Consider the following 56,151-nt stretch of genomic DNA (forward strand, 5'->3'; position numbering starts at 1 on the left):
ACGCGGGCCGCGAAGGTGAGCTGATCTTCCGCCTGATCGAGCAATACGCCGGTGGCGCCAAGGGCGGCCTGGGCAAGCCGATCCAGCGCCTGTGGCTGCAGTCGATGACGCCCCAAGCCATCCGTGACGGCTTTAACAAGCTGCGCTCCGATAACCAGATGCTGGGCCTGGCCGATGCCGCCCGCAGCCGCTCCGAAGCCGACTGGCTGGTGGGCATCAACGGCACGCGGGCGATGACCGCGTTCAACTCGCGCGATGGCGGCTTCTTCCTGACCACCGTGGGCCGTGTGCAGACCCCCACCCTGTCGCTGGTCGTCGAGCGCGAGGAAAAGATCCGCAAGTTCGTCAGCCGCAACTACTGGGAAATCCACGGCGAGTTCAACGCCCAGGCGGGCGCCTACCCGGGCAAGTGGTTCAACCCGGCCTGGAAGAAAAGCGACGACGCCGAGGCGCGCGCCGACCGCGTCTGGAGCCAGCAGGAGGCGCAGGCGATTGCCGAGGCCGTGCGCGGCAAGCCCGCCACGGTGACCGAAGAGTCCAAGCCCACCACCCAGGCATCGCCCCTGCTGTTTGACCTGACCAGCCTGCAGCGCGAGGCCAACAGCAAGTTCGGCTTCTCGGCCAAGACCACCTTGGCGCTGGCCCAGGCGCTGTACGAGCGCCACAAGGCACTGACCTACCCGCGTACCGATTCGCGCGCGCTGCCCGAGGACTACCTGCCCGTCGCGCGCCAAACCTTCGAGATGCTGGCCCACAGCAATATGCAGCAGCTCGCGCCGTTTGCGCAGCAGGCCATTGGCGCCAACTACATCCGTGCCAACAAGCGCATTTTTGACAACAGCAAGGTCTCGGACCACTTTGCCATCATCCCGACCACGCAGGCGCCCGGTGCCTTGAGCGAGGCCGAACACAAGCTCTACACCTTGGTGGTGCGCCGCTTCATGGCAGTGTTCTTCCCCAGCGCCGAGCACCAGGTCACCACGCGCGTCAGCCAAATTGACGACCACCACTTCAAGACCGAAGGCAAGGTGCTGGTCAAGCCCGGTTGGCTGGCCATCTACGGCAAGGAAGCGGCCCACGAAGTGGAAGACGCCAAGGAAGGCGACAAGGGCCAGAACCTGGTGCCGGTGCAGCCCGGCGAGAAGCCCACGGCCGACCCGGTCGAGCCCAAGGGCCTCAAGACCAAGCCGCCCGCCCGCTACTCGGAAGCGACCCTGCTGGGCGCGATGGAGAGCGCCGGCAAGCAGATCGACGACGACGAGCTGCGCGAAGCCATGCAGGAAAAGGGCCTGGGCACGCCTGCGACGCGCGCGGCCATCATCGAAGGCCTGCTGACCGAAAAATACATGCTGCGCGAAGGCCGCGAGCTGATCCCCACGGCCAAGGCCTTCCAGCTGATGACCTTGCTGCGCGGGCTGCAGGTCGAAGAGCTCTCGCGTGCCGACCTGACCGGTGAGTGGGAGTACAAGCTCGCGCAGATGGAAAAAGGCCAGCTCTCGCGCGAAGCCTTCATGGCCGAGATCCAGGCCATGACCGAGCGCCTGGTGAAAAAGGCCAAGGAATACGACCGCGACACCATCCCCGGCGACTACGCCACCCTGTCCGCGCCCTGCCCCAACTGTGGCGGCGTGGTCAAGGAAAACTACCGCCGCTATGCCTGCACGGGCGTAGGCGGCACTGGCGACGGCTGCGGCTTCTCGTTCACCAAATCGCCCGCCGGCCGCACCTTCGAGACCGCCGAGGCCGACCAGCTGCTGCGCGATCGCAAGATCGGCCCGCTCGATGGCTTCCGCTCCAAGGCCGGCTGGCCCTTTGCCGCCGAAGTGGCCATCGTGCGCGACGAGGACAACAACAACTACAAGTTCGAGTTCCTGTTCGAGGACAACAAGTCCGACGAGGAATCGGGCGAGCTGGTGGACTTTGGCAGCCAGAACACCCTGGGCGCCTGCCCCAAGTGCGGCGCGCCCGTGTTCGAGCATGGCGCCAACTATGTCTGCAGCAAGGCCGTACCCACGGCCCAGCAACCCACGCCCAGCTGCGACTTCAAGAGCGGCCAGATCATCTTGCAGCAGCCCATCGAGCGCGACCAGATGGCCAAGCTGCTGGCCACCGGCAAGACCGACCTGCTCGACAAGTTCGTCTCCAACCGCACGCGACGCAGCTTCAAGGCCTTCCTGGCCTGGGACAAGGAAGCCGGCAAGGTGAACTTCGAGTTCGAGCCGCGCGACAGCAAGTTCCCGCCGCGCAAGGGCGCAGCCGCCAAGACCGCAACCAAGACGGCCAGCAAGACCGCTGCCAAAGCGACCAAGACGGCGGCCAAAACCGCTACCAAGACCGCCTCCAAGACGGCCACCAAATCCGCCGCCAAAACGCCGCGCAAGGTTGCCGCCACGCTGACCCCGAGCCCGGCGCTCGCCGCCGTGATTGGCAGCGAGGCCACCTCGCGCCCCGAAGTCATCAAAAAGCTCTGGGACTACATCAAGGCAAACGGCCTGCAGGACGCCAAGGACAAACGCGCGATCAATGCCGACGCCAAACTGCAGCCGCTGTTTGGCAAGGACCAGATCAGCATGTTCGAGATCGCCGGCATTGTTGGCAAGCATGTGAGCTGAGCGCCGGGATGCAGCACCACCGCGCAGCCCACCGTGCCTGCCCGTAGCGCTGAGCATGGCCAAGGGTGAGCCGCTGCAGCTGCTGGCCCTGGCTGCAGGCATCTATCTGCTGCTGGAGGCCAGCTTTCATGGCGTGGCCTGGCTGCTCGCGCGCATCATTGACCGCGAGGCGCGGCGCCGAGGCCAGCTGACCGAGCCCAGCCGGGCGCACTGGCAGGCCATCTTCTACCGCTTGTTTGCGGTATTGGCGGTGCTGATGCTGAGCCATTGGTTCAGCCTGGGCTTGAACGGACCGCATGCGCCGCGCTGGCAGCAGTGGCTGCTGGGCGCCGTCATCATCGCCACCGTGCTGTCGGTGGTGATGGTCAGCGATGCCGCCATCATCCAGAAGCTCAAGAAGGACAGCCAGCCGCATTTCAGCAATATGCAGGAGATGGGGCTGCTCTACATCCTGCGCCACCTGCCCGCGCACCGGCCCTGGTATTTCAGCGCGGCCTACCTGCCACTGGCCCGCCGGATTAATGGGGGTATCAGCCTGCTGGCGTTTTTGCTGCTGTACCTCGATTTGCGCGTTTACCAAGGGGGCTGATACAGTGCCAGCCATGTCCCCATGCCTGTGCCCCTCACCATGTACCTGCGCCCTGCCTACCGCCGGCTGATCTGGCTGGCCCTGGTGGTGGCCTGCGCTGCCGCCGTGTACGCATGGCGTGGCCCGGCGCTCATCGGCGATGCCGAGCAGGCCGCCGCCACGCTGTGGCGCAAAGCCTCATCACCGCCTCCGCCCAGCGCCGAGGAGCAGCAGCGCAGCCAGGCACGGCGCGCCGATCCTGCGGCGGGCACCGGCCCGGCGTGGCCCGCTGCCGTGCCGCGCAAATGCCAGTTGAACGGCCAGACCATCTACACCGATGGCCCCTGCCCGGCAGGCAGCCTCGAGCAGATCGTGCCGGAAAACCTGTCTGTCATTGCGCGCTGAGCACCCCTTGCCAATACCGCAGTGCGCTACCCCCAGCCACCATCTGCGCGATACTGCCTGCGCCATGCACACCGGAGCTGCATGGCATCGATCAAGGACAGGCGTGCAATCAGCGGACAAGCAATGGTTTGACGAGGCGTACTACCAGCGCTTTTATTTCGACAAGAAAACCAGCGTGGTGGACCCCGCGCATGCCGCGCGCCTGGGTGCCTTTGTCTGCAGCTACCTGCAATACGTGCGCGTGCCGGTCCAGCGTGTGCTGGATGTGGGCTGCGGCATCGGCCTGTGGCGCGATGCGATTGCGCAGCACTTTCCGCAGGCCAGCTACCACGGGGTCGAGTACAGCGAGTACCTGTGCCAGCGCTACGGCTGGGAGCAAGGCTCGGTCGTGGACTATGCGCCGGCCGATGGCCAGCCGTTTGACCTGGTGATCTGCCAAGGCGTGCTGCCCTACCTGAGCCCGGCCGATCTGAAGCTGGCGCTGGCCAATCTGGGCCGGCTGAGCAAAGGTGCGCTCTATGTCGAAGCCGTTGCGCGCGAAGACTATGAGCGCGACATCATCGACGACGAGCTGACCGACCCGCGCCTCTACCGCCACCGCGCCGAGCTCTACCGCCGTGGCCTGGCCCAGGGTTTTACCGAGCTGGGCGGTGGTGTGTGGCTGAGCCGGCGCGCCGATGTGCCGCTGTTTGCGCTCGAAGCGTTGCAGAACTGAGCGGCGCCAAGGGCAGCGCTAAACCCGCTGCGCTGCTCGGTTGGGCGGGGCGAGGACAATAGCGCCCGTGTCATCCCTGCCCTCTTCCCCCCTTGCCAGCGAGGCCGCCACGACGAGCGCGTCCACCACCGCTGGTGCCCTTGTCCCCCATGCCGTCTCGCGCCTGCGCGCCGAGCGGCTGCAGCGCAGCACCCGCCCTTTTCTGGCCCGAGGCGGCCCCAAGGGGGAGCGCTGTGAGGGATGCCGGCTGCGCCCCAGCCACTGCCTTTGCGCGCTGCGCCCCACGCAGCCCACCACGGCGGGCATATGCCTGCTGATGCACGATGCCGAGCCGCTCAAGCCCAGCAACACCGGCTGGCTAATCGCCGATGTGGTGGCCGAGACCTGGGCCTTTGGCTGGTCGCGCACGGAGATGGATGCGGGCTTGGAGGCGCTGCTAGCCGATCCCCAATGGCAGCCCTATGTGGTCTTTCCCCAGGAGTTTGTGCATGAGCCCGGCCGCGCCGTGCAGCAGCTGCCGCCACCATCACTCGGTGCAGCTCGCAGGCCGCTGTTTATCCTGCTCGATGCCACCTGGCCCGAGGCGCGCAAGATGTTCCGCAAGAGCCCTTACCTGGACCGATTTCCGGTGCTCAGCCTGCACCCCGAGCAGATCTCGCGCTACCAGCTGCGGCGCTCGCGCCGCGATGACCATTTCTGCACTGCCGAGGTCGCTGCCCTCTGCCTCGATCTCGCCGGCGACCTGCGCGCCGCGCAGACCCTGGAAACCTACCTGGACATCTACACCCACCACTACCTGCAGGCCAAGCACCAGCTGCCGCCCGAATGGCACAGCGCCGCGCACCAGCAGCTCCAGCGGCTGCAAAACCCTCTGTGACAGCGCTGTCACTGTCGTGTCTACATAGCTAATCTGGTTGCTATGGCAGCCACTACCCCGCGTCAACCCTGACAGGGTTTACCAAGAAACCCTTGGGCACACCACAACGCCAGATTTGCCAGAATTCTCCTACGCACGGGCTTCTCCAACGAAAGCACCGTGTAGCAAGCCCTTCTGGGACGATTGCGCATTCGCCAAAACATTAGATCGTTTTTCAGAACAATCTATTCCGATTTAGGCTATTTATCGGAGGCGCGCCACTGCATACACTAACTACATCGATCAACGAGAACCACACAAGGTGCACTGCACCACCCGTTGAGCGAACCAGCCCCTCATGGTGAGTCGCTGGAGTTCTCCAGGAGTTAAAAATGAACGCACGTATTTTCTCGATCGCCGGTGTAGCTGCTCTGATGTTGGGTGCCGGTGTTGCCCAGGCCCATCCCTTTGAAGGCGACCAGTCGATTGCTCCCCCAGTGGCTGCCACCAGCGCCGTGAGCCGCGCTGAGGTGCAAGCGCAATTTGTCGAAGCCCAGAAGAACGGCACCCTGTTGTTCAAGGGCGATCAGCTGCAAGCCAATGCCTTTGAAAAGGGCAGCAGCAACCTCTCCCGCGCCGATGTGGTGAAAGCCGCCCACGACGCCCGCGTTGCCGGCACCTTGCCTGAAGGCGAAAGCTTCGGCGAATAAGCCCAGGCATGAACGCTGAGAGTGGGCCACAGTCCGCTCTCGCAGCCCCCAAATTTCGAATCAACCTATTTTTGGACGCCGCCGCTCTCACAGCGCAAATCAGCGATTTGCCAGCAGCGCGGGTCCGTGGAGAGAAACCATGTTTGCACGCAATATGTCCGCTTTGATGATGGCCGCTGGCCTGGTGTTTGCCGGTGCTGCCAGCGCAGCCACCACCGCCCCCGTGGGCAATGGCTCGGACTACCCTGCCTACCCAGCAGCACACAGCACCCTGACCCGCGCCGACGTGCAGGCCCAGGTGAGCGAAGCCCAGCGCAATGGCGCCATGGCCGTGATCGGTGACCGCATCAACACCTTCGGTGCTGAAAGCAGCACCTCCAGCCTCAGCCGCGCCCAAGTGCAGCAGCAGGCCCATGAAGCCTTAGTCGCCGGCACCCTGCCTGAAGGCGAATCCTTCGGCGAATAAGCGAAGAAAACCGCTCTGCAAGGCAGACGCTGGCAGAGCGGTCAGATTTCAGGCCTTCGCCATTGGGCGGGTCTGGAGAGAAATTACAGCGGATATGCCCGCCACACAAAAAAAACGCATCTAGTGCGTAGCCCGGCCAGACCTTGTCCCATTGCGTCTGGGCCGTGCTCTTGGTAGCCACTGCCGGTTCGCCGGCAGTGGTCTTTTTACGCCTCGCGCCTCGACCACAACCCTTGATACGTCGTTGCCTGGCCGGCTGCTCCTCACCTTGTCGTACTACCGTACTGTCTGCGGCTTGGCGCCTAGTTGTGAAGGTTCAATAGGTTGTATCCGGTGTTCATCCGGGTTGGATTTGAGAGACTGGAAGTCGCCAAACACCCAACCCACTCAGGACAGCCAACCGGATGAACACTCATAAGCATGCCCGACTTACCTTTGCCCGGAGACTGGAGATGGTCAAACAGATGACCTTGCAAGGCCTGGATGCCTCTCAGGCCGGAGCCCTTCAAGGCGTCACCGCACAGACCGCTCGCAAGTGGCTGGGCCGCTACCTCTCGGGCGGCGAAGCAGCCCTGGCCGATGCTTCCTCCAGGCCCATTTGCTCTCCCAAAGCCATCTGCGAGTCCAAGGCCTTACTCATTGTTGAGCTACGCAAACGCCGCATGCTGCAGTCGCGCATTGCCAGCTACGCAGGCGTCTCGGCGTCCACCGTGAGCCGGGTATTGGCCCGTGCGGGCCTGTCTCGACTCAGCGATCTGCAGCCGTCCGAGCCCGTGGTTCGCTATGAGCACGATGCGCCTGGAGACATGCTGCACATCGATACCAAGAAGCTCGGGCGCATCGTTCGGCCCAGCCACCGCGTCACAGGCAATCGGCGCGATTCGGTCGATGGTGCGGGATGGGAGACACTGTTCGTGGCCATTGACGACCACGCACGCATTGCCTTTACCGCTATGCATCCGGACGAGAAAACGCCGCAAGCCGTCGCCTTTCTGCGCAACGCCGTGGCGTACTACGCGGGGCTTGGAGTGAGCATCAAACGCCTGCTGACCGACAACGGTGCGGCATTCCGCTCAAGGGAGTTCGCTGCGGCCTGCAACGCCTTGGGCGTGCAGCACAAGTTCACCAGGCCGTACCGGCCACAGACCAACGGCAAGGCCGAGCGATTCATCCAATCGGCGCTGCGCGAGTGGGCCTATGGTTGGACATACCAGAATTCAGCTGAGCGAGCACAAGCCTTACATCGCTGGCAGCATTACTACAACTGGCACAGGCCTCACAGCGGCATTGGTCGAATTACCCCGATGGCCAGGCTCAAATCTGCAAACAACCTCTTGACAGTTCACACCTAGTCGGGGACGCCTAGTCGGGGACGCCTAGCTTCAACCGCAAACCTCCGGTTTGCTGGGCTGTGCTCACAGCTCTTAATCCAATGCAAAACCGGTTTCGGTGATCTGCAGCTGGCCGTTCTCGCCCTTCTGCAACCAGCCTTGCTCGCAGGCATAGTCCATGGCAGGTTGCTGCTCTGCGGCGCTGACGCCATGGCGCTCCAGCACATGGCTCAAAGATTCCGCATCCAAACCATCGCCCGCGCGCAGCAGCTCCTCGTTGACCATCAGGTAGAGCAGGTGCTTGGCATTCTTGCGTGTTGCTTCTGTATCGGTCATCCGTCTTTTCCTCCATCGGCATAAAAAAACCGCAACTCGGTTGCGGTTCAGGTGTGGTGGCCCTTATTGGGCCTTTTTCATCCAATCGGACAGCTCATCGGCGTGCTCTTGCTCCTGCTCCAGAATCTGCTCGATCAGGCGGCGCGTGGTGTGGTCCTTGTCACCGATCAGATCAACCATCTGCGTATAGGCCTCGATGGCGACGCGCTCGGCCACCAGGTTGGAGCGGATCATCGAGTGCAGGTCCATGTCGTCGTTGTAGTCGGCATGGCTGCGGGCCGTCAGACTGTCGGGGTTGAAGTCGGGCTCGCCGCCCAGCTGCACGATGCGGGTCGCAATACGGTCGGCATGGGCCTGCTCTTCTTGCGCATGTACCAAGAACTCTTCTGCAATGGCGGGCGATTCCAGGCCCGTCGCGGTGAAGTGGTGGCGCTTGTAGCGCAGGATGCAGACCAGCTCGGTGGCCAGCGAATCGTTGAGCAGACGGATGATGTCCTCACGGTATGGAGAGTCATCGGGCAGCACAGCGCCTTCTTCCAGGCTCTTCTTGGCGGCGTCGAGACGCTTGGTATCAAGCGCCAGCGGGGTGCGGGATTTATCTGGCATCGTGGCTTCCTTTTTTGTGGGAGGTTGTTTTGTAAACAGTACCCCTCCAAGGTAAACCCGCCGCAGCCCCGCGTCTGTGAGACAAGGGCTACTGTGCTTGCGCTAAAAGTTCAGAATCCCGCCCCGGGCTGGGCCAGATAGTGCAGCTCTTCGGCGGTGCTGCGGCGGCCCAAGATCGCATTGCGGTGCGGAAAACGCCCAAAGCGGGTGATGACGGCCTGGTGGCGCAGCGCGTAATCCCAGGTGCCTTGCAGATAGGTCTGCAGCTCGGCGGGCTTGGGGTGGCTGTCACGCAGCTGGGCAAACAGGTCCACACTGCGCTGCTGCAAGGCCGCATCCTCGGCATGCTCCAGCGGCAGATAGACAAATACCCGCACCACTGCCGGCAGCGCCTGGTCCTGGCCGCTGTCGCACAGGCCGAGCGCCAGCTGCAATGCCAGCGGGTCGCCAGCAAAGGATTCGGGCGTGCCCCGGTAGATATTGCGTGTGAACTGGTCGAGCACGATGATGCGGGCCAGCGTATCCCAGACGCCCTCTGTCCAGCCAGGCAAATCACCCTTGAGCGCCGCCTGCACCGTCGCGCCAAAATGCGTACGGATGCGTGCATCGAATGCATCGGACTTGCTGAACCATTGCTGCTTGTGCTGCAAGGCCTCGCTGTTGCTGGGGCGAGCGCTACCCAACCAGAATTGCAGTACCTCGTCGGCAGAGGCGATGGGTGCGGGTGCAGGTGGGGATGCGGAAGCTGAGGTCATGGCGAAGCCTGTATCAATCAAAGCCCGTTTTTTACCATGCAGCAGCAGCCTGCAGAAACAACAAAGCCGGGCAAGGCCCGGCTTTGTTCTGGGTGACCGCCGCTTATGCGGTGCGCGAGCCGGCAGGCTGCTGCACTGGCTTGCTGCTGGAGCGGTCACGCAGACCCAGCGCCCAGCGCTCGATGGTGTAGAAAGACAGCGCGGCAAACGCGGCCGAGATCGGCAGGCCCAGGATCACCACCCACTGCCAGTCGGTGTGGGCGCGCAGCAGGCGCACAACAGGGTAGTGCCAGAGGTAGATACCGTAGGACATCTTGCCAACCCAGACCAGGGCCGGCAGGCTCAGCATGTCGAACAGCACACCCTTTTGCTTGCTCACGGCAACGATGATGGCAGCGGCCACCAGCTCCACCAGCGCAAAGCCCCAGAGCAGCGCACCGGCGTCGTCCCACCCGTAGCCAATCACGGCAAAGGGCAGCACCGGCAGCAGCCACAGCAGGTATTTTTGGCGTGCATGCAGCGCATCCATCCACTCGGGGCGGTGCACGGCCACAGCGGCCAGCGCGCTGCCCAGCAGCATGCCGGTGGCGCGGGTGTCAAAGCGGAAGAAGATTTCGTAGAAGTGCTGGCCCTGGACCACCCAGTAGGCGCGCCAGACAAACATCAGCGCCACCAGCAGCAGCACCGGGCGCCACAGCTGCTTGCGCGCGGTATGCGCCAGCAGCAGCACCAAGAGCGGCGGCCAGACCAGGTAGAAGTGCTCTTCCACCGACAGCGACCACATGTGCAGCAAGGTGTCCGGGCTGTCAAAAAAGGCGATGCCGTAGTCGGCCAGGTACAGCGCAGAGACCACCACGTCCTGGTTCACATCATCGAGACCGGGCCAGATCAGCGGCGCAAACAGCCAGTAGGCGGCCAGAAACAGCAGCAAGGCCGGGCCCAGGCGCAAAAAGCGGCGCTTGTAAAAGCGCCAGAAGTCAAGCCGGCCCGATTGCTGGTGTTCTTTCAGCAACAGCGACGTGATCAAAAAGCCGCTGAGCACAAAGAACAGGTCCACACCGAAGAAGGCGCCGTCAAACATCGGCGCATGGGCGTGTGACAGGAACACCAGAACAATGGCCACTGCGCGCATACCATCGAGCGCAGGGTTGTATTTCATACGGAATCCAGACAAAACCAAAGATCTCCATCTAACCGCAGCAGGGCCAAAGCCGTTGCCGCGCTCCCAGACTTGGTGTCAATTGTTGCGCTGCCTGGGTGCAGGCCCGGAGGCTGCCCAACCAGCGCTTGCTGGGAATTAAACATCTGTGCTTAACGCGCCAAGTGGCACGAAAGCTGACCCATCGGGCTTTGTGATCCCCGCATGGCCGCTGTTCTCCAGGGCTTGCTGGGGAATACCAACCATGCGCCAAGGCGCGACGATTGAGAACCCGAGCCTATCGATTTAGTTCCGGCGTGGATGCTTTATTTTGTGACCAATGCACCGCAAATGCGTCCATCTTGCAGTCACCTTGCAGCGCTTGCGCCTGGTGGCCCAGCACGCCCGCTCCTCGCCGTCCATCCCCTCTGCCTTGCCTGGCCCGCTGGGTCTGCGCCCGGGGCCCCTGCCTGCTTCGCACGCTGTGCCAAGCCTGCATGGCGATGATCGCCTGCGGGCCCGCAAGCGCTGTGTAGGAAAAAACGAAAGGCACCCGTCAGCACCCGGGCGCGAATTGTGCCAGCTAGCGATGCCCTGCTGTCGTAAAAAGCGGGATGCAACTGACAAAAAATAACATTGCAAATCAGGATGCCGGAGGCCCTGGGACCAGAAACAGCGCACCTGCTGCCAGGGTGACAGCTTGCGTGCTAACCCCCATGCAAGCGCGCGCCGCTTTGCGTACGCTCGGGCTACGCTTTTTCTTTTGCCATGACCACCTCTGCCCCCTCCCCCCTGCCCCAGATCGAGCACTACGCGCAATGGCTCAGCCAGCAGCATGGCCTGCACTTTGACGACTACGAGGCCATGCATGCCTGGTCGGTCGAGCATCTGGCCGCATTTTGGCGCAGCATCTGGGACTACTACCAGCTTGAATCTCCTACGCCGATCACCGAGGTGCTGAGCGACGATGCCATGCCCGATGCGCGCTGGTTCAGCGGCGCCCAGGTCAGCCTGCCGCGCCAGCTGCTGCGCCACACGGCAGCGGCCCAGCAGGCCGGGGTGCCGGCGATCGTCAGCGACAACGAACTCGGCCAGATGCGCGAGATGGCCTGGCCCGAGCTGCAGCGCCAGGTGGCCTCGGTGGCGGTGGCGCTGCGCAGCCTGGGCATTGGCCGGGGCGACCGCGTGGCCGCCTATATGCCCAATATCCCCGAGACCGTGGTCGCGATGCTGGCCTGCGTCAGCCTCGGCGCGGTCTGGAGCGTCTGCGCCCCCGACATGGGCGTGGCCGCCGTGGTGGACCGCTTCAAGCAGATCGAGCCCAAGGCCTTGATCGCCGTCGATGGCGTCTACTACGGCGGCAAGCCGCTGGACCGCAGTGCTGTGGTGCAGTCCTTGCTGGCCGAGCTGCCCACGGTGCAGCACTGCCTGACCGTGCAGACCCCTTATGCCGCCGCCCCGGTGGGCAGCCACCACTGGGACTGGGCCACCACCGGCCAGGACGCACATGCCGTCGCGGCGTTCGAGCCCGAATGGCTGCCGTTTGACCACCCGATCTGGATCGTCTACTCCAGCGGCACCACCGGCCTGCCCAAGCCCATCGTGCATGGCACCGGCGGCATCCTGCTGGCCTTGCATGTGGCGGGGCTGCACAACGACCTGGGCGCCAGCTACAGCGACAGCCATGCGGGCGAGCGCTTTCTCTGGTACAGCTCCACCGGCTGGGTGATGTGGAACATCCAGGTCAGCGGCCTGCTGTTTGGCACCACGATCACCATCTTCGACGGCCACCCGGCCGGCAGCAGCAGCCAGCCCGACTGGGGCGTGCTGTGGCGCTTTGCCGCGCGCCACCACACCAGCATCTTTGGTGCGGGTGCCGCCTATTTCAGCAACTGCATGAAGGCCGGCCTCGACGTGGGCGCGATCCCTGGCCTGCAGCAGGTGCGCACCTTGGGCAGCACCGGCTCGCCGCTGGCACCCGAGGTGCAGCGCTGGGGCAGCGCCCAGCTGCAGGCAGCCGGTGCCGGCGAGGTGTTCTGGTGCAATATCTCGGGCGGTACCGATTTTTGTGGCGCCTTCATCGGCGGCAACCGCAGCCTGCCCCAGGCGCCCGGCCGCATGCAATGCCGCTGGCTGGGCCATGCGGTGGAGGCATGGAACGAACAAGGCCAGGCCGTGCGCGACGAGGTCGGCGAGCTGGTCTGCACCCGGCCTATCCCTTCAATGCCGCTGTACTTCTGGAACGACCCGGGCAAGCAGCGCTACCTGGACAGTTATTTCGACCACTGGCCCGGCATCTGGCGCCATGGCGACTGGATCCAGATCAACAGCGACGGCAGCTGCGTGATCTATGGCCGCAGCGACGCCACCATCAACCGCCAGGGCCTGCGCATGGGCACCAGCGAGATCTACAACGCCATCGAGGCGTTGCCCGAAGTGCAGGATTCGATGGTCATCGACCTGGAGTACCTGGGCCGCAACAGCTATATGCCGCTGTTTGTCGTGCTGCGCGAGGGCCTGGTGCTGGACGCCGCCATCCAGGGCCGCATCGAGCAGGCGATACGCACTGCGCTGTCGCCCCGCTTTATCCCCGACACCATCGCGCAGGTGTCCGAGGTGCCGCGCACCTTGACCGGCAAAAAGCTGGAGCTGCCGATCAAAAAGCTGCTGCTGGGCCAGCCTGCGGACAAGGTGCTGAACCCGCAGACCATGGCCAACCCCGGCTGCCTGCCCTGGTTCGAGGCCTTTGCCGCCCAGCATCTGGCGCGGCTCAGCCAGCCGGCCGCTGGCTGAAAGCCCTGCGCTGCAGCGATGGACGGACGGTGCGATAATGGAAAGCTATCGAGACGCTCCGGCTGGGACCCCCAGCCTCGGCGCCTGAGCCCCAGGGCCCGTGCCACAGCACCTTCTCGCCACCGACCCTCCTCCTGAAGACGCGCAGGCCACCCGCCTGCGTGTCTGCAACGTGTATGCCTTCATCCATTTCCCTTCGCCTGGTGTTTATCCTGGGCCTGCTATCCGCCATTGGCCCCTTTGCCATCGACATGTACCTGCCGGCCCTGCCGCAGATTGGCGCCAGCCTGCAAGCGCCCGTCGGGGCCGTGCAAGCCAGCCTGACGGCCTTCTTCCTGGCGCTGGGCGTGGGCCAGCCGCTGTTTGGCACCCTGGCCGATATGTGGGGCCGCAAGAAGCCGCTCTACCTGGGCCTGGCGATTTTTGTGCTGGCCAGCGTCGGCTGCGCGCTGGCGCAGGACATCCACACGCTGGTGGTGCTGCGCTTTATCCAGGGCCTCGGCGCGGCAGCGGGCATGGCCATTCCGCGTGCGGTGGTGCGTGATCTGCACACCGGCCACGAGGCCGCGCGCATGATGTCGCTGCTGATGCTGGTCTTCAGCGTCTCGCCCATCCTCGCGCCGCTGGCCGGCAGCGGGGTGATTGCAATCGGCGGCTGGCGCATGGTGTTCTGGGTGGTGGCAGTGGCCGCGCTGATCGGCATGGTGGCCATGGCGCGCGGCCTGCCCGAGACGCGCGCATCCAACAACGGCGTGGACAGCAGCCTGGGCGGTGTGCTCCAGGCCTATGGCCTGCTGCTGCGCGACTGGCACTACCTGGGCCTGGTGTTTATCGGCGCCTGCGCGATGGCCGGTTTCTTTGTCTACCTGGCCGGCTCGCCTTTTGTGCTGATCAACCACTACGGCCTCAGCACCACGCAGTACAGCATGGCCTTTGCATTCAATGCGATTGCCTTTATTGGCGCGGCGCAGTTTACCGGCATGCTGGGCAAGCGCTTTGGCCTGGTGCCCGTTGTCAAGCTGGCCGCTACCGCCAGCGGTGTGGTGATGTGCTGCCTGCTGGCCTACTACCTGGTGGGTGGCGACCAGCTCGCCGTGTTGATTGGCCTGTACTTTGTCGCCAGCGGCTTGATGGGCCTGGTGATCCCCACGACTTCGGTGCTGGCGCTGGAGGCGCATGGCCAGATTGCCGGCACAGCCTCGGCCTTGCTGGGCACCTTGCAGATGCTGACCGGCGCGGTCGCCATGCAGATCGTGGGCCTGTTCTCCAGCGGCAAACCGCTGCCGATGGTGGTGGGCATGGCCACCGGCGCGCTGTGCGGCGTGCTGCTGACCTGGATCACCTTGGGCGGCCGGCGCGGCGCCCGGGTCTGATGCCTGCCAACGACCTCTAACGACAACGCCCCGCAGCTTGCGGGGCGTTTTTGCTTTTGGAGGTTTAAACCTTGGGCTGGCGGTAGGCCAGGCAGAGCTTGTTGCCATCGGGGTCGCGCAGGTAGGCCAGGTACAGGGCCGCAGGGCCTTCGCCGCGCCAGCCCGGTGGGTCTTCACAGGCCACGCCGCCATGGGCCAGGCCCACCGCATGGGCCTGGTCGACCTGCTCGGTGCTGCTGGCGGCAAAGCCGGTGGTGCTGCCATTGCCGATAGTGGCTGCCTCGCCATTGATGGGGGTGCTGACGCTGAAGGTGCCGCCATTGGCGCGCCAGAAATAGCGGTTCTTGTTGGCGGCACCCGGGGGCACGCCCAACTCGGCGAGGAAGGCGTCGTAGAACTGGCGTGATTTCTCCAGATCGCTGGTGCCGAGCATGATGTGGCTGAACATGGGTGTCTCCTTGCAGGGTGGAAAAAACGGAGGGGAAAGATCAGGCAGCTGCCACTATAGCGGCGCTGGCGGGCGGCTGAAAACGGGCGCTTGTCGCGCAGTATCCACCATCGCGCGGGCCGGTTTGCAGCCAGCACACAACAGTGCCTGGCCGTGCAAGTGCCAGTCCTTAGCCCCTGGTTCTGGTCACCTGTCGCCTGCCTGCCAATCACCGAACACGCACAGCCGCTATAGTCGCCCCGAGCCTGCTGGCGTGCGTTGCGCGCGCCGGGTGCAGGCACCATCCACACATGAATTTACAAAATATCCTCGGCCCACAGGCCGCCTCACACCTGCGTTTGATGGGCATGGCCTTGCTTTGGGGCGCGTCCTGGCCCAGTGGCCGCATGGTGGCCCAGCACATGCCGCCACTGGCAGCGTCGGGCCTGCGTTTTGTACTGGCCGCCGTGGTGCTGCTGGTCTGGCTGTATGCGGCAGGCGGCATGGCCGGGCTCAGGCACTGGTCGCCCAAGCGCTGGTTGGGCATGGCCGCCGCTGCAGCTACAGGCGTATTTGGTTACGCGGCCTGTTTTTTGAGTGGCCTGCAGTACCTGCCCGCCAGCAAGGCGGCGCTGGTCATCACGCTCAACCCGGTGCTCACCTTGCTGCTGGCTGCCTGGATCTTTCGGGAACGCATCAACCGCACGATTGCCTTGGGCATGGCGCTGGCGGCGCTGGGTGCGGTGCTGGTCATCTCGCATGGGGATCCAGCCCAGCTGCTGGCCGGTGGCCTGGGCCGGGGCGAACTGCTGATCCTGGGCTGCGTGGCCTGCTGGGTCAGCTACACCTTGCTGGGCCGGGCGATTCTGGCCGGGGTCGATGCGCTGTCCACCACGGCCGTCACCGCGACCATCGGCGCCGTGATGCTGCTGGCCGCCAGCCTGGTGGTCGAAGGGCCGCAGGGCATGGCCCAGGCCTTCGATGCGGGCCTGCCCGCCTGGGGCGCGCTGCTGTTTCTGGCCTGGGGCTCTACCGCACTGGCTTACGCATGGTACTTTGATGGCGTCAAGGCACTGGGCGCTGGTGCGGCATCGGGCTATATCACCCTGGTGCCGGTGATTGGCGTGGCCTGCTCGGCCCTGTGGCTGGGCGAGCAGATCGATGCACCCATGCTCGCCGGGGGCGCGATGGCGCTAGCGGGCACCGCGGTGATGAACTGGGGCCGGCGCACACCGCGTGCTGCGGTGGCTGCAGCGGCAGCGCGCTAAACCGCCAGCGGGTTCTCGGCCAGCTGCGGCGGCAGCTCCGCCCAGGGCTCGTTCATGAACTGCTGGGCCGCATAGTCCATAAAGGCCTGCACGCGCGCTGGCCGCGTACGGCCCGGCGGGGTGACGATGTTCAGCGACAGCACATCGGCCTCCCAGCCCGGCATGGCGGTCTGCAGGCTGCCATCGCGCAGCTCCTGCCACACCAGAAATGACGGCTGCAGCGCCAGCCCCATGCCGGCCAGCAGTGCGGGCTGCAGCGCCTCGGCATTGTTGACCTGCATCTGTATCGGCATCACCTGCGTGTACTCGCCATGGCGCGCATGGCGAAAGCGCCAGCTGGTGCCATAGCGCGCCAGGCTGTACTGCAGGCCCTTGTGCTGGGCCAGATCGCGCGGGTGCACCGGGTGGCCATAGCGCTCGAAATAAGCAGGAGAGCCGACCAGCAAGATGCGCACCTTGCACAGGGTGCGCGCAATCAGGCTCGAATCGCTCAGGTTGGCAATGCGCAGCGCCAGGTCAAAGCGGTCGCGGATCAGGTCCACCTGCTCGTCAGCAAAGTGCAGGTTCAGCTCCACATCCGGGTGCATCTCCATGAACTTGGGCAGGATCGGCGACAGCCGCGCAATGCCAAAGGACATCGGCGCGGCAATGCGGATCTGGCCGCGCAGGCTGGTGGAGCGGTCGGTGATGTCGGCCTCCACCGCCTCGCCCTCCTGCAGGATGCGCGTGGCCCGCTCCAGCGCGCTGCTGCCGGCATCGGTCAGCGCCATGCGGCGTGAGGTGCGGTGGAACAGGCTGGTCTTCATGCGGCCCTCCAGCCGCGTGATGGCCTTCGATACCGTTGCCTGCGACAGCGCCAGCTCGGCAGCGGTGCGCGCGAACGATCCGGTCTCGGCGACCTTGGCAAAAATGGCCCAGGCCTCCAGGTCAGGCAGCTTGCTCATGGCTTCATCGCTTTCTCAATCACATCAAATATGGAATTAATGCTTTTCTATATTTTCTATTTTAATCATATTCAAGGCGACCTACACTTTCTTCATCGACGACAAAACACCTGGAGAAAGACATGATTGAACGACGCAGCTTTGACAGCCTGGGCGGTGCCAACCACGGTTGGCTCGATGCCAAGCACCACTTCTCTTTTGCCGACTACCGTGACGCCCAGCGCGTGAACTGGGGCGCTCTGCGGGTCTGGAACGATGACACCATCGCGCCGCAAACCGGCTTCCCACCGCACGGCCATGCCGACATGGAAATCATCACCTATGTCCGAGAAGGTGCGATCACCCATGAAGACAGCCTGGGCAACCGAGGCCGCACCGAAGCCGGTGATGTGCAGGTGATGAGCGCCGGCAGCGGCGTGCGCCACTCGGAATACAACCTCGAGTCCACGACGACCCGCATCTTCCAGATCTGGATCCTGCCCGACCGCCAAGGCGACAAGCCCAGCTGGGGCGCCAAGCCCTTCCCCAAGGGCGACCGCAGCGGCAAGTTCGTGACCTTGGCCAGCGGCATGGACGGTGATGGCGACGCGCTGCCCATCCGTGCCAATGCCCGGGTGCTGGGTGCCACGATCAAGGCCGGTGAAAGCCTGGACTACGGTTTTGACCATGCCGACCGCTATGGCTACCTCGTCCTTGCCAAGGGCAGTGCCTCGGTCAATGGTGTGGCGCTGTCCAGCCGCGATGGTGCTGCCATCCATGGCGAGACCACGATCCGCATCACCGCCACGGAAGACACCGAAATCGTGCTGGTGGATGCACCGGCCCTGAACTGAGCACCTGTAGATCCTTTGTAGACAGCTTCCTTCCCGTTTTTTAACCTTTCAAGAGCACGCACCATGACCAACAAATCTTTCCTCGAAGTCCTGACCCCCGCCAACAGCCAGATGATCTTCATCGACCAGCAGCCCCAGATGGCCTTTGGCGTGCAGTCCATCGACCGCCAGACGCTGAAGAACAACGTGGTGGGCCTGGCCAAGGCGGCCCAGGTGTTTGGCGTGCCGACGACGATCACGACGGTCGAGACCCACAGCTTCTCGGGCCACACCTACCCAGAGCTGCTGAACGTATTCCCCAGCAACCCCATCCTGGAGCGCACGTCGATGAACTCCTGGGACGACCAGAATGTGCGTGATGCGCTGGCCGCCAACGTTGCCAAGGGCCACAAGAAGATCATCGTCTCGGGCCTGTGGACCGAGGTCTGCAACACCACCTTTGCACTTAGCGCCATGCATGACGCCGGCTACGAGATCTACATGGTGGCTGATGCCTCGGGCGGCACCTCGCTCGAAGCGCACAACCAGGCGATGCAGCGCATGGTGCAGGCTGGTGTGGTGCCCGTCACCTGGCAGCAGGTGCTGCTGGAATGGCAACGTGACTGGGCCAAGCGCGAGACCTATGACGCGGTGATGGACATCGTGCGCGAACACTCCGGTGCCTATGGCATGGGCGTGGACTATGCGTACACGATGGTGCACAAATCCCCAGAGCGTGCGCAGCACGGCAACACCATCGGCCCCAAGCCCGCTGTTTAATTGCCTTGTTTGTGGTGGGGTAGCCCCCCCACCCCCGCTGGCCTCCCCGCACCACCCACCCCGCACGCCACTGCCATGACCACCTCCAGCCCCGACACCATTTTTCACAACGGCCGCTTTACCACCTTGAACAAGGCCCAGCCCACGGCCAGCGCTGTGGCCATCCGCGATGGCAAGTTTGTCGCGGTGGGCAGTGATGCAGAGGTGCTGGCGCTGGCTGCCAGCGGCACCCGCAAGATCGACCTGCAAGGCCGCAGCGCGCTGCCCGGCCTGTTCGACAACCACACCCATGTGATTCGCGGCGGTCTGAACTTCAACATGGAGCTGCGCTGGGATGGGGTGCGGTCGCTCGCCGATGCGCTGGAGATGCTGCGCCAGCAGGTGGCGATCACGCCGGCGCCGCAATGGGTGCGCGTGGTGGGCGGCTTTAGCGAGCACCAGTTTGTCGAAAAGCGCCTGCCGACCCTGGCCGAGATCAATGCGATTGCGCCGGACACGCCCGTGTTCCTGCTGCACCTGTATGACCGCGCCCTGCTCAACGCCGCTGCGCTGCGCGCCGTGGGCTACCACCGCGACACGCCCCAGCCACCGGGCGGCGAGATTGTGCGCGACAGCCAGGGCAACCCGCGGGGCCTGCTGCTGGCCAAGCCCAATGCCACCGTCCTCTATTCCACCCTGGCCAAGGGCCCCAAGCTGCCCTTCGAGTACCAGGTCAACTCCACGCGCCACTTCATGCGCGAGCTCAACCGCCTGGGCGTGACCGGTGTCATCGACGCCGGTGGTGGATCGCAGAACTACCCCGATGACTACCAGGTCATCGAAGAACTGAACCAGCAAGGCCAGATCACCGTGCGCCTGGCCTACAACCTGTTCACGCAAAAGCCCAAGGAAGAGAAGGACGACTTTCTGCAGTGGACGCAGTCGGTCAAGTACAAGCAGGGCAACGACTACTTCCGCCACAACGGCGCGGGCGAAATGCTGGTGTACTCGGCCGCTGACTTTGAAGACTTTCGCCAGCCCCGCCCCGACATGCCGCCGCAGATGGAGACCGAGCTGGAAGATGTGGTGCGCGTGCTGGTCCAGAACCAATGGCCCTGGCGCCTGCATGCCACCTATGACGAGACCATCAGCCGCGCGCTCGATGTGTTCGAAAAGGTGCACCAGGAAACACCCATCGACGGCCTGAACTGGTTCTTTGACCACGCCGAAACCATCTCCGACCGCTCGATCGACCGCATCGCTGCGCTGGGCGGCGGCATTGCCGTGCAGCACCGCATGGCCTACCAGGGCGAGTACTTTGCCGAGCGCTATGGCCACAAGGCGATGGAAGCCACGCCGCCGGTCAAGAAAATCCTGGAAAAAGGCGTCAAGGTCTCTGCGGGCACCGATGCCACCCGCGTGGCCTCGTACAACCCATGGGTGTCGCTGTCCTGGATGGTGACCGGTAAGTCCGTCGGCGGCATGCAGATGTACCCCGAGCGCAACCTGCTGGACCGCGAAACCGCCCTGCGCATGTGGACCGAGAACGTGGCCTGGTTCTCCAACGAGGAAGGTGCGCGTGGCCGCATCCAGGTGGGCCAGTTTGCCGACCTGATCGTGCCGAGCAAGGACTATTTCCAGGTGCCTGAGGATGAGATCTCCTTCCTCACCTCCGACCTGACCGTCGTAGGTGGCCGGGTGGTGTATGGCGCAGGCAGCTTTGCCCGCCATGACGACAACCCCCTGCCCCCTGCGATGCCCGACTGGTCGCCCGTGCGCCGCTTTGGTGGCTATGGCGCCTGGGGCGAGCCCGAAGGCGCTGGCAAAAACTCGCTGAACCCCGCGCGCTACCGCAGCCTGGCTGCTGGCTGCGGCTGCGGCAGCCAATGCGGCATGCACGGTCACCAGCATGCCAATGCCTGGGCGTCCCAAGTACCGGCCTCCGACATGCAAGGCTTCTTTGGTGCACTGGGCTGCTCCTGCTGGATGTCCTGAGCGAGCCTGCCCCCCTTTTCAAATTCTGCTGATCCGAGACCTGCCATGAACCACCCCCATCCCGACCATCCCCCGGCGCCGCCCGCGGCCCCGGCCCAGCCCGCCGGCGGCAGCTTTGCCCCCTTGCAGCAAAAACTGTTTGCCGTGCTGTGGATCGCCACCGTCGTCGGCAACACCGGCAGCTTTGTGCGCGATGTGGCCAGCGCCTGGCTGATGACCGACCTCTCGTCCTCGCCCACCGCAGTCGCCCTGGTGCAGGCGGCAGCCTCGGCCCCGGCCTTTTTGCTGGCGATACCGGCGGGCGTGCTGTCCGACATCCTGGACCGCCGCAAGTTTCTGATCGCCATCCAGGTGCTGCTCGCCTGCGTCAGCATTACCTTGATGACCCTGTCGGCGATGGGCATGCAGACGGTGGGCTCGCTCGTGGCACTGACCTTTCTGGGTGGCATTGGCGCCGCACTGATGGGCCCGACCTGGCAGGCCATAGTGCCCGAGCTGGTCGCCAAGCGGGATCTCAAGTCGGCCGTCGCGCTCAACTCGCTGGGCATCAATATTGCCCGCGCCATTGGCCCGGCTTTGGGTGGTGTGGTGCTGGCGGGCCTGGGTGCCTCGGTCACCTATGGGGTGGATGTGATCAGCTACGCCTTTGTGATTGCTGCGTTGTTGTGGTGGCCGCGCCCCAAGGCCGAGCAGGACGACCTGAGCGAGCGCTTTGCCGGCGCCTTCCGTGCCGGCCTGCGCTATGCCCGCTCCAGCCGCGAGCTGCATGTGGTGCTGCTGCGTGCCTTCCTGTTCTTTGCACTGGCCAGCTCGGTCTGGGCGCTGCTGCCCCTGGTGGCCCGCCAGCTGCTGGGCGGTGGGGCAGGCTTTTACGGTGTGCTGCTGGGCGCCGTTGGTGTCGGCGCCATTGGCGGTGCCTTCCTGCTGCCCAAGCTGCGTGCCCGCCTGTCTTCCGATGGCCTGCTGCTGATGTCGGCCCTGGTGTCGGCTGCCGTGATGGCCTTCCTGGCGATGTCGCCGCCCCAATGGGCTGCCGTGCTAGCACTGCTGCTGCTGGGCCAGTCCTGGATCACCGCGCTCACCACGCTCAACGGTGTCGCCCAGGCCATCTTGCCCAACTGGGTGCGGGGCCGTGCGCTGGCCGTCTACCTCACCGTGTTCAACGGCGCGATGACCTTCGGCAGCCTGAGCTGGGGCTTTACCGCCAAGGCGCTGGGTGTACCCAGCACCTTGCTGGTGGGCGCTGCCGGCCTGGTCGTGATGGGCCTGATCGCCCACCGCATCAAGCTGCCCGAAGGCGAGGCCGACCTGGTCCCATCCAACCACTGGCCCGAGCCACTGACCGCCCACGCCGTCGACAAGGACCGGGGCCCGGTGATGATCCAGATCCGCTACCACGTGGCCAAGGACAACCATGCGCCCTTCCTCAAGGCCCTCGCCCGCCTGTCTGCCGCCCGCCGCCGCGATGGCGCCTATGCCTGGGGCATCGTGCAGGACACCGCCTCCGAGGACCACTTCATGGAGTGGTTCCAGGTGGAATCCTGGGCCGAGCACCTGCGCCAGCACAAGCGGGTCACCCATAGCGATGCCGATGTGCAAAGCGAAGTGGCGCAGTACCACCAAGGCAGCGAGCCCCCGGTGGTCCAGCATTTCCTGTCGGTGAACCACCCCGCCCAGGGCCATGCCTGATCGTTGAATCCCAGCACCCAGTCTGCCCAGCGGCAGCCTGGGTTTTTTGCGACTTTTTGGGACTGCTCCAGCCCCGCTGCCGCAGCGGGTGGCGGTTTTTCTGCGTGCTGATCAACCGCGCTCAAAAGCCTGCGCGCATTGCCAGCCCAGCGCTGCCAGCGGGCCGGCCTTGGCGCCTGTGGCCGCCGCATCGGCAGCAGCGGCGGTGCCATCGGCGGCGCGCTGCGCAATACCGTAGAGGATGGCGGCCATGCGAAACAGGTTGAAGGCGAGGTAGTACTCCCACAACGGGCCCGGGTCGCGGCCCGCGCGCTCGGCATACATTGCCAGGTAGGCGCGCTCGTCGGGGATGCCCAAGGCCGCCAGATCACAACCACCCATGCCGCGCCACAGCGCAGGCGGCACACGCCAGGCCATGCCGTGGTAGGCCAGGTCGGCGAGCGGATCGCCCAAGGTGGACAGCTCCCAGTCCAGCACGCCAATGATCTGCGGCTCGCTGCGGTGCCAAACGAGGTTGTCCAGCCGGTAGTCGCCATGCACCAGGGTGGTCTCTTCGGCCTGGGGCAGATGCTGGGGCAGCCAGTCCATCAGCTGCTGCATCGCAGGGTCTACGGGCACCCGCAACTGCTGGGTCTGCTGGCTCCAGCGCTTGGTTTGCCGCGCCACATAGCCGCCGGCGCGGCCATAGCTGCCCAGGCCCAGCGCGGCCGGGTCCAGCTGGTGCAGCGCGGCGATCACGCGGTTCATCTCGGCATACAGCGCGCCGCGCTCGGCCGGCTGCATGCCGGGCAAGGCCGGGTCCACCAGCACCCGGCCGTCCAAAAAATCCATCAGGTAGAACGGCGTGCCCAGCAGCTCGGCATCGTCGCAATAGGCCAGCATGCGCGGCACGGGCACCGCCGTGCCGGCCAGGGCCTGCATCACCTGGTGCTCACGGTCAATCGCATGCGCGCCGGCCACCAGGCTGCCAGCGGGTTGCTTGCGCAGCACCATCTGCCGGTCGCCCAGCTGCAGCTTGTAGGTGGGGTTGGACTGGCCGCCCGCCAGCACGCTCACCGTGACCGCCTCGCCACCCGACAGACCCAGGTCCTGCAAATAAGGCTGCAGCCGCTGCGCCAGCGCCTGCGGGCTGGAGGCGGCGTTCACAGCGGGCGCGGCGCTGCGGGCACCGCCTGGATGATCGCCGGCACACCGCGCTCGGCCTGCGCATCCTTCTCGGCCGCCTGCACCAGCTTGCGCGCCATGCTGAAGCGGTGCACCTCGCTGGGGCCGTCGTAGATGCGAAAGGCGCGCATGTCCATGAAGATGCGCATCACCGGGGTTTCCATGGTCACGCCCTGCCCGCCCAAAATCTGTACGCAGCGGTCCACCACGCGCCATTCGGCCTCGGAGCAGACGACCTTGGCCCGGCTCGACTCGTAGCTGCCCTGCTCGCCCTGGTCCAGCAGCCAGGCGGTGTGCCAGATGTGCAGGCGCGCGGTGTGCAGGTCCATGTCGTTGTCGGCCAGCATAAAGCCCACGCCCTCGTGCGAGGACAGCGGCTTGCCAAAGGCGGTGCGGCGGCGGGCATAGGCCAGCGCCACATCCTGCGCGCGCCGGGCCTGGCCCAGCCAACGCATGCAGTGCGTCAGCCGCGCGGGCGCCAGGCGCACCTGGGCATAGCGAAATCCCTTGCCGACCTCGCCCAGGATGGCACTGGCGGGCACACGCAGCTGGTCAAAGCGCAGCACGCCGTGGCCGCCGGTAAAGCAGGCATCCATCGCATCCATGGATCGCTCCAGCGTGATTCCGGGCTGGTCCATATCGCTCAGGAACATCGTGGCGCCGCCGTCTTCGGTGCGGGCCATGATGATGGCGTAGTCCGACCCTTCGGCGCCGGTGATGAACCATTTCTGCCCGCTGATCAGGTAGTCATCGCCATCGCGCACCGCCACGGTGGCGAGCGCGGCCGGGTCGGATCCGGCACCGGGCGCCGGCTCGGTCATCGCAAAGCAGGAGCGCAGCTGGCCCGCTACCTGCGGGCGCAGCCAGCGCGCCTGCTGGGCCGGGGTGGCCACCGCCTCCATCAGGTGGATATTGCCTTCATCGGGCGCATGGATGTTGAGTGCCGTCGGGCCCAGCCAGGAGTAGCCGGCCTCCTCAAACACCACCGCCTTTTCGACATGCGTGAGCCCCAACCCACCCAACTCGCGCGAGGCATGGGGCGTAAGCAGGCCGGCCGCGCGGGCGCGCTCGACCAGCTCGCGGCGCAGCGCCTCATCCGGGCCATGGCGGCTTTGCCGGGCATCGTTTTCCAGCGGAATCACCTGCTCGGCAATAAACGCGCGGGTCTTGTCGCGCAGTGCCAGCAGTTGGGGGGACAGGGAAAAATCCATGGTGCGGTCTTCGGTAGCGGTGGCGGGCCCCCAGGCGAGGACCCATGGGCAAATGGTGCCATGCCCGGCGTGCCAGGCCGTCACGGTTGAGACAGAGTCGCCCGCCCGGCACTGCGGCACTCAAAAGCGCTGCAAAGGGATGACACCCTGGTGTCGTACCCCGGACTTGCAGATGGGCTATAAACAAAGCATGCCCATCCAAGCCGAATCTGCACCCATCACCTCCGAGGCCACCCCCCAGGCCCATAGCCGCCACCTGCCACTGGCGGGCACCACCAATTTCCGCGATCTGGGCGGCTACCAGGGCCTGGACGGCCGCACGGTGCGCTGGCGCAAGCTGTTCCGCTCTGACCACCTGGCCTTGCTCAGCCCCGAGTCCCAGCTGCAGCTGCTGCGCGAGCTGGGCGTGGCCCGCTCGGCCGATTTTCGCGGCCAGCGCGAGCAAACCGTGGACCACTATGCGATCGATGGCCTGCAGCACCATTCGCTGGCCATTGAGCCAACGCTTGTGCAGCGCGCCTTCAGCCTGATGCAGCAAGGCCAGCGCCTGACGCCCGACCACACCGTCGTGCTGATGCAGGACACCTACCGCAGCTTTATCCACGACAATGCCGCGCCGTTTGCACAGTTCTTCGAGATGCTGCTCGACAGTGATGCGCCCATCGTCTTCCACTGCACCGCCGGCAAGGACCGCACCGGCTGGGCCGCCACCTTGCTGCTGACCACCCTGGGTGTGCCTCAGGATGTCGTGCTGCAGGACTACCTGCTGACCAACGACTACTACCACCGCCCGGCCGAAGCCGTGGCCGCTGCCGCCCACATCCCCGAGGAAGTGCTGCAGGTGCTGTGGCGGGTGCAGGAGCCCTTCCTGACCGCCGCCATCGAGCCTGTGCTGCAGGACTATGGCAGCATCCCCAACTATGTGGAAAAGGTGCTGGGCGTGGATGCAAAGGCGCAGCAAAAGCTCGCGCAGATGTATCTGGAATAATCGGTTGTTCCTTCGACCCACGGCCACCCCGCTGGCCGCCCGCCGATGAACCAACCGCTCCCCTCTCCGCGCCCCCTGGTCGCATCCCGTTGGACGCCCCGCCAGATCGCACTGGCCAGCCTGCTGGTGCTGGCCGTTGTGCTGTGCTGGCTACCGGCTTTCCAGGCCATGGCCGACCGCTATGTGGATGATGGCCTGCAACGCTCCCTGCTCAGCTTTGCCACCGCCCGTGCGCTGCACAGCGTCGTCTCGGTGCTGCAGGGCACCGAGCTGGCCGTGCAGCCGATGGGCGTGGGCCTGACCTTGACGCTGGGTCAGGTGCTGGCCCCCATCAGCGACCTGGTGGCGCAGTTTGCCGACTGGATGCTCTGGGCCAGCATTGCCTTTGGCCTGCAAAAGCTGCTGCTATCGATGGGTGGCAGCTATGGCGTGACCGGCGTGCTTACCGCCATCGCGCTGGCCTGGCTGCTGCTGCGCTGGCGACAGCAGGCGGTGCCCACCTGGCTCAGCCGCTTGCTGGTGGTGCTGCTGTTCACCCGGCTGGTAATGCCGGTCACCATCATCGGCAGCGAGGCGCTGTTCCAGCACTTTATGGCTGGCACCTACCAGAAAAACCAGATCGCCACCGAAGGCGCTGTCGGCCAGCTGCAGCAGTTTGATGTGCGCGCCCCGGCCAAGGCGCCAAGTGCGGACGCAGCAACGCCGACCCCGCCGGCCAACCCCGCCGTGACGCCGTCATCCGGCCTGTGGGAACGCTTCAAGCAATGGGGGCAGCAGGCCCAGCAATCGGCCAGCCAGGCGGCATCGGGGGTGCAGGATCTCGTACGCAACCCGGGCGATGCGCTGCGCGACAAGCTCAGCGAACTGCAGCAGCAGCTCGACCAGCAGGTCGAGCGGCTGGTGACCTTGATGGTGGTGTTTGCGCTGCAGACGCTGGTGATACCGCTGGTACTGGTCTGGGCGCTGCTGCAGCTGTGCAAGGGCTTGCTGGCGGGGCCGCGCCAGCAAGCTGCCAAATCGTAGGGGTAGCGTCGCTTACAGCGCAGCGTGCCATTGCGCAATCGCTGCGCCCACCTTGGCCATCACCGCATCGCTTTGCGCCGTTGTGCGCTCGCCGCCGGTCAGGAAGGCTGTGATGATCAGGCCTTCCGAGGCGGCATTGGGCCAGGCGATCAGACAGTCATTGGCGGTGCTGTGGGCACCGGCACCAGTCTTGCCGCCCACGCGCCACTCCGACGGCAGGCCCGCGCGCACGCGCTGGTCGCCGGTGCGGCTGTCGCTCAGCCACTGCTGCAGCATCGCGCGGCCATAGCCCTTGAGCACATCTCCCAGCAGCAGCGCCTGCAAGGTCGCCTGCATCGCACGCGGCGTGGTGGTGTCGCGCGGGTCGCCGGGCGCTGCCGTGTTGAGCAGCGGCTCGATGCGGTCCAGGCGCGTGGCCTTGTCGCCCAGGGTGCGCAGCCAGGCCGTCAAGGCTTCCGGCCCGCCGCTGGCGCGCAGCAGCAGGTTGGCCGCGACGTTGTCGCTGACCACCACGATCGCTTCGCAGAGCTCCAGCAGGCTGATGCCACCGGGCTGGTCCTGGTACTTTTCCGTCACCGGCGCATAGGGCACCATGTCGGCCGAAGTCACCCGTACCTGCTGGCCCAGGTCCAGCGCCCCCGTCTGCCCCAGGTACAGCACATGCGCGGCCAGCAAGGTCTTGAAGGTGCTGCACATGGCAAAACGCTCATCGCTGCGGTAGCCGGCCTCGCCGCCAGTCTCGGCATCGAACGCATAAACGCCCAGGCGGCCACCGCTCTGGGCTTCAATCAGGGTCAGCGCCTTGTGCAGCGCACGGTCGGCACGGGGATGGGCTGACTGGCGGGATGCGCAGCCGGCTAGGCCAAAAACAGAGCCGCTGCCCATGACCAGGGTGGCGGCTACAAAGTGGCGTCGTTGCATGGTCTTGCTCGGTAGAGGTTGTCATCCCGGAGGATGGATAGCTACCGAGCATACCCCGGCCCAGGGCCTGGCGACACGATATGGCGCAAGCTTTGCGGCGGCCGGGCAACAGGCCCGGAACGCGCTCAGGCCTTTTCGATCTTCAGAGCGGCCTCGTCCAGCAGCGCGGCCATCTTGTCGATCTGCTCGGCCGACAGCGCCGTCTCGCCGTCGCCGGCCATCTTCAGGCGCAGGGCCATCTTGAAGTTCTCGATCGCGCGCACCAGCTGCGGCGGGCGCTGGCGGGCATCGCGGTCCTTGCCACGGGCCAGGCGCGTCAGCAGCAGCTGCAGCGCATCGGCCTGCTCGGCGAGGGCCTGCTCGCCTTCGGCGGTGATGGTGTAGCGCTTGCGCCCGCCTTCGGATTCGCTGGCGGTTGCATGGCCCATGTCCACCAGGTAGCTCAAGGTCGGGTAGATCGTGCCGGGGCTGGGCTGGTAGTCGCCGCCCACCAGCTCGCCCACGGCGCGGATCACGTCGTAGCCATGGCTGGGTTGCTGGCCAATCAAATGCAGCGCCAGCAGCTTGAGGCCGCCAGCCTCGAACATGCGCTCACGCTTGTGCGCCAGGTGGCGCGCAGCATCTGGCCCGTGGCCATGGCCATGGCCATGGCCATGGTCGTGCGGGCCGTGGCCCGGGCCATTGCCATGGTGGCGTGGGCCCCGGCCAGGGCCGCCCTCTTCGCCCATATGGCGGCCACGGGGGCTGCAGAGGTGGGGGTGGTGCTGAAAGTGGTGATGGGGATGTGGCATCTGTGTTCCTTTACTAAGATGCATCTAAGATATATCTTTCAATGGAAGATTTCAAGCCGGTTTTTTGTAAAGATATATCTTTATTGCCGATACCGACATCGCCACACACACCGCGCATAAACGAATAATATATAAAACATATACAATCTGCGTATGTTTTATAGAGGATAGTCATGGGCATCGTCAAAATTTCCGACCCTATGCATGAGAATCTGCGGGTCGCGGGCGCGGCGCTCTCCCGTTCCATCAATGCGCAGGCCGAGCACTGGATGCGGGTGGGCATGCTTGCCGAGATGTACCCTGATCTGGACCACCGCGCGATCTGCCAGGTGCTGGTGCAGGCGGAGCTGGACGGCGGCCTAGATATCAATGCGCTGGTTGCCAAGGCAAGGATGGCGGCATGACGCAAAGCATCACGCCGGTGCATACGGCGAGCGAGCTGGCCCGTGCGCGTCAGGCGGCGCAGCTGGCGGCCGAGGTGCTGGAGATGATTGCGCCCCATGTGGTGCCGGGGGTCAGCACCGCGGCGCTGGATGCCATTTGCCACGACTACATCGTGAACGTGCAAAAGGCGGTGCCGGCCAATCTGGGCTACCAGGGCTATCCCAAGACCATCCTCACCTCGGTGAACCATGTCGTCTGCCACGGCATTCCGTCCGAGGACCGGATTCTGAAAAAGGGCGACATCGTCAATATCGATGTGGCCGTCATCCAGGATGGCTGGTTTGGCGACACCAGCCGCATGTACTTTGTCGGCACGCCCAGCATTCTGGCCAAACGACTGGTCGAGACGACTTACGAGGCATTACGCGCGGGGATTGCCCAGGTGCGGCCGGGCGCCACCTTGGGCGATATCGGACATGCGATCGAGACGGTGGCCAAAGGGGCAGGCTTTGGCGTGGTGCGCGAGTTCTGCGGCCATGGGATAGGCCAAACCTACCACGATGCCCCCAATGTGCTGCACTACGGCAACCCGGGCGAGGGGCTGGTGCTAGAGGCGGGCATGCTGTTCACGATCGAGCCGATGCTCAATGCCGGCAAGCGCCAGGTCAAGACCTTGGCCGATGGCTGGACCGTCGTGACCCAGGACCATTCGCTGTCGGCGCAGTGGGAGCACATGGTGGCGGTGACGCCCGATGGCCATGAGGTGCTGACGACCTGGCCCCATGGCACCGGCAGTTACACGCCGGCCTAAGCCTTAGTCGCCCTGCCCAGCCCCTCCGGCTCGACCAGCGCATCCAGGTGCTTGCAGGCTCATTTGCTATGGCCATCGGCGATGACTTCGCCGTGCTCGACCTGGTAGACGCTGGTATTGAACACAAAGCGCGAGACTTCGGTGGGGTCCTCTAAGTTGCTAAAGCGTAGGAACCAAGTTCTCAGACAGGCCCATTTGAAAAACATACTGAAACACCGCACCGAAGCTTGTCTCCTTTCGTTAGCTGCGCTTTCGGCTCAGGTGATCTCTCTACTCACTCTTTATTCTTTGCACACTCCGTATACTTTTCATCTGAATATGCCTTGGTGATCGGCTTTTTTGGCATAAATATGACGAAATAAACGAGAAACTATAGAAATATTGTTTTTCTGAATATTAACAAATAAAAGAACATGTACCCTTAGGAACCATTTTTTGAAGTGTGTTAAAAATGCTTGACGCTAGCAACTTCACCAACATATGATCAAAACTCCAAAGAAACACAAATTTTTTGGATACTCCCACAAATCCCAACTAGGCTGACATTCATCATTTTCAAGGAGTTTGCTTGTGAAAAGAATTTTATTTTCAAATGCTTTTGCGATAGCCCTCTTGAATACACTTATATCTTTCAATGCATCCGCTCAAAACACAGAGCCATTTATTTCAAAATCTCAAGCTTTGAAAAATGCAGGCCTTTCCGAAGACGCAGTGAATGAAAATCAAAAAATCGTGTTAGCTGCCAATGCGAATGAGGAAAAATTCAAATCCGAGATAAGTGATCTTTATGCAGGGACTTGGATTGAGCATGATTCAGAAGGAAAAGCATATCAAGTTCTTGCAGTCACCGATGAAATCATAGTTCATAAAAGATACAAAGAAGAAACCAACTTGAAAATTGTCTCGGCTAAATATACTTTAAAACAGCTCAACGAATTAAAAGAAAAAATCATCGATAAATTTTTTACCCTAAAGGATGCAGATGGGGACGTCCTAATATTCTCCCTAGATGTCGACCCAAGACGAAATAAAATTGTACTTAGCACAAAATCACTCAATATCAAAAATATTCAATTATTATTTAGTGTAGAAAAATATAATTTTGATATGATCGTCTTTGAAAATCAAGATGCACCTGAAAGGCCAAGTGCAAAGCCTTCACTACCTAGTGGATCCCCTATCGTAATCGCAAATCGAGGAACGCCACCTAGCTCTAATTTATTTAAAGGTGGCTGCACTTCGGGATTCAATGCCAAATTAAAAGGCACATCTATTGGGGTAGTGGTAACTGCAGGGCATTGCGAAATAGTGGATGACACAGAAGCAGTATATATAGACTCTGGAGGTTTTCGAAATCCACGCATGGGAGCATATATAGGCGATTTTTTGGCCAATACATATTATAGAAATAACATTGATGGCGTTCTGTTTGGCAATGTGAATGAGGCTTTCAACCTAATCCCAGGGCATGCAGTGGGGCGAACCGTGAAGCCTGTCATACCAATAACTAATGCAATGCGCGGATCTTCGTTATGTGCAGATGGCAAGATTTCCGGAAGACGCTGCGGATTGGTAGAATCGGTTAATACTGCTGTCAACCGAAATGGTCGGGCTTTGAGACTTACTATTGCTTCATTTTGCAGTGAGCCTGGGGACTCTGGTGGCCCAGTTGTTTACCCTACTGATCGAACTGCATCCAATGGAAATGCTGTGGGTGTGGTTTCCGGCTATATTGATAATAATAATTATGGATGCTATCACAACAACTCAAATAGAGTAAAAACTACGATTCAGACGTTAACACCATATTTGGCAATTCATCCCAATGTTGAAATCTTAACTAATTAGCATTGAATTATCATTAGCATCCTTTTAAAACCTAAGTTCTCATTAGTTCACTGTACATTTGTACCTTGCCGGAATACAAACCTTCAGAGGAAGTAGACCGGCAGGGCTACAAAAAAATCTGTTCGGAGATAGTACTCGGGGAATTGATGAGACCCAATCGAAAATATAACTAGTCCTACCAGTTACGCCTTAGCAGCAAAAACCCCAACTAAGGAAACTCTGCAAAAGTCCCAGCCCGCCCCACCGCATGGGATGATCCGCGCATGAAGCAAATGAGCCTGGCTACCGGATTCGAGAAGAAGTCCAAACGCACGCGCAAGCGTGAGTTCTTGGACGAGATGGACTTGGTCGTTCCCTGGCACGAGCTGGTGACACTCATTGAGTCACACAGCCCGCCCAAAGCTACCGGCAGGCCCGCATTTGCAGTCGAGTCCATGCTGCGTATCCACCTGCTGCAGCAGTGGTTCAACCTCTCGGACCCGGCAGTGGAAGAAGCGCTCTACGACACCCCCGTCTTCGCCAGCTTTGCCAGGCTCGATCCGGGCATCAGCACCATGCCCGATGAGAGCACTATCTTGCGGTTCCGTCGCCTCTTGGAGACTCACCAGCTGGGCTTGCAGATCCTGGCGCTGGTCAACGCCATCCTGACAGACAAGAACCTGCTCTTGAGACACGGCACCGTGGTCGATGCCACCCTGATTGCAGCTCCCAGCTCCACCAAGAATGCAGGCGGTGAGCGGGACCCTGAGATGCACCAGAGCAAGAAGGGCAACCAGTGGCACTTTGGGATGAAGTGCCATATCGGTGTCGATAGCAACTCGGGCCTGGTGCACACCGTCGTTTCAACACCAGGCAACGAAGCCGATGTATCGCATGCCCATAGTCTCTTGCATGGGCAAGAGAGACATGCGCTGGGCGACAGCGGTTACCAAGGCGTGGACAAACGCGCAGAGGCGGCAAAGAGCCAAGTGACCTGGCACATTGCCATGCGCAAAGGGCTGCGCAAGAAGCTGGACTTGGGCACCGAGCTGGGAATGCTAAAAGAGAAATACGAGCAAACCAAGGCCAGCATGCGAGCCAAGGTGGAACACCCGTTTCGCATCGCCGGGCAGCAGTTTGGGTTCAGTAAGGTGCGCTACCGGGGCATCGCCAAGAACGACAACAAGCTCCAAACGATGTTTGCGCTGGCCAACCTGTGGCTGGTGCGAGAGCAGTTGATGAGGATGCAGGCCTGAGTGCGCCTGCAGATGGCCCAAAAGGGCAAAAAGCCGCAGATGCGGGTAGAAGCTTGGCTGCAAAACCGCGCATAAGCGGGCAAATCGGCTGTGAGCTAACTGGCCAGTCTGAATTCAGCGGTTTTGCAGAGGATCCCTAAGATAGATTTCCAAAAATTACTCCGATGAAGACAATGGCTTTGTTCGGGTGCGTAATTTCAACAATGTGCATCAATACAACTTGCGGCTGCGCGCTGCTCCTATCCATACCACGCGGTGGGTTGGGTCCAACACTATCAGTCGACGAAGAAGCTGATTGCGGCTCTGGGCCCTTTCGAGACCTGTAAAAAAGCGACTCTAAGCCTTAGCCTCCCTGCCCGGCCCCCTCAGCGGGGTGTGGATCAATATCCACCACCAGCCGATCGGGCTCGACCAGCGCATCGAGGTGCTTGCAGGCCCATTTGCTGTGGCCATCGATGCCGGCCACCGTGTGGCCGTCGGCAATCACATTGCCGTGCTCGACCAGGTAGACGCTGGTATTGAACACAAAGCGTGAGACTTCGGCGGGGTCCATCTCGGAGAACAGCAGCTGCACATCGGGCACGCCAAAGGTGGCGCCGCCCAGGCTGTCCATCAGCATCTCGCCGGGGCGGTTGCTGATGTTGAAAAAGCGCACATTGACGACGCCGTAGTAGACAAAGCCTTCGGCATGGGCCTGCAGATAGCGCTGCGGGTTCAGCAGGCAGCCGGCATTGGTCTGGCTGATGGCAGTGACGCCCCCGTTCTCGATCAGCACATGCATGACCGCTTGCAGGATCTCCAGCCGCTCGGGCACAGAAAGGCCTCTACCCATGAACTCGCTCACCAGCACGCAGTGCTGGCACTGGGCCAGCGCGCTTTCCTTTTCGGGCCAGTCCCAAGTCTGCTCCAGCGCGCTGGCGTAATCGGTGGGCGCCATCGGCTCGCCTGCGCGGATGATCGCGACCTCGCTGGGCACGCCCTTTTTGTCGCTGTAGTCCACGCAGTAGTCGCGCAGCGCCAGCAAGATGGTGTCGCCATCTGCGACCAGGCCCACCGCCCCCAGGCGCTCGGCCAGCGCGGCCCGCAGGGTTTCGCCATCCAGCATCGCGGGCTGGGCGTAGAGAGCCTCAAAGGCCCACATATCGGGGGCCATGCGGAGCTCGGGATTCGGTGGTGCCATGGTGCGCTCTCGGGCAGTGAAGATAGCCTGCATCTTGCCATGGCGCGCCCAGGTCTTGTCACCTCGGCTTTACCGGACAGGCCTAAGATGGCGCCACTCAGTGGAGCAAAAAATGGATAACAGCGATCTGGAATATGTCGGCTTTTGGGCGCGCGTCGGGGCAGCTTTGATCGACACGGTGGTGTTGCTCGTCATCATCACACCGGCCCTGGTGGCGATATACGGCTGGGACTACTTCATGGCCGAAGGCCTGGTGCAGGGCCCCGCCGATGTGCTGATCAGCTGGGTGCTGCCCGCAGTGGCCTGCATCTGGCTGTGGCACAAGCTGCGGGCCACGCCGGGCAAGATGCTGATAGGGGCCGAGATAGTGGATGCCGAGACGGGAGAGGCGATGGGCCTGGGCCAATCGGTGGTCCGCTACCTCGGCTATTTTGTGTCCATCGTGCCGCTGTGCCTCGGCCTCATCTGGGTGGCCTTTGACCCGCGCAAGCAGGGCTGGCACGACAAGATCGCCGGCACCGTGGTGGTGCGCCGCAAGGGTGGGCGCACCCAGCCCGTGCAGTTCAAGGGATCACCTCGCGAGCAAGGCTGACCCGCATCTGGGGCCAGCCCCTGGTCTTAGTCCAGGTGGGTCAGCAGATGCAACCAGAAGCGCGCCCGCATCTCCAGGGTGGACACCAGAATGTGCTCATACACCGTATGGGCGCCGTCGCCATCGGCTCCCAGGCCATCGAGTGATGGCACGCCCATGGCCGAGGTGAAGTTGGCATCGCTGCCGCCGCCGGTAGGGGGCGCTTCTTCCAGCGCAAAGCCGGCTTCGCGGGCTGATTGCTGGGCCTTGGCCAGCAGCGCTTCGGCGCGGGCGTCCTTGACCATCGGAGGGCGGTTCACTTCGACATCGATATCGAGCGTCAGGCCCTCGCCCACGGGGCGCAGCGCACGCATCTTGCCCACCAGCTCATCGGCGGCCTGCAGATCGGGCAGGCGGAAATCGACCACGCACTTGCAGAAGGCCGGCACGGTGTTGGTGGTGGTGCCGCCTTCGATGGTGCCCACGCTCACGGTCACACCCCTCTGGTAGTCGGTCATCGCTTCGAGCGCCAGGATCTGGTGCGCCATCTCGCGGATCGCGCTGCGGCCCTTGTCATGGGCCACACCCGCATGCGATGCCAGGCCCTTGACGCCCAGGCGCAGCATGCCGGTGCCCTTGCGGGCGGTGACGCAGCGGCCACCGTTGGCGCGGGCAGGTTCGGCCACCAGGCAGTAGCGGGCATGGCGGGCAAAGGCCTCGATGTGCTTGCGCGATGCGTGGCTGCCGGTTTCCTCGTCGGGCACGACCAGCAGGTCCACCGGCAGCGGCGTGCTGCCCGGCGTGGCCACGGCGCTCATCGCGGTCAGTGCCAGGTAGATGCCAGCCTTCATGTCGTAGCCGCCGGGGCCATAGAGGCGGTCGCCTTCGATGCGGATCGGGTTGTCGGCCAGCATGCCGATGGGGTGCACGGTGTCCGAGTGGCCCAGGATCAGCAGGCCTTCACGGGTGTCGCCCTCGGCGCGGTTGGTGATGTGCAGCACGGGCAGCACCGGGCCCAGCCCTTGCTTGCCTTCGGCCTGGGTCTCGATCACCGTGGCGCGCAGGCCAGCGGCGGCGGCCTGGGCACGCATCATCTCGACCATGCGGGCGATCGAGGCGGGGTTGTTCGATGGCGATTCGCAGCGCATCCATTCCGAGATGCCATCCACCAGTTGTTGCGTTGTTGCTTGCATCGTTGTTCCTTGGGTCTTGTCGAAAAGTGATAGGAGATCAGGCGGTGACCCGGCCGGCCCAGGGGGCCAGCCAGTCCGCATCGGGCATGCGCCCTTCAAACCATAGGTGGGCGCAGACATGGCTCATGGCCTCGCCGTCATGGCCGATGCCGGCGACCTCATGCAGTTGCCAGGCCAGCGGCAGCCCCAGCCGGTCTGCCGCCTGCTGGCCCGCTGCGTAGTAGTGGTGGGCGCGGGCAAAGCGGTGCGGGCCCTGGCGCAGTGCGGCGGGCTCGGCCGGCAGGTTCGGGTCCTGGGTATCGGTGTCGCGGTCGCCCGCCAAAATGACCAGTGGGGTGCGCAGCAGCTGGGCCAGCGCCCCATCGGCCAGGCCAATGCCGGCCAGGCCTTGTGGAAAGTCCTGCTGGACATCGGGCAAGGTGTACCAGCCCGGGTTGCCCGCTGCCACGCCGGCAAAGCCGGCCGCGCCCAGGGTGCTGACCAGGCGGTGCACAAACTGGCCGCCGGCCGAATGGCCAAACAGGTAGAGCGGCTGGCCGCGCAGCACGCCGGCATCACGCAGCTGCTGGGCCAGGTTCGCCACCGCCTGGTAGGCCCAGTAGGCGCGCGGCTGCAGGTCGCCCGCTTCGCTCCAGACGCTGCCGTTGTTGTAGCTCTCCACGCCGGGCCAGTGCGCGTTGCCAAAGGTCGGCGCAATGATCTGCAGGCCGTAGCGGTCGGCCGCAGGCATCCAGAAGTCGCGGTAGTCGTCGCCATTGCGCAGCACGCCGTGCTGCACCAGCACCACCGGTGCATCGGCGGCCAGGCCCTCGGGGCGGTAGCAGTTCAATGTGATCGGCAGGTAGAGCGCGCCGTCGCCGGCTTGCCAGTCGATGGCAAAACGGCCGTGCTGCTGGGTAAAGCGTTGCCAGTCCATGCGGTGGTTTCCTCTGTGCGCGTCCAACGGATCAGTCCAACAAATGGCAGGCGGTCACATGGCCGGCTGCCGTCTCGCGCAGGCGTGGCACCTCCTGCTTGCAGCGCTCCATCGCATGCGGGCAGCGCGGGTGGAAGGTGCAGCCCGGTGGCGGGTTCAGCGGTGAGGGGATCTCGCCCTTGATAGGGGTGAACACGCGCTTGCGCCGGCCCACATCGGGCACCTCGGCCAGCAGCGCCTGGGTGTAGGGGTGCTGGGCCTGGCCAAAGATCTCGGCGGTGGGCGCCATCTCCACGATCTTGCCCAGGTACATGATGGCCACCTTGTCGGAGATGTGGCGCACCACGCCCAGGTCATGGCTGATGAACAGGTAGGTCAAGCCGCGCTGGGCGCGCAGGTCCATGAACAGGTTGATTACCTGGGCCTGGATGGACACATCGAGCGCGGCCACCGGCTCATCGCAGACCAGGAACTCCGGCGTCACCATCAGCGCACGGGCAATGCCGATGCGCTGGCGCTGGCCGCCCGAGATCTGGTGCGGCAGGCGCGCGCGGTACTCACTGGCCAGGCCCACCTCGGCCAGCGCGGCATCGACGCGGCCGGGCACCTCGGCCGCAGGGGCTAGCTTGTGCACATGCAGTGCCTCGCCCAGGATCTGGTGCAGCTTCTGGCGCGGGTTGAGCGAGGCCTGCGGGTCCTGGAACACCATTTGCACGCCCAGGGTGTAGGCGAGCTTGTCCTGGCCGCCCAGGCCGCTCACATCCTGGCCCTTGTAGAGCAGTTGGCCTTCGGTGGCGGGGTGCAGGCCGGCCACCACGCGGCCCAGCGTGGATTTGCCGCAACCGGATTCGCCCACCAGGCCCAGCACCTCGCCCTTGGCGATCTGCAGGTTGACGCCGTTGACGGCATGCACAGTGCGCGTCTGCGCGGGCTGCCGGGCGACGGCGCCGACGATTTTCTGCAGCAGATCGGGCGCGCTGACGAAGCGCTTGTGCACATCGCGCAGTTCAATCACAGGGGTAGTCATCGCGGTCATGCGGCAGGTGCCTCCAGCGGTACAAAGCAGCGGAATGCGCGGCCGGGAATGGTAGTGACGGGGGGCTGCTCATCAACGCAACGCGGGGTGGCGCGGCCGCAGCGCGGCGCAAAGGCGCAGCCGGGCACGCGGCCCGACAGGCTGGGCGCCATGCCATTGATCTGCGTAAGCCGCTCGCCCGGTGTGGCCTGGGCCGGCAGCGAATTGAGCAGGCCCTGGGTGTAGGGGTGGCGCGGTGCATCGAGCACCTCGGCGACGGTGCCGGTCTCGACAATGCGGCCGCCATACATCACGGCCACCCGGTCGGCCAGCTCGGCGATCACGCCCAGGTCGTGGGTGATCCAGATCAGTGCCGTGCCCTGGGCCTGGCAGATCTGCTGCATGCGGTAGAGGATCTGGCCCTGGATGGTGACATCCAGCGCCGTCGTGGGCTCGTCGCAGATGATCAGGTCGGGGCGGTTGAGCATCGCAATCGCAATCGCCACGCGCTGGCGCATGCCGCCCGAGAACTCATGCGGGTAGCTGCGCAGGCGCTTCTCCGGCGCGGGGATGCCGACCATCGCCAGCGCCTCCACGCAGCGCTGCAAGGCCTGCGCCTTGGGCAGCTTCTGGTGCGCGTCGATGGCTTCGAGCATCTGCTCTTCGATGCGCAGCACCGGGTTGAGCGTCATCAGCGGGTCCTGGAAGATCATCGCGATGCGGTCGCCGCGCAGCTTGCGCATGGACTCGGCTGACAACTCGCGCAGGTCCTGGCCCTTGAACAGCACCCGGCCTTGGGTGACTTCACCGGGGGCATCGATCATGCCGAAGATGGAGAAACCGGTGACCGACTTGCCCGAGCCGGATTCACCGACCAGGCCCAGAATCTCACCCGCCTCCAGGCGGATATCGATGTCGCTGACGGCGGGCCAGGCGCCCTCTTCGGTGTGGAACACCGTCTGCAGATCTTGTACTTCAAGCAAAGGGATAGTCATTACTTCCTCGGGTCCAGAGCTTCACGCAGGCGGTCGCCGATCAGGTTGATCGACAGGATCAGGGCCAGCAGCGCCAGGCCGGGGAACATGCTGATCCAGTAGTCACCCGACATCAGGTACTGAAAGCCGTTGGCAATCAGCAGGCCCAGGGAGGGTTCGGTAATCGGCACCCCCACTCCCAGGAAGGACAGGGTGGCTTCGAGCACGATGGCATTGGCAATCTGGATGGTGGCGAACACCATCACCGGGCCCATGCAGTTGGGCAGCAGGTGGCGCGTCATGATGCGCCAGCCGGGAAAGCCCAGGTTCTTGGCCGCCTCGATGTATTCCTTCTTGCGCTCCTGCAAGGCACGGCCGCGCATGATGCGGGCGTAATGCGCCCACTGCACCATCACGATGGCGATCACCACCTTGTCCACGCCCCGGCCCAGAATGGCCAGCAGCACCAGCGCCACCAGGATGGTGGGAAAGCCGAGGATGAAGTCGACGATGCGCATCAGCACGGTATCGACCCAGCCGCCAAAATAGGCCGCGACCAGGCCGACGAGACTGCCGATGATGGTGGCGAGCACCACGGCGCTCAGGCCCACCATCAGGCTGATGCGCAGGCCGTGCAGGATGGCCGAGAGCATGTCACGGCCCTGGTCGTCGGTGCCCAGCCAGTAGGTCATGCCCGAAGCAGCTTCGGACATCGGCTTGAGGCGGCCGTCCATCAGGTCGAGCGCGCCCAGGTCATAGGGGTTTTGTGGCGACAGAAACGGCGCCAGCAGCACCACGGCCAGCAGCAGCACGAGGGCGATCACAGCCCCTTTGACGGACGGTTTGCTGCGCAGTTTCTTCAAAATGGCACGCCGCTGGGGCGTGTCTTGCAGGGGCTGAGCCCGCTTGCTGGGATCGATGGTCATCAGGGGTTTGTCGGGCTGCATCATGGGGCCTCCTGCAGCTGTACGCGCGGATCGAGCACCGCATAGGCCAGGTCCACCAGGAGGTTGATCATCACGAAGATGAAGGTGACCAGCATCACATAGGCCACCACCACCGGGCGGTCGAGCTTGTAGATGCTGTCAATCAAAAGCTTGCCCATGCCGGGCCAGGCGAACACGGTCTCGGTGATGGTCGAGTAGGCGATCAGGGTGCCGAACTCCATGCCGATCACGGTGACCACGGGGATCAGGATGTTGCGCAGGATGTGGCGGGTCAGGATGCGGCGCTCGCTGATGCCCTTGGCGCGCGCGAACTTCACATACTCCTGGGTCTTGGCCTCCATCACGCCGGTGGCGGTGAGCCGCAGCACCAGCGCGATATTGCCCAGCGCCAGGTTGATGGCCGGCAGCATCACATGGCTCCAGCCATCGGCGGTGAACAGCGACAGCGGCACGCCCAGCACATTGACCGTGTCACCCCGGCCCGAAGAGGGCAGCCACTGCAGCCAGACGGCGAACATCAGTATCAGCATCATGCCCTGCCAGAAGTTGGGCAGCGAAAAGCCCAGCACCGAGCCGCCCATCAGGCCCCGGCCCAGCGGCCTGTCGTTGAACAGGCCGGCAATCAGGCCCAGCGGAATGCCGAGCAGGCAGGTCAGGCCGATGGCGACCACGACCAGCTCGAAGGTGGCCGGAAAGCGCTGCACGATCAGCTCGATCGCGGGGATGCCATGCACAAAGGAGGTGCCCAGGTCACCCTGGAAGGCGCGGGTGAGAAAACTCCAGTACTGCAGCCAGACCGGCAGGTCCAGCCCCAGGCGCTTGATCATCGCCTGGCGGTCTGCATCGCTGGCCTCGGCGCTCACCAGCAGCTCGATGGGGTCGCCCACCGCGTAGACCGCCATGAACACCACCAGCGAGACCGCCAGCAGCACCAGAAAACTTTGCACCATGCGGCGCAGGATATAGACGATCACATTACGTCCTCAAAATTAGAATGCCATGCGCTGTCACCTGCATGGTTGCCGCCCTCTGTGGAGTCTTTTCATCGTGGGGCGTACAAAATCACAAAGCCCGCATGGCCCCACCACTGGAGCTGGATGCGGGCCCTGCCAGGGACCGGGCCTGTTTGGCGCCCGGTGTGGCACCAGCTGTCTATTTCGGTTTGACCGACATCGCCAGCGTGTACTGGTCGCGTCGGCCTTCGTAGCTCAACCCTTTCTTGAATGCCCAGATGCTGCTCTCGAAGTGCAGCGGAATCAGCGGTACGTTGGCCAGCGCAATCTGCGTGGCCTGCTGGTAGGCGGCCTTGCGCGCGCTCGCATCCATCTGCGCCATTGCGGGCACAAACACCTGGTCAAACGCGGGCAGGCTAAAGCCGCCGTAGTTGCTGGTGCCCAGGCCCTTGTCCTTGTCGGTGGTGGCCACCCAGTACTGGAACAGGCCCGAGGCCTCGCCGTTCTCCGACGGCCAGCCGCCCATCGCAAAGCTGAACTCGCGCTTGGCCCGCTTGGGGAAATAGATGGCAGCGGCTTGCGCATCCACCGTGGTCTTGATGCCAATGCGCGTCAGGTACTGGGCCACCGCCTGCGCGATCTGGCCGTCGTTGATGTAGCGGTCGTTGGTGGTGGTCAAGGTCAGCTCAAAGCCTTGCGGGTAACCGGCCTCGGCCAGCAGCTTCTTGGCGCCTTCGGGATCGAACTTGATCTCGGCGGGCTTGTCGAGGCTGCCGAACATGCCCGTTGGCATGTACTGGTTGGCCACGGTGGCCATGCCATCCATCAGCCGCTGCACGATGGCCTTGCGGTCAATGGCCATGTTGATGGCCTGGCGCACGCGCAAATCCTGCAGCGGGTTCTTGCCATCGGCGGCCTTGGCAAACGGGCTTTGTGCGCGGCCGGCGTCCGGCTGGAAGAAGATCAGGCGGGTGGACGGCGTCGCGACAAAGTCGAGCTTGCTGTTGTCCTTGATGCGTGGCAGGTCGCGCGCAGCCGGGCTTTCGATGACATCGTAGTCCCCGGACATCAGCCCGGTCAGGCGCGGGCCGGCATTGGGCACCGGCACCATCTTGACGCTCTTCCAGTGCGGCTTGCTGCCCCAGTAGGCTTCGTTGCGCTCCATCTCGATACCGGTTCCCTTGACATAGGACTTGAGCTTGTACGGGCCCGTGCCGATGGACAGCTTGCCGGTGTTGAAATCGGCCACCGTGGGCCAGGGCGAAGTGACGCCGCAGCCCTCCTTGGGGGCAAAGCGCAGCTTGTCGAACTTGGCGATGCCGCTCCAGATGATGGGCAGCGAACGCGCCAGCTCATTGGGCATCGTCGGGATGGGCCGCTCGCTCTTGATGATGACGGTGTAGTCATCGGGCGTCTGCACATCGCTGAAGCTCTGGGCCGGCTCCATGTAGGAGCGCGAGACATTGGTCTCGTTGTTCAGCACGCGGCACAGGGTGAACAGCACGTCCTTGGAGGTGAAGGGCTCGCCATTGGAGAACTTCACGCCCTGGCGCAGTTTGAGCTCCCAGGTGTTGTCATCGACGGCGCGCCAGGACTGGGCCAGGCCCGGGATCAGCTCCATCTGCGCATTGCGGTTGATCAGCGACTCGAAGATATGGGCCGAGAACGCGTCGTTGGTGGTGACCTTGTGGTAATGCGGGTCAGCGGCGGTGGGCTCGGAGGCGAGGCCGATGGTCAGCGACTGGGCGGCCGCCATGCCCGCAGGCAGAGCGAGCGCAGCCAGACTGGCCAGCGACAAGGGTGTGCGGCGCGAGATCTTCTTGGTAGACACAGGTCGTTCCTCCTTGGTTAAAAGCCTCGTAGGGCAATGCAAGTGCCGTGCCACTACGTATTTCTCATCGCCCACGCCGGGGTGCAGGACCCCGGCTGCCGCAAGCACTTTGCTTACTTGGCGGGCTTGACCGATGTGGCCAGCGTGTACTGGTCGCGGCGGCCTTCGTAGCTCAGCTCTTTCTTGAAGGCCCAGATGCTGCTCTCGAAGTGCAGCGGGATCAGCGGCACGTTGTCCAGCGCGATCTGCGTGGCCTGCTCCAGCATGGCCTTGCGCTTGACCGGGTCCACCGTCTTCGCAGCCGGGATGTAGACCTTGTCGAAATCGGTGTTGCTGAAAGCGCCGTAGTTGCTGGTGCCCAGGCCCTTGGGCGAATCGGTGCTGGTCACCCACAGCTGGAACAGGCCCGAGGCTTCGCCGTTTTCCGACGGCCAGCCACCCATCGGGAAGCTGAACTCACGCTTGGCGCGCTTGGGGAAGTAGATCGAGGCGGTCATCGCATCGACCTTGGTCTTGATGCCGATGCGGGTCAGGTACTGCGCGACGGCCTGCGAGATCTGCGCATCGTTCATGTAGCGGTCGTTCGTCGACGACAAGGTCATCTCGAAGCCATTGGGGTAGCCGGCTTCGGCCAGCAGCTTCTTGGCGCCTTCGGGGTCGAACTTGATCTCGGGGGCCTTGGCCAGGCCGCCAAACATGCCATCGGGCATGTACTGGTAGGCGGGGGTGGCCATGCCGTCCATCAAGCGCTGCACGATGGCCTTGCGGTCGATCGCCATGTTGATGGCCTTGCGCACGCGCAGGTCCTGCAGCGGATTCTTGCCGTCGGGGGCGGTCACGAACGGCGACTTGTCGCGGCCGATATCGGGCTGGAAGAACACCAGGCGGGTGGACGGCGTGGCCACAAAGGCCAGCTTCTTGTCTTCCTTGATGCGGGCCAGGTCGCGGGCGGCCGGGTTCTCGATCAGGTCGTAGTCACCGGACATCAGGCCGGTCAGGCGCGGGCCGGCGTTGGGCACGGCCACCATCTTGACGGTCTGCCAGGCAGGCTTGGGACCCCAGTAGCCGTCATTGCGCTCCAAGGTGATGGCATTGCCCTTCACATAGGACTTGAGCTTGAAGGGGCCCGTGCCAATCGCCATCTTGCCGCTGTTGAAGTCGGCCACCGTGGGCCATGGGCCTTTGTAGCCGCAGCCTTCCTTGGGGGCGAACTTGAGCTTGTCGTGCTTGATGATGCTGCTGGAGATGATGGGCAGGTTGCGCGCAAACTCGGCCGGAATCAGTGGCACGGGCTCGGCGGTCTTGACGATCACGGTCAGGTCATCGGGGGTCTGCACATCGGTGATCAGCTTGGTCGTATCCATGTACGACTGCGAGACATTGGTCTCGTTGTTCAACGTGCGGCAGATGGTGAACAGCACGTCCTGCGAGGTGAAGGGCGCACCGTTGGAGAACTTCACATCCTTGCGCAGCTTGAACTCCCAGGTCAGGTCGTCCAGGTTCTTCCACGAGGTGGCCAGCGAGGGCACCAGCTCCATGCTGGCGGTACGGCCCACCAGCGAGTCATAGACATGCGCCGAGAACGAGTCGTTCGTCGTCATCTTGTGGTAGTGGGGATCGGCCGCTGTGGGCTCGGAGGCCAGCGCAATGGTCAGGTGTTGGGCGTGGGCTGCGCCAATGAGCGAGGCACCCACCAGCGCCAGGGCGCGCTTGTTCAATGCGAAATTCATGTCTGTCCTTGGGATCTTGGCTAGCGCTGCCAGCAGGCAGCGCTTTCGAACCGGGAAGCAAGACCATCGCGCACCAGCGCGCGCCATCGTCCGCAGCCGGAAAGCCTGCGAATTCTCACACGAAATGACATCTGCTCACGCTCACGCAGCCCGTGAAAAGTGGGCATTTACCCCAATAAAACAAGGAGATGGGCGATCTTTTGCTGACATTGTTCGTGCAGCACACAATGTTATGCAAGCTGCGCAACAATGCGATCCCTGCGGGTGGGAAAATCCAGCACGCGCACTGCCCTCTGATCGGTACGATGCGCATCCACCCGCCCCCTGCCAATACGCTTTCCAACCCCTATGCGCCGCCGCCTTTTTTTGGCCTCCAGCCTGTTTGCCGCCAGCCTGCTGGCCGCCTGCTCCTTGCTTGCCCCACCCAGCTACACCCTGTCTGCCGCTGAGCTGCAGACCATCGTGGCCAAGTCCTTCCCCCGCTCCTATCCGCTGCTCGGCCTCTTGCAGCTCGATGTGCAGGCGCCCAGCCTGCAGCTGCTGCCCGAGACCAACCGCATCCAGGCGACGATGCGCGCCGAGATGTCGGGCAAGGTGCTGCCCCACCGCCTGGACGGCACCATGGTGCTGGACTTTGCACTGCGCTACTCGCCGGCCGACCACAGCCTGCGTGCCACCCAGGTGCAGGTGCAGTCGCTGCAGATGACCGGCCTGCCCGAGGCGATGGAGGTGATGCTGCAGGCCTACGCGCCGCGCGCGGCCGAGCATGCGATGGAGGATGTGGTGGTGCACACCTTGCGCCAGGAGGACCTGGAGCGCCTGGACAATGCCGCCGAGCTGCCTGCCACCTTCCAGGTGACGGCCGAGGGCCTGCGCATCGAATTTGTGAAGCCCCAGGACGCGAAGTAGGCCGACAGGCCCGCGCCCAATCTGCTTTATGCTGCTGGCAAGGCGCATACCTGCAAGCCGCCTGCATATCGTCTGGAGATTCCCATGAGCACCCTCGCCGATTTCAGTATTACCCGCAAATGGCCGGCCACCCGGCCTGATCTGCTGCAGCTGTATTCGCTGCCCACGCCCAATGGCGTCAAGGTCTCCATCCTGCTCGAAGAGCTGGGCATGCCCTATGAAGTGCACAAGATCAGCTTCGAGAGCAACGACCAGACCTCGCCGGAATTTGTCGGCACCTTCCCGAACAACAAGATCCCGGCCATCATCGACCCCAATGGTCCCGGCGGCCAGGCGATTGCACTGTTCGAGTCCGGCGCCATCATGGTCTACCTGGCCGAGAAGACCGGCATGTTCCTGCCGCAGGACCCCGTCAAGCGCTACGAGACCCTGCAGTGGCTGATGTTCCAGATGGGCGGCATCGGCCCGATGTTTGGCCAGGTCGGTTTCTTCAACATCTTTGCCGGCAAGGATTTTGAGGACAAGCGCCCCCTGACCCGCTATGTGGACGAATCCAAGCGCCTGCTGACCGTGCTGAACAAGCACCTGGCCGGCAAGGAATGGGTGGCCGGTGACACCTACACGATTGCCGATATCGCCATCTTCCCCTGGATTCGAAACATGATCGTGCGCTACAACGCCGAGGCCCTGATCGGCTGGGGCCAGTACCCCGAAGTCAGCCGCGTGCTCAGCCACTGGCTGCAGCGCCCGGCCGTGCAGCGCGGTTTGCTGATCCCCTGATCGGCTGAATCTTTAAGCAAAAAATGCCAGCCCGAGGGCTGGCATTTTGCTGGGTGGCCGATGCTTAGAGGGCGGCGCTGACGATGATTTCGACCAGCAACTCTGGGCGCGCCAGCTTGGCTTCGCAGGTCGCGCGGGTGGGCATATTGGCCTTGTCGGCCCATTCGCCCCAGACCTGGTTCATGCCGGCAAAATCCTTGTCGATGTCCTTGAGCCAGATCTGCACGGTGAGCAGGCGCGACTTGCTGGTGCCGGCTGTTTTCAAGTAGCCGTCGATCTTGGCCAGCACGTCGCGGGTCTGGGCGCCAATGTCGCCCGAGATGTCGCCAGCGGTGACGCCGGCCACATAGACCACGCCGCCGTGTACAACGATGCGGCTGAGGCGTTCATTGCTGTCGATACGTTGGATGTCGTTGCTCATCATTTACTCCCTGAGATAAAAATACGACCGCCGCGCTGCTAGGCAGCGGCAAAACGGTCCACACGAAACGCCGAAATCGGCAAGCTGCTGGTGCCCTTAGTCACCAGCTCGGCCACAATGCAGCCGGTCATCGGACTGAGCTCAAAGCCATGGGCAGAGAAGCCAAAGGCATGCACCAGGTTATCAGCACTGGCACTGGGGCTGATGACCGGAATCTCGTCGGGCATAAAGCCCTCGATACCGGTCCAGGCCCGTGCAATGCTCACATCGCGCAGATGCGGGAACAGGTCGATCACCGTCTGCGCGCTCTTGGGCATGCGGTTGAGGTCGACCATCGCATGGCGTTGGCTGGCATCGGCCTCGCAGCGCAGGCCGCCGCCAATCAACACCGTGCCATTGTCGAACTGCTTGAACGACAGCGGCCGGCCCATGGCGCCCAGCACCGGTTTGACAAAGGGCGCCACGCGCTGGGTCACCATCAGCATCAGACCGCCCGCCACCATGGGCACCGGGTCGCCCACCTGCGCGGCAAAATCTGCCGCCCAGGCACCCGCGGTGTTGACCAGCCAGGGCGCATGGAACGCGCCCTGCGCGGTGCTCGCCTGCCACATTCCGGCCTGGTGGTCCACCTGCAACACTGGGGCCTGCTCGACGATCTGCACGCCCAGCTTCTCTGCCGCCAGGCGGTAGGCCGTCGCCACCTTGTAGGGCAGCGCATAGCCATCGCGGTCGGCCCAGATGCCGCCCACCACATGGGGCGAGATGCTGGGCACCAACTCGCGCACCTGCTGCTGGTCCACCCATTGCTCATGGAAAAAGCCCAGGCCGTTGAGCATGGCCACGCGCGCCTTGGCCTTGATCTCGTCGGCCTCGTTCTCGGCGACCTGCAGCTGGCCCGAGGGCACAAAGCCGCCATCGCTGCCGATGATGTCGGCCAGGCGATGCCAGAGCTGCTCGCGTGCCGCCAGCGCCAGCGGGATCTCGGCCACATGGCGGCCCAAGGTGCGCACGCCGCCGGCATTGACGCCCGAGGCATGGCGGCCGCAGTACTCGGCCTCGATCAGGCGCACACGCAGGCCTGCCTTGGCCAACTGGAAGGCGCTGGACAGGCCCTGCAGGCCGCCCCCGATCACCAGCACATCGCTGCTGCCCGATGCCGGGTTTACCAGGGCAACCATGTCACACGCCTGCGGCCAGCTGGGCCAGCGACAGCGATTTGAGTGGCGGACGGATGCGGTAGTAGCCCACCTCCTGCGGCGGCAAATTGGCTTCCTTGGCGATGATCTCGGTCACCGTCAAACCGCATTGGCGGCCCTGGCAGGGGCCCATGCCACAGCGGCTGAAGGACTTGGTCTGGTTCGGGCCCACGCAGCCCAGCTGCACCTGCTCGCGGATCGCGCCTGCGGTTACCTCTTCGCAGCGGCAGACCACGACCTCGTCGGCCGGAATGCGGAACTCGTCCTTGGACCGGTACTGCTGGTTCAGGAAGGGGCGGATGCGCAGATGCTGGGCGATCTGGGCGCGCTGCTGGGCACCGTCTTCGCTGGTGCCAAAGCCCAGGCTGTTGGCCACGCCAATACCGGCGAGCGCGCCCTGCATCTCGGCCACCAGCGCGCCGCCAATGCCGGCGCCGTCACCGGCGATATAGATGCCCGGCAGGCTGGTCTGGCCCCAGCTGTCGAGCACCGGCAGCCAGCACAGCTGCTCATCGTCCCAATGGTGCTCGGCGCGCAAGGACCAGGACACCTGGGTGTTGGGCACCACGCCCTGGTGCAGCAGCACCAGCTCGCAGTCGATCTGCTGGGAGTGGCCCGCGCTGGTAAAGCGCACCTGGCGCACCGCGTCTTCGCCCTCGATGCGCAAGCCGCCCACATCCTTGAAGAACGGAATGCCGGCCGACTTGATCTCGCGCAGCAGCCCCAGGCCCTTGCGCACATAGCCCCAGCCGGCCAGCAGCGACGAGGCATGGCGGATCGCCAGGCGCCAGTCGGTGCCCGCAGACGTATCGAGCACCGCACGGATCTCGACGCCCGCGCGCAGGTACTGCGCCGCCAGCAGGTAGAGCAAGGGGCCGCAGCCGGCCAGCACCACCGGTACCTGGGGCACGACGGCGGCGTTCTTGAGCAAAATCTGGCCGGCACCGGCGGTCATCACCCCGGGCAGGGTCCAGCCCGGCACGGGGAAGGGCCGCTCCATCGCGCCAGTGGCGATCACCAGCGACTTGGTCTCGATGCGTGTGGTGCGGTCATTGCGCAGCACATGCACGGTCTTGTCAGGGTCGATCTGCCAGACCGAAGCGCCGGCCCAGTGGGTCAGGCCACTGGCGCGGACCTGTTCGGCCAGCGATTTGCCGTAGACATAGTCCGCGCCCAGGATGCGCTCGCGCTGGGCATCGGTCTGGGTGATGCTGCGGTAGATCTGGCCGCCCACCTGGGGTTGTTCGTCCAGCAGCAGCACATCCAGGCCGCGCCGCTGGGCCGCCAGGGCCGCTGCCATGCCGGCCGGGCCGGCGCCAATCACGACCAGGTCACGCAGCTGGCTGGGCGCATCGTTCAAAGGGATAGCGGGATTAGACATGCTTGGCCTCCTGCGCATCCAGCACGCTGGGCGCCGCCTGCATGGTGGTCACCTCCATGCCGTCTTCGGGGGTGATCAGGCAGGCCTGCTGGTTGGGCCGGCCGTTGACGTCGACCATGCACTCAAAGCACACGCCCATCATGCAGTAAGGCGCGCGGGCGCCCTGGCCCACGGGCGAGACGCGCACCGCGGTGATGCCGGCTGCCAGCAGGCCAGCGGCCAGGCTGCTGGCGGGCGACATGCGTACCACCGCGCCGTTGACCAGCACCGACACCGTGCCAGCGGCCCCGGCCTGGTGGCCAGGGAGGTATTTGAAAAGGGCTTTAGATGCCATAGGGTTTCACTTCCGTTTCCGGCGTAAATCGTGTCGCGGGGAATGCCTCGATGGCGGCCGGCCGCAGGCCCGTGGCCACCCAGGGGGCGATGCAAAAGACGTGCTGGGCCGCCAGCGTGACGCCGCTGTGGCAGGTCACCGCAAAGGCGCCAGGGTGGCTGTCCGACTCCTGGTACATCGGAAAGCCATCGGGCGACATCACCCGCAGCGCCGCCCAGGTGCGCACCACGCGGGCGTTGGCCAGCACCGGGAAGCACTTGACCGCACGCGCGGCAATCCTGGCGTTCACCGGCACGCGCACCATGTCGTCAAAGCCCAGCTCCTCCATCGAGTCGCCAATCTGCACCGTGCCCTCATCGGTCTGGCGCACATAGTTGGTGGGGTGCGTCAAGAAGGGCTGAACCCGTTCGGTGATGAAGACCTGGCCCTTGTTGGGCCGCACCGGCACAAACATGCCCACCATGGCCGACAGCTGTTGCGTCGCGTGGCCGGCGGCAATCACGATGCGCGGCGCCTGCCAGGCACGCTCGCCGGCGCTGACGTGGAAGATGCCACCATCTTTGCGGATCGCATCGACCTGCATGCGGTTGTGGATACGCGCGCCCTTGGCGATATTGGCGCTGTAGAGCGCGCGCAGCAGCTTCAAGGGGTTGCAGTGGCCGTCCATCGCCGAATAGGTGGCGCCCGCGACCTCGGGGCCCAGCCCCGGCAGGTGCTCGGCCGCCTCGTCGCGGCTGAGCACCGTGCTGCGGTAGGCGGGGTCGCCCACCTCAGACTCGAGCCAGCGCAGTTTGTCCACGCGCTGGGCCATCTCTTCCTCGCTCAGGCAGATGTGCAGGCCTCCGGGCTGCATCAGCTCGACGTCGATGCCGGTCTGCGCCTGCAGTTCATCGCGCAGCGCAGGCCACTGGCGGGCCGAGCCAAAGCTCCAGCGGGCGTAGTCGGCCATGCCGAAGCCCTTGCCCTGCACCCAGACCAGGCCGAAGTTGCCGCGTGAGGGACGAATCGTGTCGTCCGCACCATCGAGGATCGTGACCGACAGGCCCTGGCGCAGCAACCCGTAAGCCACGGAACTGCCAACCAAGCCTCCTCCAATCACAATGACATCGCTGCTATGTGTGTTGTTGTTCATTTTTTGCTCTCTCAACCTTTGCCAATCAGTACCTTCTCCAGGCCGACGAGCTTGTCCAGGATGACCATCAGCACCAGCGTGCCGACGATCAGCACAGTGGAGACCGAGGTCACCAGCGGATCAATGGTCTGGGCGATGTGGTTGTACATGGCCACGGGAAGGGTCATCGTGCCGGGCGTGGCCACGAACACCGTCATCGTCAGTTCGTCAAAACTCTGGATGAAGGACAGCATCCAGCCGCCGGCGATACCGGCCATCAGCATCGGCACGGTGATGCGCAGAAAGACGGTGCTGCGCGATGCGCCCAGCGACAGGCCGGCATGCTCGATCTCGCGGTTCATGCCGGTGGCAGCCGACAGCACCATGCGCAGCGCATAGGGCATGATGCAGATCACGTGGGTAAACATGAGCCAGAAGAACGAACCCGAGAGCCCCGCGATGTTGAAAAAGCGCAGGAAGGCCGCGCCCAGCACGACGTGGGGAATCATCAGCGGCGACATGAAAAAGGCCATCAGCACCTCGCGGCCGGCAAAGCGGTAGCGGGTGATGGCCAGCGCCGCCGGTACCGCCAGCGCGATCGCGATCGAGGCGGCAGCCAGGCCCAGCTTGGCCGAGAACCAGAAGGCCGACTTGATCTCGGTGGCATCGAGGATGGCACGGAACCAGCGCAGCGACAGGCCATCGGTGGGGAAGGAGATGAAGCCCTTGTCGGTAAAGGCCACCGCCACCACCACGGCCAGCGGCGCCAGGATGAAGGTGATGAAAAGCGCGTGGTAGACCAGCGCCAGAGGACTGTTTTTTTGCATGGCTCAACCCTCGAAAACAGCTTTGAAGCGGCGCTCGATCCAGCGATTGCAGCCCACGATGATGATGATGTTGGCGACCAGCAGTACCACGGCAATGGCAGCGCCCAGCGGCCAGTTCAGGGTGTTGAGGAACTCGTCATAGGCGGCCGTGGCCACCACCTTCAGGCGCCGCCCGCCCAGCAGTGCAGGTGTGGCAAAGGCCGATGCCGACAGCGCGAAGACGATGATGCTGCCCGAGAGGATGCCGGGCAGCAGCTGGGGCAGCACGACACGGCGGAACACGGTGCGCTGGCTGGCACCCAGTGACAGGCCGGCGTTCTCGACCTGGGGGTCGAGCTTTTGCAGCGAGGCCCAGACGGAGATCACCATGAACGGCACCATCACATGCACCATGGCAATCGTCACGCCCGTCATCGTGAAGGCCAGGCGCAGTGGTTCGTCGATGATGTTGAACAGCATCAGGCCCTTGTTGATCAGGCCGTTGTTGCCCATCAGGATGGACCAGCCCAGGGTGCGCACCACCACCGAGATCAGCAGGGGCGCGAGGATGATCAGCAGAAACACACCACGCCAGCGGCCCCGCATGCGCGAGATGATGAGGGTCTCGGGCACGCCCAGCACCACGCACAGCACGGTAACGATGGCCGACATCAGCGCAGTGCGGCCAAAGATCTCCAGGTAGTAGCTGTCGCTGAAGATCTCCAGGTAGTTCTTGAGCGAGTAGACGCTCTGGATGCCTTCCATGCCATTGAAGACATTGAGCGACAGGATGGCGGTCAAGGCCAGCGGCGCCAGCAGCATGGTCACAAAGACCAGCAGGCCGGGGCCGGACATGGCCCAGGGTTTCCAGCGGTTCTTGCTATCCACGGCTGGCCTCCTGCTGGGTCAGCACGCGCACATCGTCGGGGGCCCAGTTCAGCGTGACCTCGTCGCCCTCATGCAGCGCGGCACGCCGCGCATTGGGCAGGCTGATATGGATGTCGCCCAGCGCGGTGCCGACATTGACCACCCACTGGCTGCCCAAAAACAGCAAGGTCTTGATGGTGCCGGGCAGGCCGCCCTGGCCGGCCGGGGCCACCACGATGCGCTCGGGCCGCAGGTAGACCACGACCGGGCCACTGTCCACCGGGCTGGGCGCGCCCAGCACCATGTCGCCAATCTTCACGGTCTCGCGGCTGTGGGCCTGGCCTTCGAAGCGGTTGGTCTTGCCCAGGAACACCGAGGCAAAGTCACAGCTGGGCTTGTCATAGATCTGCTGGGGCGAATCGACCTGGGCGATCTGGCCGTTGTGCATCACCGCGATGCGGTCGCTCATCGTCATCGCCTCGACCTGGTCGTGCGTCACCAAGATGGTGGTGATGCCCAGCTGGCGCTGGATGGCGCGCATCTCGACGTGCATTTCCTGGCGCAGCTTGGCGTCCAGGTTGGACATGGGTTCATCGAGCAGCAGCACCTCGGGCTGGATCGCCAAGGCGCGGGCAATGGCCACGCGCTGGCGCTGGCCACCGGAGAGTTCACGCGGGTAACGGGCGCCGAGCCCATGCAGGCGCACCAGCGCCAGCGCATCCTGAATCCGCTGCTGCACGACATCGCGGCTGAGCTTGCGCATCTCCAGGCCAAAGGAGATGTTCTGCTCGACCGTCATGTGGGGAAAGAGCGCATAGCTCTGGAACACCACGCCCATGCCGCGCTGCTCGGGACGCAGCTGGGTGATGTCCTTGCCGTCCAGCACAATGCGGCCCTGGCTGGGGTCCAGAAAGCCGGCGATCATCTGCAAGGTGGTTGTCTTGCCGCAGCCCGAAGGGCCCAGCAGCGACACAAACTCACCGCGCTCGACGTCCAGGTGGAAGTCCTTGACGGCAACAAAATCCCCGAACCTCTTGGCAAGGCCCTCGATACGTAGAAAACTCATGTGAAACTCCGGGGCCTGCGGCCCGCGTGGGGCGGCGCGGCAGGCCTGTGTAGGGCGGCTGGCGGCTTAGCACCTATCCATAGCGAAGATGTCGAGGCACCCTTAGCGTTCGACAGTGCGGTTCCAGCGATTGGTCCATTCGGAACGCTTGACGTTGACGATCTTGTAGTCCACGGTCTTCAGCTGGGCGATCTGCTCGGGGCCATAAGGCACTTGCTTGGCGACCTTGTCGTCCAACTTGACCTTGCTGTTCATGGGGCCCCAGGCCTGGGTCTCGGCGAGCGCCGTTTGCGATTCAGGCGTGTAGAGGAACTGCACGAACTTCTGCGCACCGGCCTTGGGCTGCTTCTTGGCAACGGGGCAGACGGAGGTGAACAGCGCAAACGCGCCTTCCTTGGGGTAGACGAACTTCACGGGAAAGCCGGTATCGGCCAGCGCCTTGACGCGGCCGCTGCCCCAGACGCCGATGACGGCATCGCCGTTCTGAAACAGCTCGGTCATCTTGCCCGGCGACGGCTCCCAGGCCAGCACATTGGGGCCCACTTCCTTGATCAGCGCCTGGAAACCGGGGTCGATATTGCTCGCGCTGCCGCCGTTCATCTCGGCAAACATCAGCAAGGTCTGCAGACCGTAGCCGTTGTTGATCGGCGGGATCACGGTCTTGCTCTTGAACTTCTTGTCCTTGAGGTCGTTCCACGACGTGGGTGCGGCCCAGCCGGCCTTCTTGAAGGCCTCTTCGTTGTAGAACAGGCCGGTGGCGATGACGCCCAGGTTCAGCGACTTGTTGCCCGCGGTCTTGGCCATCGGGTAGAGGTCGTTGTAGACCGGTGCGGATTCGATGTCGCCGCAGAAACCGAACTGCACCGCCTGCTCCATCGGGCCGTCATCCATCAGCGCCACGTCGTACTGCGGGTTGTTCTTTTCGGCCTGCAGCTTGGCCAGGGTGTCGGTGGAGTTGCCAGGCACATAGATGACCTTGTTGCCGGTCAGCTTCTCATAGGCGGGAATGATCTTTTGCTTGAAGGCGGTCTCGGTCGAGCCGCCATAGCCACCGACATAGATGTCTTCAGCATGGGCGATGCCAGTGGTGGCAGCAAAGGCAGCAGCCAGGGAGAGAGCCAGACGGGATGCGGTCATCGAAATTACCTCCAGAAAGTAGCGTGAAACCAAGTGGAATTCAATCTGTCTGGTCACCAATGATAGGCATCTGCAGGCAAAATTGAATCGGTGAATTCCTGCTTCAATGCCTTTATGAGATGGAAATTTCTTAATCAATAAGCCATTGAAATATTTACAAAATTAGTAATTTTGTAGACTATTCGATTGCATTAGGCCATTAACTCATGTCTTTACAACATGGATAAGAAAATCACACTGCGGCATCTGGAGGCCTTTCGGGCGCTGATGCTGCGCCGCTCGGTCACCGCAGCGGCCCAGTCGCTGGAGGTGACCCAGCCCGTGGTGACACGGCTGATTGCCGAGTTCGAGGCGCGCATCGGCATGCCGCTGTTCGAGCGCGTCAAAAGCCGGCTGCAGCCGACCTCGGCGGCGACCTTGCTGCTCGAAGACGTGCACCAGGCGCTGATGGGCATCGAGCGCATCCGCAACATCTCGGAGAACGTACGCTTTCGGCGCCTGCAGCGGCTGGAGGTGACGGCCGCGCCGGCGATGGCGACCTCGTTCCTGCCCAGCGCCATTGCCAAGTTCAGCGCCCAGTTCCCCGAGACCCTGGTCACCTTGCACATGCAGGCTTCGCCGGCCGCGCTGGACATGGTGCAGGCCGAGCGCTGCGATATCGGCTTTGTGATGCTCTCGCCCGACCACACCCGCTTCAAGGGGCTGGAGACCTTGGTGATCGGCAAATTGGTCGTCGCCGTGCCTGCCGGCCACAAGCTGGCGCGCAAGACCAGCCTGTCACCGATCGACTTTGTCGACGAGCCCTTGGTGTCGCTGCCCACGATGATGGAGACCCGCACCAAGCTCGACAGCCTGTTCCTCGTCAACCGGGTGCAGCGCCGCGTGAACATCGAGACCCAGATCTCGTACGCCGCCATCAAGCTGGTCGAGGCCGGCGCCGGCCTGGCGATCATCGACCCGCTGACGGCCTGCAGCTACCACGGCCCGGATGTGAAGTTTGTGCTGTTCGAGCCCGCCGTCCCTTGCGAGTACTCGATGGTGGTCTCCAACCGCCATGCCTCCACCCTGGTGCTCAAGCCCTTCATCGACCTGGCTAAGGCAGAGATCAAGCGCATGCTGCCCAAACGCTGGATCCTATAAGAACCTGTTCAAAGCGGCGCTTCACTCCGGCGTAATGCCCGCTGCCTTGATCACCTGCCCCCATTTGGTGGTCTCGGCCGCCTGGAACTGCGCCAGCTCGGCCTGGCTCGTCGTCCAGGGCTCGGATCCCGACATCTCGAAGAAGGACTTGGCAGCCGCACTGCCCACGGCCTGGCCCAGCAGCTGGTTGAGCTTGGCGCTGACGGCAGCGGGCACATTCGCTGGAGCATAGGCGGCAAACCAATAGCCCATGTCATAGCCCTTCACACCGGCCTCGGCAATGGTGGGCACATCGGGCAGCTGGGCGCTGCGCTTTTGTGTGGAATAGCCCAGTGCGCGCAGCTTGCCCGCCTTGATTTGCGGCACGCCGGTGGAGACGTCGGTGATCATCAGGTTGATCTGGCCGCCCAGCAGGTCGGTGATGGCCAAGGGGTTGCTCTTGTAGGGCACGTGCAGGATGTCCACATGGGCCAGCTGCTTGAGCATCTCGCCGGCAACGCGGCTCGACGAGCTGCCGCTGCCAAAGCTGAGCTTGCCCGGGTTGGCCTTGGCATAGGCGAGCAGATCGCCCACCGACTGGTGGGGCGCATTGGCCGGCACCACCAGCACCTGGCCGCCCTTGCCCAGACCGGTGATCGGCGTGAAGTCCTTGACCGGGTCATAGGACAGCTTGCGGTAGAGGTGGATATTGGCCGCATGCGTGGTGTTGGTAGTGATCAGCACCGTGTAGCCATCGGCCGGGGCCTTGGCCACCGCCTG

The 56,151-nt window shown here is 63.8% G+C and carries 54 protein-coding genes (2 of these 54 only partly in view); 25 read left to right on the plus strand and 29 right to left on the minus strand.

Translation table 11 applies throughout. The features are described 5' to 3' along the window. The 8 genes from ACPEE1_RS22080 to ACPEE1_RS22115 all read left to right on the plus strand — a co-directional run. Positions 1 to 2,612: the 3' portion of a DNA topoisomerase III gene (locus ACPEE1_RS22080; protein ID WP_423934879.1), read on the plus strand. 325 nt of this gene lie to the left of the window's left edge; the window shows 2,612 of its 2,937 coding nt (coding positions 326-2,937); its start codon lies off the left edge, out of view; its stop codon occupies positions 2,610 to 2,612. A 55-nt stretch (positions 2,613 to 2,667) separates the two neighbouring features. Then, positions 2,668 to 3,201, plus strand: coding sequence for a hypothetical protein (locus tag ACPEE1_RS22085; RefSeq protein ID WP_116926041.1), 534 nt, complete (start codon positions 2,668 to 2,670; stop codon positions 3,199 to 3,201). 21 nt (positions 3,202 to 3,222) lie between these two features. Further along, a complete protein-coding gene (locus ACPEE1_RS22090) occupies positions 3,223 to 3,585 on the plus strand; it encodes a DUF4124 domain-containing protein (RefSeq protein ID WP_116926040.1) in 363 nt (120 codons plus the stop codon). A gap of 103 nt (positions 3,586 to 3,688) precedes the next feature. Further along, positions 3,689 to 4,300 (plus strand): class I SAM-dependent methyltransferase, encoded by a 612-nt coding sequence (locus ACPEE1_RS22095; protein ID WP_116926039.1) that lies wholly within the window; start codon positions 3,689 to 3,691, stop codon positions 4,298 to 4,300. Between the two features lie 76 nt (positions 4,301 to 4,376). Beyond that, positions 4,377 to 5,177: a tRNA-uridine aminocarboxypropyltransferase gene (locus ACPEE1_RS22100; protein WP_409935210.1), complete on the plus strand. Its 801-nt coding sequence runs from the start codon at positions 4,377 to 4,379 to the stop codon at positions 5,175 to 5,177. A gap of 371 nt (positions 5,178 to 5,548) precedes the next feature. Continuing rightward, positions 5,549 to 5,866 (plus strand): DUF4148 domain-containing protein, encoded by a 318-nt coding sequence (locus ACPEE1_RS22105; RefSeq protein WP_116926037.1) that lies wholly within the window; start codon positions 5,549 to 5,551, stop codon positions 5,864 to 5,866. Positions 5,867 to 6,005: 139 nt separating this feature from the next. Then, positions 6,006 to 6,332: a DUF4148 domain-containing protein gene (locus ACPEE1_RS22110; protein ID WP_116926036.1), complete on the plus strand. Its 327-nt coding sequence runs from the start codon at positions 6,006 to 6,008 to the stop codon at positions 6,330 to 6,332. Between the two features lie 404 nt (positions 6,333 to 6,736). Further along, a complete protein-coding gene (locus tag ACPEE1_RS22115) occupies positions 6,737 to 7,684 on the plus strand; it encodes an IS481 family transposase (protein WP_423933930.1) in 948 nt (315 codons plus the stop codon). A 72-nt stretch (positions 7,685 to 7,756) separates the two neighbouring features. On the opposite strand, the gene ACPEE1_RS22120 is transcribed toward ACPEE1_RS22115, so the two are convergent. The 4 genes from ACPEE1_RS22120 to ACPEE1_RS22135 form a co-directional block, all read right to left on the minus strand. Next, positions 7,757 to 7,999, minus strand: coding sequence for a hypothetical protein (locus ACPEE1_RS22120; RefSeq protein ID WP_116926035.1), 243 nt, complete (start codon positions 7,997 to 7,999; stop codon positions 7,757 to 7,759). A 63-nt stretch (positions 8,000 to 8,062) separates the two neighbouring features. After that, positions 8,063 to 8,605: a ferritin-like domain-containing protein gene (locus ACPEE1_RS22125; protein ID WP_116926034.1), complete on the minus strand. Its 543-nt coding sequence runs from the start codon at positions 8,603 to 8,605 to the stop codon at positions 8,063 to 8,065. 110 nt (positions 8,606 to 8,715) lie between these two features. After that, positions 8,716 to 9,360 (minus strand): DUF924 family protein, encoded by a 645-nt coding sequence (locus ACPEE1_RS22130; RefSeq protein WP_423934880.1) that lies wholly within the window; start codon positions 9,358 to 9,360, stop codon positions 8,716 to 8,718. A 103-nt stretch (positions 9,361 to 9,463) separates the two neighbouring features. Continuing rightward, positions 9,464 to 10,519 carry an acyltransferase family protein gene (locus tag ACPEE1_RS22135; protein ID WP_116926033.1) on the minus strand — a complete coding sequence of 352 codons (1,056 nt, stop codon included), beginning with the start codon at positions 10,517 to 10,519 and terminating at the stop codon, positions 9,464 to 9,466. Positions 10,520 to 11,266: 747 nt separating this feature from the next. Between ACPEE1_RS22135 and ACPEE1_RS22140 the strand changes: the two genes are divergently transcribed. After that, entirely contained in the window at positions 11,267 to 13,291 is a 2,025-nt protein-coding gene (locus ACPEE1_RS22140) for an acetoacetate--CoA ligase (RefSeq protein WP_116926032.1), read from the plus strand. Positions 13,292 to 13,467: 176 nt separating this feature from the next. Further along, positions 13,468 to 14,664 carry a multidrug effflux MFS transporter gene (locus ACPEE1_RS22145; protein WP_116926031.1) on the plus strand — a complete coding sequence of 399 codons (1,197 nt, stop codon included), beginning with the start codon at positions 13,468 to 13,470 and terminating at the stop codon, positions 14,662 to 14,664. Between the two features lie 64 nt (positions 14,665 to 14,728). Here the strand turns inward: ACPEE1_RS22145 and ACPEE1_RS22150 are convergent, their stop codons facing one another. Beyond that, complete coding sequence (locus ACPEE1_RS22150; protein ID WP_116926030.1) at positions 14,729 to 15,112, minus strand: VOC family protein; 384 nt, start codon at positions 15,110 to 15,112, stop codon at positions 14,729 to 14,731. Positions 15,113 to 15,402: 290 nt separating this feature from the next. On the opposite strand from ACPEE1_RS22150, the gene ACPEE1_RS22155 reads away from it, so the two are divergent. Next, entirely contained in the window at positions 15,403 to 16,359 is a 957-nt protein-coding gene (locus ACPEE1_RS22155; protein WP_423934881.1) for a DMT family transporter, read from the plus strand. Here the strand turns inward: ACPEE1_RS22155 and ACPEE1_RS22160 are convergent. Beyond that, positions 16,356 to 17,303, minus strand: a complete 948-nt coding sequence (locus ACPEE1_RS22160) for a LysR family transcriptional regulator (protein ID WP_182344590.1) — start codon at positions 17,301 to 17,303, stop codon at positions 16,356 to 16,358. The genes ACPEE1_RS22155 and ACPEE1_RS22160 overlap by 4 nt on opposite strands. A gap of 122 nt (positions 17,304 to 17,425) precedes the next feature. Here ACPEE1_RS22160 and ACPEE1_RS22165 point away from each other — a divergent pair, with 122 nt between their 5' ends. The 4 genes from ACPEE1_RS22165 (at position 17,426) to ACPEE1_RS22180 (ending at position 22,558) form a co-directional block, all read left to right on the plus strand. Beyond that, complete coding sequence (locus tag ACPEE1_RS22165; RefSeq protein WP_116926027.1) at positions 17,426 to 18,136, plus strand: pirin family protein; 711 nt, start codon at positions 17,426 to 17,428, stop codon at positions 18,134 to 18,136. Between the two features lie 63 nt (positions 18,137 to 18,199). Next, positions 18,200 to 18,895: a hydrolase gene (locus ACPEE1_RS22170; protein ID WP_116926026.1), complete on the plus strand. Its 696-nt coding sequence runs from the start codon at positions 18,200 to 18,202 to the stop codon at positions 18,893 to 18,895. 75 nt (positions 18,896 to 18,970) lie between these two features. Further along, positions 18,971 to 20,869: an amidohydrolase gene (locus tag ACPEE1_RS22175; RefSeq protein ID WP_423934882.1), complete on the plus strand. Its 1,899-nt coding sequence runs from the start codon at positions 18,971 to 18,973 to the stop codon at positions 20,867 to 20,869. A 45-nt stretch (positions 20,870 to 20,914) separates the two neighbouring features. After that, positions 20,915 to 22,558 carry an MFS transporter gene (locus ACPEE1_RS22180; RefSeq protein ID WP_116926024.1) on the plus strand — a complete coding sequence of 548 codons (1,644 nt, stop codon included), beginning with the start codon at positions 20,915 to 20,917 and terminating at the stop codon, positions 22,556 to 22,558. Positions 22,559 to 22,669: 111 nt separating this feature from the next. Here ACPEE1_RS22180 and ACPEE1_RS22185 read toward each other — a convergent pair whose 3' ends face one another. After that, a complete protein-coding gene (locus ACPEE1_RS22185) occupies positions 22,670 to 23,704 on the minus strand; it encodes a phosphotransferase family protein (protein ID WP_423934883.1) in 1,035 nt (344 codons plus the stop codon). Beyond that, positions 23,701 to 24,933, minus strand: coding sequence for an acyl-CoA dehydrogenase family protein (locus ACPEE1_RS22190; protein ID WP_423934884.1), 1,233 nt, complete (start codon positions 24,931 to 24,933; stop codon positions 23,701 to 23,703). Before ACPEE1_RS22190 ends, ACPEE1_RS22185 begins: the two co-directional genes overlap by 4 nt. Positions 24,934 to 25,123: 190 nt before the next feature. Between ACPEE1_RS22190 and ACPEE1_RS22195 the strand changes: the two genes are divergently transcribed. After that, entirely contained in the window at positions 25,124 to 25,921 is a 798-nt protein-coding gene (locus ACPEE1_RS22195; protein WP_116926193.1) for a tyrosine-protein phosphatase, read from the plus strand. Between the two features lie 45 nt (positions 25,922 to 25,966). Then, positions 25,967 to 26,944 (plus strand): hypothetical protein, encoded by a 978-nt coding sequence (locus ACPEE1_RS22200; RefSeq protein ID WP_116926021.1) that lies wholly within the window; start codon positions 25,967 to 25,969, stop codon positions 26,942 to 26,944. Positions 26,945 to 26,956: 12 nt separating this feature from the next. Here ACPEE1_RS22200 and bla read toward each other — a convergent pair whose 3' ends face one another. Then, positions 26,957 to 27,865 (minus strand): class A beta-lactamase, encoded by a 909-nt coding sequence (gene bla, locus ACPEE1_RS22205; RefSeq protein WP_116926020.1) that lies wholly within the window; start codon positions 27,863 to 27,865, stop codon positions 26,957 to 26,959. Between the two features lie 125 nt (positions 27,866 to 27,990). Then, entirely contained in the window at positions 27,991 to 28,656 is a 666-nt protein-coding gene (locus ACPEE1_RS22210) for a PadR family transcriptional regulator (protein ID WP_133248140.1), read from the minus strand. Between the two features lie 173 nt (positions 28,657 to 28,829). Here ACPEE1_RS22210 and ACPEE1_RS22215 point away from each other — a divergent pair, with 173 nt between their 5' ends. The 4 genes from ACPEE1_RS22215 to ACPEE1_RS22230 all read left to right on the plus strand — a co-directional run bounded on the left by ACPEE1_RS22215 (position 28,830) and on the right by ACPEE1_RS22230 (position 32,934). After that, on the plus strand, positions 28,830 to 29,060 hold the full coding sequence (locus ACPEE1_RS22215) for a ParD-like family protein (RefSeq protein ID WP_423934885.1): 231 nt from the start codon (positions 28,830 to 28,832) through the stop codon (positions 29,058 to 29,060). Beyond that, complete coding sequence (gene map, locus ACPEE1_RS22220) at positions 29,057 to 29,851, plus strand: type I methionyl aminopeptidase (protein WP_116926017.1); 795 nt, start codon at positions 29,057 to 29,059, stop codon at positions 29,849 to 29,851. Before ACPEE1_RS22215 ends, map begins: the two co-directional genes overlap by 4 nt. Positions 29,852 to 30,421: 570 nt before the next feature. Further along, a complete protein-coding gene (locus ACPEE1_RS22225) occupies positions 30,422 to 31,699 on the plus strand; it encodes a S1 family peptidase (protein ID WP_260718659.1) in 1,278 nt (425 codons plus the stop codon). Positions 31,700 to 31,962: 263 nt separating this feature from the next. Continuing rightward, positions 31,963 to 32,934, plus strand: a complete 972-nt coding sequence (locus tag ACPEE1_RS22230) for an IS5 family transposase (RefSeq protein ID WP_116927873.1) — start codon at positions 31,963 to 31,965, stop codon at positions 32,932 to 32,934. A 343-nt stretch (positions 32,935 to 33,277) separates the two neighbouring features. Here the strand turns inward: ACPEE1_RS22230 and ACPEE1_RS22235 are convergent, their stop codons facing one another. Beyond that, the gene (locus tag ACPEE1_RS22235; protein ID WP_423934886.1) at positions 33,278 to 34,114 is read right to left on the minus strand and encodes a DUF4261 domain-containing protein; all 837 of its coding nucleotides are present in this window, start codon (positions 34,112 to 34,114) and stop codon (positions 33,278 to 33,280) included. Between the two features lie 112 nt (positions 34,115 to 34,226). Here ACPEE1_RS22235 and ACPEE1_RS22240 point away from each other — a divergent pair, with 112 nt between their 5' ends. Further along, positions 34,227 to 34,706 (plus strand): RDD family protein, encoded by a 480-nt coding sequence (locus ACPEE1_RS22240; RefSeq protein WP_116925537.1) that lies wholly within the window; start codon positions 34,227 to 34,229, stop codon positions 34,704 to 34,706. Positions 34,707 to 34,732: 26 nt separating this feature from the next. Here the strand turns inward: ACPEE1_RS22240 and ACPEE1_RS22245 are convergent, their stop codons facing one another. From ACPEE1_RS22245 to ACPEE1_RS22280, 8 genes are all read right to left on the minus strand, one after another. Beyond that, positions 34,733 to 35,878 carry a M20 family metallopeptidase gene (locus ACPEE1_RS22245; RefSeq protein ID WP_182344577.1) on the minus strand — a complete coding sequence of 382 codons (1,146 nt, stop codon included), beginning with the start codon at positions 35,876 to 35,878 and terminating at the stop codon, positions 34,733 to 34,735. A gap of 37 nt (positions 35,879 to 35,915) precedes the next feature. Next, entirely contained in the window at positions 35,916 to 36,794 is an 879-nt protein-coding gene (locus tag ACPEE1_RS22250) for an alpha/beta hydrolase (RefSeq protein WP_423934887.1), read from the minus strand. A gap of 31 nt (positions 36,795 to 36,825) precedes the next feature. Continuing rightward, on the minus strand, positions 36,826 to 37,830 hold the full coding sequence (locus ACPEE1_RS22255; protein ID WP_423934888.1) for an ABC transporter ATP-binding protein: 1,005 nt from the start codon (positions 37,828 to 37,830) through the stop codon (positions 36,826 to 36,828). Further along, on the minus strand, positions 37,827 to 38,804 hold the full coding sequence (locus tag ACPEE1_RS22260; protein WP_021028176.1) for an ABC transporter ATP-binding protein: 978 nt from the start codon (positions 38,802 to 38,804) through the stop codon (positions 37,827 to 37,829). The genes ACPEE1_RS22255 and ACPEE1_RS22260 overlap by 4 nt, the downstream gene beginning before the upstream one ends. After that, positions 38,804 to 39,730, minus strand: a complete 927-nt coding sequence (locus ACPEE1_RS22265) for an ABC transporter permease (RefSeq protein WP_232539496.1) — start codon at positions 39,728 to 39,730, stop codon at positions 38,804 to 38,806. The genes ACPEE1_RS22260 and ACPEE1_RS22265 overlap by 1 nt, the downstream gene beginning before the upstream one ends. Continuing rightward, entirely contained in the window at positions 39,730 to 40,704 is a 975-nt protein-coding gene (locus ACPEE1_RS22270) for an ABC transporter permease (protein ID WP_116925504.1), read from the minus strand. The genes ACPEE1_RS22265 and ACPEE1_RS22270 overlap by 1 nt, the downstream gene beginning before the upstream one ends. 178 nt (positions 40,705 to 40,882) lie before the next feature. Continuing rightward, positions 40,883 to 42,499: an ABC transporter substrate-binding protein gene (locus tag ACPEE1_RS22275; RefSeq protein WP_116925535.1), complete on the minus strand. Its 1,617-nt coding sequence runs from the start codon at positions 42,497 to 42,499 to the stop codon at positions 40,883 to 40,885. Between the two features lie 128 nt (positions 42,500 to 42,627). Further along, positions 42,628 to 44,244 (minus strand): ABC transporter substrate-binding protein, encoded by a 1,617-nt coding sequence (locus ACPEE1_RS22280; protein WP_116925503.1) that lies wholly within the window; start codon positions 44,242 to 44,244, stop codon positions 42,628 to 42,630. A 348-nt stretch (positions 44,245 to 44,592) separates the two neighbouring features. On the opposite strand from ACPEE1_RS22280, the gene ACPEE1_RS22285 reads away from it, so the two are divergent. Together ACPEE1_RS22285 and ACPEE1_RS22290 are read left to right on the plus strand one after the other, a co-directional pair. Further along, positions 44,593 to 45,153: a DUF1439 domain-containing protein gene (locus ACPEE1_RS22285; protein ID WP_116925502.1), complete on the plus strand. Its 561-nt coding sequence runs from the start codon at positions 44,593 to 44,595 to the stop codon at positions 45,151 to 45,153. Between the two features lie 84 nt (positions 45,154 to 45,237). Next, positions 45,238 to 45,933: a glutathione binding-like protein gene (locus tag ACPEE1_RS22290; RefSeq protein WP_116925501.1), complete on the plus strand. Its 696-nt coding sequence runs from the start codon at positions 45,238 to 45,240 to the stop codon at positions 45,931 to 45,933. Positions 45,934 to 45,997: 64 nt separating this feature from the next. Here ACPEE1_RS22290 and ACPEE1_RS22295 read toward each other — a convergent pair whose 3' ends face one another. From ACPEE1_RS22295 to ACPEE1_RS22335, 9 genes are all read right to left on the minus strand, one after another. Next, entirely contained in the window at positions 45,998 to 46,354 is a 357-nt protein-coding gene (locus tag ACPEE1_RS22295) for a RidA family protein (protein ID WP_116925534.1), read from the minus strand. Positions 46,355 to 46,392: 38 nt separating this feature from the next. After that, positions 46,393 to 47,532 carry an NAD(P)/FAD-dependent oxidoreductase gene (locus tag ACPEE1_RS22300; protein ID WP_116925500.1) on the minus strand — a complete coding sequence of 380 codons (1,140 nt, stop codon included), beginning with the start codon at positions 47,530 to 47,532 and terminating at the stop codon, positions 46,393 to 46,395. 1 nt (position 47,533) lies between these two features. Beyond that, positions 47,534 to 48,931 (minus strand): NAD(P)/FAD-dependent oxidoreductase, encoded by a 1,398-nt coding sequence (locus ACPEE1_RS22305; protein ID WP_423934889.1) that lies wholly within the window; start codon positions 48,929 to 48,931, stop codon positions 47,534 to 47,536. After that, a complete protein-coding gene (locus ACPEE1_RS22310; protein WP_116925498.1) occupies positions 48,924 to 49,265 on the minus strand; it encodes a (2Fe-2S)-binding protein in 342 nt (113 codons plus the stop codon). Before ACPEE1_RS22310 ends, ACPEE1_RS22305 begins: the two co-directional genes overlap by 8 nt. Continuing rightward, positions 49,255 to 50,397: an NAD(P)/FAD-dependent oxidoreductase gene (locus ACPEE1_RS22315; protein WP_116925497.1), complete on the minus strand. Its 1,143-nt coding sequence runs from the start codon at positions 50,395 to 50,397 to the stop codon at positions 49,255 to 49,257. The genes ACPEE1_RS22310 and ACPEE1_RS22315 overlap by 11 nt, the downstream gene beginning before the upstream one ends. 11 nt (positions 50,398 to 50,408) lie before the next feature. Continuing rightward, positions 50,409 to 51,203 carry an ABC transporter permease gene (locus tag ACPEE1_RS22320; RefSeq protein WP_116925496.1) on the minus strand — a complete coding sequence of 265 codons (795 nt, stop codon included), beginning with the start codon at positions 51,201 to 51,203 and terminating at the stop codon, positions 50,409 to 50,411. A 3-nt stretch (positions 51,204 to 51,206) separates the two neighbouring features. Then, positions 51,207 to 52,037, minus strand: a complete 831-nt coding sequence (locus tag ACPEE1_RS22325; RefSeq protein ID WP_116925533.1) for an ABC transporter permease — start codon at positions 52,035 to 52,037, stop codon at positions 51,207 to 51,209. 25 nt (positions 52,038 to 52,062) lie between these two features. After that, positions 52,063 to 53,115, minus strand: a complete 1,053-nt coding sequence (locus ACPEE1_RS22330; protein WP_116925495.1) for an ABC transporter ATP-binding protein — start codon at positions 53,113 to 53,115, stop codon at positions 52,063 to 52,065. Between the two features lie 102 nt (positions 53,116 to 53,217). Further along, positions 53,218 to 54,252, minus strand: a complete 1,035-nt coding sequence (locus tag ACPEE1_RS22335) for an ABC transporter substrate-binding protein (protein ID WP_116925494.1) — start codon at positions 54,250 to 54,252, stop codon at positions 53,218 to 53,220. A gap of 219 nt (positions 54,253 to 54,471) precedes the next feature. On the opposite strand from ACPEE1_RS22335, the gene ACPEE1_RS22340 reads away from it, so the two are divergent. Beyond that, a complete protein-coding gene (locus ACPEE1_RS22340; RefSeq protein ID WP_116925493.1) occupies positions 54,472 to 55,392 on the plus strand; it encodes a LysR substrate-binding domain-containing protein in 921 nt (306 codons plus the stop codon). 21 nt (positions 55,393 to 55,413) lie between these two features. Here the strand turns inward: ACPEE1_RS22340 and ACPEE1_RS22345 are convergent, their stop codons facing one another. Next, a protein-coding gene (locus ACPEE1_RS22345) for a Bug family tripartite tricarboxylate transporter substrate binding protein (RefSeq protein ID WP_116925492.1) crosses the window boundary here: on the minus strand, positions 55,414 to 56,151 show its 3' portion. The gene runs 234 nt beyond the window's last position; the window shows 738 of its 972 coding nt (coding positions 235-972); the start codon falls outside the window, past its right edge; the stop codon is at positions 55,414 to 55,416.

It is taken from the genome of Comamonas sp. 23 (assembly GCF_049601575.1).
GTDB classification, from domain to species: Bacteria; Pseudomonadota; Gammaproteobacteria; order Burkholderiales; family Burkholderiaceae_C; genus Comamonas; species Comamonas squillarum.

Coding starts and splice junctions, on each gene's coding strand:
- ACPEE1_RS22085 (WP_116926041.1), top strand. CDS start 2,668: ATGGCCAAGGGTGAGCCGCTGCAGCTGCTGGCCCTGGCTGCAGGCATC.
- ACPEE1_RS22090 (WP_116926040.1), top strand. CDS start 3,223: ATGCCTGTGCCCCTCACCATGTACCTGCGCCCTGCCTACCGCCGGCTG.
- ACPEE1_RS22105 (WP_116926037.1), top strand. CDS start 5,549: ATGAACGCACGTATTTTCTCGATCGCCGGTGTAGCTGCTCTGATGTTG.
- ACPEE1_RS22110 (WP_116926036.1), top strand. CDS start 6,006: ATGTTTGCACGCAATATGTCCGCTTTGATGATGGCCGCTGGCCTGGTG.
- ACPEE1_RS22115 (WP_423933930.1), top strand. CDS start 6,737: ATGAACACTCATAAGCATGCCCGACTTACCTTTGCCCGGAGACTGGAG.
- ACPEE1_RS22120 (WP_116926035.1), bottom strand. CDS start 7,999: ATGACCGATACAGAAGCAACACGCAAGAATGCCAAGCACCTGCTCTAC.
- ACPEE1_RS22125 (WP_116926034.1), bottom strand. CDS start 8,605: ATGCCAGATAAATCCCGCACCCCGCTGGCGCTTGATACCAAGCGTCTC.
- ACPEE1_RS22130 (WP_423934880.1), bottom strand. CDS start 9,360: ATGACCTCAGCTTCCGCATCCCCACCTGCACCCGCACCCATCGCCTCT.
- ACPEE1_RS22135 (WP_116926033.1), bottom strand. CDS start 10,519: ATGAAATACAACCCTGCGCTCGATGGTATGCGCGCAGTGGCCATTGTT.
- ACPEE1_RS22140 (WP_116926032.1), top strand. CDS start 11,267: ATGACCACCTCTGCCCCCTCCCCCCTGCCCCAGATCGAGCACTACGCG.
- ACPEE1_RS22145 (WP_116926031.1), top strand. CDS start 13,468: ATGCCTTCATCCATTTCCCTTCGCCTGGTGTTTATCCTGGGCCTGCTA.
- ACPEE1_RS22150 (WP_116926030.1), bottom strand. CDS start 15,112: ATGTTCAGCCACATCATGCTCGGCACCAGCGATCTGGAGAAATCACGC.
- ACPEE1_RS22155 (WP_423934881.1), top strand. CDS start 15,403: ATGAATTTACAAAATATCCTCGGCCCACAGGCCGCCTCACACCTGCGT.
- ACPEE1_RS22160 (WP_182344590.1), bottom strand. CDS start 17,303: ATGAGCAAGCTGCCTGACCTGGAGGCCTGGGCCATTTTTGCCAAGGTC.
- ACPEE1_RS22165 (WP_116926027.1), top strand. CDS start 17,426: ATGATTGAACGACGCAGCTTTGACAGCCTGGGCGGTGCCAACCACGGT.
- ACPEE1_RS22170 (WP_116926026.1), top strand. CDS start 18,200: ATGACCAACAAATCTTTCCTCGAAGTCCTGACCCCCGCCAACAGCCAG.
- ACPEE1_RS22175 (WP_423934882.1), top strand. CDS start 18,971: ATGACCACCTCCAGCCCCGACACCATTTTTCACAACGGCCGCTTTACC.
- ACPEE1_RS22180 (WP_116926024.1), top strand. CDS start 20,915: ATGAACCACCCCCATCCCGACCATCCCCCGGCGCCGCCCGCGGCCCCG.
- ACPEE1_RS22190 (WP_423934884.1), bottom strand. CDS start 24,933: ATGGATTTTTCCCTGTCCCCCCAACTGCTGGCACTGCGCGACAAGACC.
- ACPEE1_RS22195 (WP_116926193.1), top strand. CDS start 25,124: ATGCCCATCCAAGCCGAATCTGCACCCATCACCTCCGAGGCCACCCCC.
- ACPEE1_RS22200 (WP_116926021.1), top strand. CDS start 25,967: ATGAACCAACCGCTCCCCTCTCCGCGCCCCCTGGTCGCATCCCGTTGG.
- bla (WP_116926020.1), bottom strand. CDS start 27,865: ATGCAACGACGCCACTTTGTAGCCGCCACCCTGGTCATGGGCAGCGGC.
- ACPEE1_RS22210 (WP_133248140.1), bottom strand. CDS start 28,656: ATGCCACATCCCCATCACCACTTTCAGCACCACCCCCACCTCTGCAGC.
- ACPEE1_RS22215 (WP_423934885.1), top strand. CDS start 28,830: ATGGGCATCGTCAAAATTTCCGACCCTATGCATGAGAATCTGCGGGTC.
- map (WP_116926017.1), top strand. CDS start 29,057: ATGACGCAAAGCATCACGCCGGTGCATACGGCGAGCGAGCTGGCCCGT.
- ACPEE1_RS22230 (WP_116927873.1), top strand. CDS start 31,963: ATGAAGCAAATGAGCCTGGCTACCGGATTCGAGAAGAAGTCCAAACGC.
- ACPEE1_RS22235 (WP_423934886.1), bottom strand. CDS start 34,114: ATGGCACCACCGAATCCCGAGCTCCGCATGGCCCCCGATATGTGGGCC.
- ACPEE1_RS22240 (WP_116925537.1), top strand. CDS start 34,227: ATGGATAACAGCGATCTGGAATATGTCGGCTTTTGGGCGCGCGTCGGG.
- ACPEE1_RS22245 (WP_182344577.1), bottom strand. CDS start 35,878: ATGCAAGCAACAACGCAACAACTGGTGGATGGCATCTCGGAATGGATG.
- ACPEE1_RS22250 (WP_423934887.1), bottom strand. CDS start 36,794: ATGGACTGGCAACGCTTTACCCAGCAGCACGGCCGTTTTGCCATCGAC.
- ACPEE1_RS22255 (WP_423934888.1), bottom strand. CDS start 37,830: ATGACCGCGATGACTACCCCTGTGATTGAACTGCGCGATGTGCACAAG.
- ACPEE1_RS22260 (WP_021028176.1), bottom strand. CDS start 38,804: ATGACTATCCCTTTGCTTGAAGTACAAGATCTGCAGACGGTGTTCCAC.
- ACPEE1_RS22265 (WP_232539496.1), bottom strand. CDS start 39,730: ATGCAGCCCGACAAACCCCTGATGACCATCGATCCCAGCAAGCGGGCT.
- ACPEE1_RS22280 (WP_116925503.1), bottom strand. CDS start 44,244: ATGAATTTCGCATTGAACAAGCGCGCCCTGGCGCTGGTGGGTGCCTCG.
- ACPEE1_RS22285 (WP_116925502.1), top strand. CDS start 44,593: ATGCGCCGCCGCCTTTTTTTGGCCTCCAGCCTGTTTGCCGCCAGCCTG.
- ACPEE1_RS22290 (WP_116925501.1), top strand. CDS start 45,238: ATGAGCACCCTCGCCGATTTCAGTATTACCCGCAAATGGCCGGCCACC.
- ACPEE1_RS22295 (WP_116925534.1), bottom strand. CDS start 46,354: ATGAGCAACGACATCCAACGTATCGACAGCAATGAACGCCTCAGCCGC.
- ACPEE1_RS22300 (WP_116925500.1), bottom strand. CDS start 47,532: ATGGTTGCCCTGGTAAACCCGGCATCGGGCAGCAGCGATGTGCTGGTG.
- ACPEE1_RS22305 (WP_423934889.1), bottom strand. CDS start 48,931: ATGTCTAATCCCGCTATCCCTTTGAACGATGCGCCCAGCCAGCTGCGT.
- ACPEE1_RS22310 (WP_116925498.1), bottom strand. CDS start 49,265: ATGGCATCTAAAGCCCTTTTCAAATACCTCCCTGGCCACCAGGCCGGG.
- ACPEE1_RS22315 (WP_116925497.1), bottom strand. CDS start 50,397: ATGAACAACAACACACATAGCAGCGATGTCATTGTGATTGGAGGAGGC.
- ACPEE1_RS22320 (WP_116925496.1), bottom strand. CDS start 51,203: ATGCAAAAAAACAGTCCTCTGGCGCTGGTCTACCACGCGCTTTTCATC.
- ACPEE1_RS22325 (WP_116925533.1), bottom strand. CDS start 52,037: ATGTCCGGCCCCGGCCTGCTGGTCTTTGTGACCATGCTGCTGGCGCCG.
- ACPEE1_RS22330 (WP_116925495.1), bottom strand. CDS start 53,115: ATGAGTTTTCTACGTATCGAGGGCCTTGCCAAGAGGTTCGGGGATTTT.
- ACPEE1_RS22335 (WP_116925494.1), bottom strand. CDS start 54,252: ATGACCGCATCCCGTCTGGCTCTCTCCCTGGCTGCTGCCTTTGCTGCC.
- ACPEE1_RS22340 (WP_116925493.1), top strand. CDS start 54,472: ATGGATAAGAAAATCACACTGCGGCATCTGGAGGCCTTTCGGGCGCTG.